Genomic DNA, 57,212 nt, shown 5'->3' on the forward strand with positions numbered 1-57,212 from the left:
TCTCTCATGGATGCCTCGTAACCGAAAAGGAAATCGGCACGAAACTCCACGCAGACTTACCGCCGCCCACGCTTCTCTTTCTTCTCAATATCAAATTGTCAAAGATCACGGCAAAAACTTCGCCGTCGGGCCGGTCGACGCTGTGCGCCTCGAGTGACCCTGAAGAACGACCGTGAACGGTCCGCCTTCTGATTGTTTCCGACTGCCTGACACCAGAGCAAACCCAAGGGCTCGCCGGCGGCGTCTTCGCCGTCGATGAGTGGCTTATAGGCGGTCCCGGCTTTTGGAGTCAACAGTCGATTTGCGAAAAAATGCACCGCAGCAAAATTTCCTGAAATCGCCGCAAACCCTTGCGTACCGGCTTTCCCTGACGTCATCCGGTCGTCACATCGGAGAGCGTCGGCAAGGCCGCCCACCGCCAGTCACGCCCCGAGGGCGAGGAAATCCGCGACCAGCTTGACGTTCAATCCCACGATCAGCACCGCGATCACGACAGCAAGCGCCAGCACCCAGACAGGCGCCCGGAAATCCCCCATCTTGCGCCGATCACTGGAGAACATCACCAGCGGCACCACCGCGAAGGGCAGTTGCAGCGACAAGACCACCTGGCTGAGGACGAGCAGTTCGGCGGCGCCGCGTTCGCCATAGATGAGGATGATCGCCGCCGCCGGAACGATCGCCAGCCCGCGGGTGATCAGCCGCCGCGCTACCAGCGGCAGCCGCAGCCGCAAGAATCCCTGCATGACGATCTGCCCGGCCATCGTGGCGGTCACCGTCGACGCGAGACCCGAGGCGAGTAGCGCCACGGCAAACAGGATCGGCGCGATCGAGGCACCCAGAAGCGGTGCCAGCAGGGCGTGCGCGTCGGTGAGATCCTCCACTACGCCGGCCCCGCGATCGTAAAAGGCGGCGGCCGCGAGAATCAGGATCGATGCGTTGACCAGCAGCGCGAACCCCAGCGCGAAGGTCGAATCCAGCGTCGCGAACCGGATCGCCTCGCGCTTGCCGGCCGTGTCCTGACGATAAGCCCGGGTCTGGACGATACCGGTATGCAGATAGAGATTGTGCGGCATCACCGTCGCGCCGAGGATCCCGAGCGCCAGATAGAGCATCCGGTCGTTGGTGACGATTTCCGGCGTCGGCAGGAAACCACCCAGAATCGCGGCGATCGACGGCTCGGCGAGGATCAGCTGGCCGACGAAGCAGGCCGCGATGACCAGGATCATCGTGACGATGAACGCCTCGACCCAGCGAAATCCCCGCGATTGCAGATAGAGGATCAAAAAGACATCGAGCGCGGTGATGACCACGCCCCAGACCAGCGGCAGGCCAAACAACAGCTGCAGTCCGATGGCCGTCCCGATGACCTCGGCAAGGTCCGTGGCGATGATCGCCAGTTCCGCCAGCACCCACAAGCCATAGGCGACGGGCCTGGGAAAGGCATCCCGACAAGCCTGGGCGAGATCGCGCCCGGTGGCGATGGCAAACCGCGCGCACAGCGCCTGCAACAGGATCGCCATCAGCGACGACAACAGCACGGCGGTCAGCAGGGTGTAGCCGAACTCCGAGCCACCGGCGATCGAGGTCGCCCAGTTGCCCGGGTCCATGTAGCCGACGGCGACGAGAAAGCCCGGCCCGAGAAAAGCGGCGAACTTGCGCAGGAACCCGGCGCCATGGGCGACATCGACCGTACGATGCGATTCCACGAGGGACGGTTCCCCGACCGGTTCCTTGAACCCGTCGAACAGTCGATCGTCGCCGCGACCCGCGCCACCGGTCGCCTCACCCTGCGTGTTCATCAAAGCCCCGAAAGCCGTTCGCGGCTCCGATGGCAGCCGACAAACGCCAATCTAGTGCCATCGCGCCTGATTTGCGACCATATCGCTGGGACGTGGCTGCGGTTCGCTGTAACCCGCCGGGCCGCGGAACCGGCCCTGCAATGCGAATGGCCCGCGCTACGCACGGGCCGTTGATCTCGAATAGGGATCGAGGCTCAGACGAGCTTGGCGTCCAGCGTCACCGTGATCGCACCGAGTGCCTTGGATACGGGACAACTGGTTTTCGCCTGCTCTGCCAACTCATCGAATTTGGCCTTGTCGATGCCAGGGACCTTGGCCTCGAGGGTGATGGCGCTCTGCTTGATCTCGAAGCCGGCCGCGACCTGTTCGACATTGACGACGGATGTCGCCTTCAGCTCGTCCGCAGGCGTGCCGTTCTCGGCGAGGAAATGCGACAGCTGCATGGCGAAGCAGCCGGCATGGGCCGCTGCCAGCAGCTCCTCGGGATTGGTGCCGGATTTGCCGCTCTCGTCCTCGAACCGGGCCTTGAACGAATAGCCGTGATCGCTGAGGGCGCCGGACTGGGTGGTGATTGCGCCGGTGCCGTCGCCGAGTGCGCCCTTCCAGATTGCAGTGGCATGACGTTTCATGGGAATCTCCTTCGATGGAAAAGGGTCGGCGTCTTGCTCCGCAAGGCTGCCGAGGAAATGGCTAGTGCCGGTCGCGACCAAACAAGGGCGCGGGGGGCGGCATCGACAAGGAAACCCGGATCGGGCCAATGGGGTTCCGAGAACGAAGCGTTCACCTTGATCGTGGATGCTGGCGGAACGGTTCCAGTGCCTGGCGGTGTTGATTCGACCAGGATGTTTCTCACGAGAAGTGACGCGGGAAAGCGACGATGAGTCAGACGGTTCTTGTCCATGCCACCAAGCCCCTGCTGGCCGAAAAGGCCGCCTGGCTGACGGTGCTGGCCGAGGAGCGCCGTACCAGCCATCATACGCTCGCCGCTTATGAGCGCGATCTGCGCCAGTTCCTGGTTTTCCTCACCGGCTACAACGCCCGCCCCGCCGATCTCGGCGATCTCGCCGACCTGAAGACCGCCGAACTGCGCGGCTTTCTCGCCGCGCGCCGCCGCGACGGCGCCGGCGCCAAGACTCTCGGCCGCGGCCTTGCCGGGATCCGCTCCTTCATCCGGCATCTGGAAAAGAAGGGGCTCGCCTCCTCCGCCGGCGCCAAGGCGATGCGCGCACCGAAGCAGCCGAGGTCGCTGCCGCGTCCGCTGAGTATCCCCGATGCGAAAGCCGTCACCGAGGATGCCGGAGCCTTCGCCGCCGAGCCCTGGATTGCCGCCCGCGACGTCGCCGTGCTGACACTTCTCTACGGCTGTGGGCTGCGTATCTCGGAAGCGCTGGCGCTGCCCGGCGACGCACTCAGTGATCCGACCGCCCGGTCGATGCCCATCGCCGGCAAGGGCGGCAAGACGCGACTCGTGCCGCTGCTTCCAGCCGTGCTCGAGGCGGTGGCCGAATACCGTCGCCTGTGCCCCTATGCCTTGCACCCGAACGAGGCCTTGTTTCGCGGCGTCCGTGGCGGCCCCTTGAAGCCGCAGATCATCCAGCGCGCCATGGCGCGGCTCAGGGGCGGCCTTGGCCTGCCCGAATCGGCGACGCCGCATGCGCTGCGGCACTCCTTCGCCACCCATCTGTTGTCGGCCGGTGGGGATCTCAGAACGATTCAGGACCTTCTCGGCCATGCCAGCCTGTCGACCACGCAGAACTACACCGCCGTCGATTCGGCCCGGCTCCTGTCGATCTATGACGGGGCCCACCCGCGTGCGCGCCACCGCGCCTGATCGGTCGGAGTGAAAACCCTGAGAGATTCAGGCTTTGGTCGTAATTCCCCCCTAGACTGCGGAGTTCTTGCGAGGGAGTTCATCAGCCGCCCATGACCGGCCCTATCGACCGCTTCGACCGTTACGCGACGATCCTCTTCCGGCTTTGCCTCACGCTGCCCGGCATCGTCTTGGCGTTTCTGATCGTCGGTATCCTGACCGCAGACGCGGCGGAGCCGGATGCCTGCAACGGCCGCGATCTCCGCCCCGCCCTGCGGGCAGAGGGCAAACTCGCGGGCGTCGAGGCAAAGGCGGCAGCGGTCCCCAACGGCGCCGGTAAACTGTTTCGCGTCGAGCGGGCCGGCCTCGCGCCGTCCCATCTGTTCGGCACCATCCATCTCACCGATCCGCGCGTTCTCGCCCTGCCGTCGCCGGCCGAAAACGCCTTTACCGCGTCCGAGCGCCTAGTCATCGAGACGACAGATGTCCTCGATCCGGTCAAGGCCGCCGCCGCCTTTTTCGCCCATCCGGAGCTGATCAACCTTCCCAAGGGCCAGACCCTCGCCGATCTGGTCGATTCGCAAGAGCAGGCCAAGCTCGAAACGGCGCTGGCAGCCAAGGGGATTCCGTTCCAGTCGATCCAGACCCTGCAGCCGTGGTTCACCTCCATGAGCCTGATGCTGCCGGCCTGCGAAGCGGCGCGGAAAAAGGGCGGCGCCTCGGTCCTCGACGTCCGGCTCGCCGAGCGCGCCATCGCCGCCGGCAAGCCGGTTGAAGGACTGGAATCCTCCGAGGAGCAGCTCCGCGCCCTCGCTTCGCTGTCGACCGATCTTCAGGTCGATAGCCTACTGGCGACGATCGATCTCCAGGATCGTATGCCGGATGTGATGGAGACCATGCTGGCGCTTTATCGCGAGGGCAAGATCGCAACGATCATGCCGGCGATCGAGGCCGCGGTGCCGGATGGCGGCATCCTCGTCGGCGCCGGCAAGGGCTACGCCGAGTTCGAAGAGCGCGTCGTTACTGAGCGCAACCATCGCATGGTCGAGAGGATGCGGCCGATGCTGGAAAAAGGCGGCGCCTTCGTCGCCACCGGCGCGCTGCATCTTCCCGGCGAGGACGGTCTGGTTGCCCTGCTGCGCGAGGCGGGCTGGACCGTCACACGGGCGGATTGACGCAGTCGGAACTGCCGCCGCAAGACGTCGTCCGCATCGGCGATGCCTTAGGCCGCCAAGCCGGGTACCATGCCTTTGCCGGTGAGAACTCTTGCGATCAATCGAGTCCTCAAGCATTGCCCTCCACCCTTTCTGTAGTTACATAAATGGCGAGCGATCGTGGATTCGAGTGGGACGAGATCAAGGCGGCACGCAATTGCGCCGCTCACGGGGTTCTCTTCGAGGCGGCTCGCCGGTTCGATTTTGAACGCGCGAAGATCATGGTCGACGATCGTCGTGCCTATGGCGAAATCCGGATGGTCGCTGTCGGAGAGATCGACGGCCGTCTCCATGTCCTCGTTTACACGGAGCGCAGGGACCGAATTCGGGTGATCTCGCTGCGTAATACCAACCTGCGGCGATAGGGACCCATCCGACCGGGACGATCGCCGAGGCATGGCGAGGAACGGGGCGACGCGCGATGCGGCGCATCGGGCGAGGCCCGCGACGAAGCCAAGCGCGGCGAGCGCCCGGCCTTCGGTGGGCTGGACGGGCTCGCCGGACGGCGTCGCACCGCTTGCCCGATGCGCCGCATCGAACTGCGCGTCGCTTCTGGCCGGACAAGCCCGTTCAGCGCCATCGAATAGGTCCCTATCGCCGCAGGTTGGTATAAGGCAAACCGAAAGGAGATCGATCGCTATGCACGATTCCTCCAAGCACAGGGATGATCGCGCGGCCTTGCTGGCCAGGGTGCGAGCCGAGCACGCGGCGATGACGGATGAGGAGGATGCCGCGATCACGGCTGCGGCCCTTGCCGATCCTGACAATCCGCCCATCGGGGAGAATGAGTTGAGGCGTATCGGGCGACCGCCGGCGGCGGTGCGCAAGCGTCAGGTCACCGTGCGGCTCGACCCGGAGGTCATCCACCGACTGAAAGCTGGCGGCAGCGGTTGGCAGACCCGTATGAACACCGTGCTTCGCAACGCGCTCGGGATTGACCGGTAGCTGCTCCGGTGGCGACGCTGCCTCCCTGGAACAACTCGGCAATCCTTGCCGGGAAGAAACATCGAGCGTACGCTTCCTGGTCGAAACAGCCAAGGAGTGCCTGCGCATGAAATCCTTACTCGCTGTGACCATGAGCCTCGGGCTTTTCGCCGCCGCGACCGGCGGCGCGATGGCGCAATGCGCGTCTCACCAGGACACCGTGGCCGAGGCGCCGATGACGCCCATCGTCACCGCCGACACCACCGGCACGGCCACAAGCACCGTGGTGAAGCAAGCCGACAAGAAGGGCTGAACTCAGCCTCATCGTCTTACAGAAAGGCCCGGTCGCTGACGCGCCGGGCCTTTTTCGTAATCGATGTTTCACGTGGAACACCATGTCGGGCGGCTTTTGCGCCGCCTTCCCGTCACACGTGAATCGGCTTGGCGAAGGCCGCGAAGGCCGCCTCGCGCATCGCCTCGGACAGGGTCGGATGCGCGTGCGAAGTGCGGGCAAGGTCCTCCGACGAACCACCGAACTCCATCAACAGCGCCGCTTCCGCGATCATGTCGCCGGCGCCCGCGCCAAGGATATGGCAACCCAGCGCCCGGTCTGTCTGGGCGTCGACGAGGAATTTGACGAAACCGTCCGTCTTGAGCATCGCCCGGGCGCGGCCATTAGCCATGAACGGGAACTTGCCGACCCGGTATGCGATCCCGGCCGCTTTCAGCTCCTCCTCGGTCTTGCCGACGGAGGCGACCTCGGGCGAGGTGTAGACCACCGAGGGGATCGCGTCGTAGTTCACATGGCCGACCTGCCCGGCCAGTTGCTCGGCCAGCGCCACGCCCTCGTCCTCGGCCTTGTGAGCCAGCATCGCGCCCTTCACCACATCGCCGATGGCGTAGATGCCCGCGACATTGGTGGCGAAATGCCCGTCGATCTCGACCCGGCCGCGATCGTCGAGCTTGACCCCCGCCTCTTCCAGCCCGAGACCTTCCGTGTAGGGCTTGCGGCCAGTCGCGACGAGCACGACGTCCGCCGCGAGCGTTTCCGCTTCGCCGCCCTTGACCGGCTCGAAGCTGACGCTTGCGCCCTTCTCGGTCTTCTCGACGCCGGTGACCTTGGCGCCAAGGCGAAATGCGATGCCCTGTTTGGCGAGCAGCTTCTGGAAGGCCTTGGAGACCTCGCCGTCCATCGGCCCGAGCACCTTGTCGAGATACTCGACGACGGTCACCTTGGCGCCGAGCCGCGCCCAGACCGAGCCGAGCTCGAGGCCGATCACGCCGCCGCCGACGACGACCATCGTTTCGGGCACGCTTGCCAGTGCGATCGCCTCGTCGGAGGAGACGATCGTGTCGCTGTCGAAGAAAAGCTCCACGCCCGGAATTCCGGCGACGGCCGAGCCGGTGGCGATGCAGATCGCCTTGGCCGACAGGGTCTCGGCCGAACCGTCCTCCTTGGTCACCTCGACTTCGCCGGGCGCTTTGATGCGTCCGGTGCCGATGATGCCGGTGATCTTGTTCTTCTTGAACAGGAAGGCGATGCCGTCGACATTGGCTTTCACCGTCTTGTCCTTGTGGCCGAGCATCGCCTCAAGATCGAGCTTCGGCTCGACCGAAATGCCGAGTTCGGCGAAGGAATGGCCGGCCTCGGCGAACATCTCGGAGGCGTAGAGCAGCGCCTTCGACGGGATGCAGCCGACATTGAGGCAGGTGCCGCCATAGGTCTTGCGCTTTTCGACGACGGCGACCTTGAGGCCGAGCTGCGCCGCCTTGATGGCGCAGACATAGCCGCCGGGTCCCGATCCGATGACGACGAGGTCGAAGGTGTCAGACATGAGAGAATCCTATGAGAGGCGGGACGGGCGGTCCTTGCCCGTCAGGTGAGAAGTTCGATGGCCGCTGGGATCAGGTCGGAGCCGAATAGAAAAAGAGGGCGTGCGAATCAAAGGGATACCGTCATACGAAACCGCCGCGAAGCGAGGCGATGTCCACAGTGGGCCTCCTGAAGCCACGGAACTCGAGCCCCCTCCGGACGAGATCATCTTCGCATCGAACAATCGTCAACACTCAGGAATCCTCGCGCGGGGGCATTACGTCGAAATCGACCACCAAGCTTACAAGTCGGTCCTCGGTATCGAAACCCCAAAAGGCGCGATAGGTCCCGTCGCCAAAGCCCGTCTCGAACGCCACGAGATTTTGCTTCGGATCGAAACGAAGTTGGTGGGCGATGGCGGGAACAATCAAGAGGGCATACGCCACGCTGCCGTGCAGGACATCCAGCACATAGTCCTTGCCGGGCGTCCCAGAGTCGATCTGTGCGGCCACGATTGCATCGCGGGTTTCGACGTCGATGAAGCACGCCTTGGCCGAGTCGATAAAAATCGGGTGGGAGAAATTTTCAATCCATGGCGAAGCGCCATCATCCGTCAATTTCGCAAGGTCCCACCTGACCGGCGTTCCCGTTGCGATTTTCAGTTCGGCGAGTCCGACCCGGGTGCCCCAATCGCGGCCCTCGGCGCTTCCGTCATAAAGATAGACATCGACTGAATAATCGCCGGGATCGATTGTCCGGACGAAGGAGGGTGCCTCGGCGATATCCACGGTGAGATCGCAGAGGATCAGCCGTCCTGTCGGAACGGCGAGCCGTCCCGCCTGCGCACGGACGATGCCCGCTTCCCGCAATTCACCATCGCTCCGGCCCGTATTCGACAAAACGCTCAAGATTCGGGAATCGGGAAATGACTCACGCGCAGTTGGGTTCTGAGTTGCAAAGGCCATCGGCACGGACACGGCTTGTGAGGCCGTTCCGACGAGAAATGACCGGCGCGTAACCCGTCCACGGCTTGAATGCTTTGATGTCATTCACCTGCTTCCTCGAAGCCGACGCGATGAGGATGCCCCGAAAACAGAGAAAACGGAATTCTCTAGCTTTGCGAAGACGGCCGATTCCACCTTACAATCACGGCAGGATCGAGCGGCCGCCGGAAACGTCGATGATCGTGCCGGTCGAATAGGACGCCTCGTCCGACAGCAGCCAGAGGATCGCCTTGGCCACCTCCTCGGCGGTACCGGCCCGGCGCATCGGCAGGGTCGGAGCGATTTCCTCGACCCGGTCGGGCTCGCCGCCCGAGGCGTGAATGTCCGTCGCGATGATACCGGGCCGGACCGCGGTGACGCGGATGCCCTCGCCGGCGAGTTCCTTGGCGAGCCCGACGGTAAAGGTATCGATCGCGCCCTTGGCGGCGGCATAGTCGACCCGGACACCACCGAGGCCGAGCTTGGCGGCCGCCGAGGACAGATTGACGATCGCGCCGCCCTGGCCGCCGCGCGCCGTCGACATGCGCTTTGCCGCCTCTCGGGCGCAGAGGAAACTGCCGATGACGTTGATCCGGAACATCCGGTCGAGCCGGTCCGCGCTCATGTCCGCGACCGGCGCGACGGCGTCGACCACGCCGGCATTGTTGACCAGCGCCGCCAGCGGTCCGAGCGTGTCCGCCGCCGCGAACAAGGCAAGGATGTCGGCCTCGACGCCGACGTCGCCCTTCACCGCGATCGCCGTACCGCCAGCCGCTTCAATGTCGGCGACCACGGCCTTAGCCGCCGCTTCGTTCGACGCATAGTTGACGACGACGGCATAGCCGGCCTTTGCGCCGAGCCGCGCGGTGGCGGCGCCGATCCCGCGCGACCCGCCGGTTACGATCATCACGCGTTCAGTCATTCATGGCCTCCAGCATTTACTCGCCTGTCCCGCTTGTCGATGAAGCTGGTTCTTGTCGCGGAGTTATCTGCGGCGAACGCGAGCGCCATCTGTCCTCCATGATGCCAAAGCTCGTCGTTAGCCTGGTTATCGAGCCTGTCGCATCCATGCCCCAATAGGATCTGTACGTACCGTCGCCATCACCGCTATCGAATACCGCCGCATTCATTCCGCTTTGCTCGTCAAAGCACTGCTCACCGTAGGGTGAGCAACAGAAAAGATCTTCCAGCATTGCGTCGATCTGATCGTTACTGGCCTCGGACAGATCAAGAAATGGACGCAGGGCAGCGTCGCAGAAGCACCCTTTTGCCGAGTCCACGCTGTAGCCGTCACGAGCGTAGGACCCGGTGTCCTCGAACCGGGCGAGCTGCCAGGTCTCTACCCGGCGGCGGCCGAACCTGAGTTCCGCCATTACTACGGTACCCAGCGACACATACTCGCGGTGGTCGTAGAGATAGACATAGGCGGGATATCGGCCCGGACGGATGTTGTGGACGAAGCAAGGCGCCGTCTGAGGATCGACAATAGGATCGCACGCGAGAATCCGGCCGGTGGGGCATTGCAGCATGCACACCTGAAATCGAGTGATGCGGCGACGAGCAAGGGCGCTCGGGAAAAGGCCGGTGAGACGTAACACGCGCCGTGTCGCTTCGTTCGGTTCGCCCAACTCTCCAGCGACGTCGGTCACCTTCATCCCCCGAGCTCGCACCCCATATCAGCAATTGATGCGCCGCCTTGGTATTGCCGGAGCCCTCAGATTCCTTCCTAAAGATCCAGCACCAGCCGCTCGGGGTCTTCCAGGCTGTCCTTGACCCGCACGAGGAAGGTCACTGCCTCCTTGCCGTCGACGATCCGGTGATCGTAGCTGAGCGCCAGATACATCATCGGCCGGATCACGACCTGGCCGCCGATCGCCACCGGCCGCTCCTGGATCTTGTGCATGCCGAGGATGCCCGACTGCGGCGCGTTGAGGATCGGCGTCGACATCAAGGAGCCGTAGACGCCGCCATTGGAGATGGTGAAGGTACCGCCCTGCATGTCGGAGACGGTGAGCTTGCCGTCGCGCGCGGCCACGCCGAGCCGGCCGATCTCCTTCTCGATCTCGGCGATGGTCATCTGATCGGCATCGCGCACCACCGGCACGACGAGACCCTTCGGGGTACCGACGGCGACGCCGATATGGGCGTAGTTCTTGTAGACCAGATCGGTGCCGTCGATCTCGGCGTTGACCGCCGGAATCTCCTTCAGCGCGTGACAGACGGCCTTGGTAAAGAAGCCCATGAAGCCGAGCTTCACCCCGTGCTTCTTCTCGAACAGCTCCTTGTATTTCTTGCGCAGCTCCATGACCGCGGTCATGTCCACCTCGTTGAAGGTGGTCAACATCGCCGCCGTGTCCTGCGCGTCCTTCAGCCGCCGGGCGATGGTCTGGCGCAGGCGGGTCATCTTGACCCGCTCCTCGCCTGCCACCTCGTCTTGGGAGGACGGGGCGCGGGCGGCCACCGGCTTTTCCTGCGGGCTCGACGGCGCGCCGCGGGCGATCACCTCGAGCACGTCGCCCTTGAGGATCTGGCCGCGCTTGCCTGATCCGTCGACGTCGCCGTCACTGAGGCCCTTTTCGGCCATCATCTTCTTGGCCGACGGGGCCGGCGGCATGTCACCCGACGCGGCCTTTTCATCAGCATCGCCACCCGATCTCGACGCGTCACCGGTAGCGCCGCCGCCGTAATCGGCCTTGGTGTCGGCCGCAGAATCCGCCTTGGCCGCCTGGCTCTTCGGCTTTTCGGTCGGCGCCGTCGTCCCGGCGCTTGAGCCGGACCCTTCACCGATCGAGCCGAGGACCGCGCCGACCTCGACCGTCTCGCCCTCCTGGACGGCGATATCCTCAAGCACACCGGCGGCCGGCGCCGGCACTTCGACGGTCACCTTGTCGGTTTCCAGTTCGGCGATCGTCTCGTCGATCTCGACCCGGTCGCCGGCCTTCTTGAACCATTGACCAATGGTGGCCTCGGTTACGGATTCACCCAGCGTCGGGACTTTGATTTCGGTGCTCATCGTTCTCTACGTCTTTCGAGGTCCGGTTCGGTCGTGGCGTTCGGTTCAGCCCAGCGCGTCTTCTAGGAAGGCGGCGAGCTGTTTTTGATGGGTCGACATCGTGCCGGTCGCCGGCGAGGCCGCCGCCTGACGGCCGGTGTAGCGCACGCGTCGCTTCTTTGAACCGATATGGTCCAGAACCCATTCGAGGTAAGGGTCGATGAACGACCAGGCGCCCATGTTCTTGGGCTCCTCCTGGCACCAGACCATCTCAGCCTGCTTGAATCGCGACAGTTCGGTGATCAGCGCCTTGGCCGGGAACGGATAGAGCTGTTCGAGACGCAACAGGTAGATGTCGTCGATGCCGCGCTTCTCGCGCTCTTCCAGGAGGTCGTAATAGACCTTGCCGGTGCACATCACGACGCGCCGGATCTTGTCGTTCTTGACCAGCTTGATCGGCGAATCCTTGCGCAACTCGGCATCGTCCCAGAGCAGGCGATGGAAGCTCGTGTCGCCCGCCATCTCCGACAGGCTCGAAACCGCCCGCTTGTGGCGCAGCAACGATTTGGGCGTCATCAGGATCAGCGGCTTGCGGAAATCGCGTTTCAGCTGCCGACGCAGGATGTGGAAGTAGTTCGCCGGCGTGGTGACGTTGGCGACCTGCATGTTGTCCTCGGCGCACATCTGCAGGAACCGCTCGAGCCGCGCCGAGGAATGCTCCGGCCCCTGGCCCTCGTAGCCGTGCGGCAGAAGCAGCACGAGCCCGGACATGCGCAGCCATTTGCGCTCGCCCGAGGAGATGAACTGGTCGATGACCACCTGCGCGCCATTGGCGAAGTCGCCGAACTGCGCCTCCCACAGCGTCAAGGCGTTCGGCTCCGACAGCGAGTAGCCGTATTCGTAGCCGAGTACGGCTTCCTCCGAGAGCATCGAATTGATGACCTCGTAGATCGCCTGACCCTTGGCGACATGCGCCAGCGGGATGTAGCGGCTCTCGTCCTCCTGATCGTAGAGCACCGAATGGCGCTGGGAGAAGGTGCCGCGTTCGGAATCCTGGCCGGACAGCCGCACCGGATGCCCCTCGGCGACGATCGTGCCGAAGGCCAGCGCCTCGCCGGTCGCCCAGTCGATGCCCTCGCCCGTGTCGATCATCTTGGCGCGGTTGTCGAGGAAGCGCTGGATGGTCTTGTGGACGTTGAAGGTCTTGGGCACCGTCGCCAGCTTGCCGCCGATGTCCTTCAGCGTCTTCAGCGGCACGCCCGTCACGCCCCGGCGCGGCTCCTCGAGCTCCTCCGCCTTGCGCAGACCGGACCAGGCGCCGTCCAGCCAGTCGGCCTTGTTCGGCAGGTAGCTCTGACCGGCCTCGAACTCTTCCTCGACGATCTTGCGCCATTCCGCCTTGCGGGCGTCGACCTCCTCCTGGCTGACCACCCCGCCTTCGACGAGCCTCTTGGAGTAGATCTCCAGCGTCGTCGGATGCTGGCGGATCGTCTTGTACATGATCGGCTGGGTGAACGCCGGCTCGTCGCCTTCGTTGTGGCCGAAGCGGCGGTAGCAGAACATGTCGATGACGACAGGCTTGTGGAACTTCATCCGGAATTCGGTCGCCACCTTGGCGGCATAGACCACCGCTTCCGGATCGTCGCCATTGACGTGGAAGATCGGCGCCTCGACGGTCTTGGCGACGTCGGACGGGTAGGGCGAGGACCGCGAGAAGCGCGGATTGGTGGTGAAACCGATCTGGTTGTTGATGATGAAGTGCAGCGAGCCGGCGACCCGGTGGCCGCGCAGGCCCGACAGGCCGAAGCATTCGGCCACGACGCCCTGGCCGGCGAAGGCCGCGTCGCCGTGGATCAGCAGCGGCAGGATCTGCGCGCGCGTCTCCAGCGGCACGATCTCGGTGCGGGTCCGGCCGGCGATCTGGTCCTGCTTGGCGCGCGCCTTGCCCATGACGACCGGATTGACGATCTCCAGATGCGACGGGTTGGCGGTCAGCGAGAGGTGGACGTTGTTCTGATCGAACTCGCGATCGGACGAGGCGCCGAGATGGTACTTGACGTCGCCCGAGCCCTCGACATCCTCCGGCTTGTACGAACCGCCCTTGAACTCATGGAAGATCGCCCTGAGCGGCTTGCCCATCACCTGGCTGAGCACGTTCAGCCGGCCGCGATGGGCCATGCCGAAGACGACTTCCTTGAGCCCCAGCTGGCCGCCACGCTTGATGATCTGCTCCAGCGCCGGCAGCAGCGCCTCGCCGCCGTCGAGGCCGAAGCGCTTGGTGCCCTTGTATTTGACGTCGATGAACTTCTCGAAGCCCTCGGCCTCGATCAGCTTGTTGAGGATCGCGCGCTTGCCCTCGGCGGTGAAGGCGATGCCCTTGTCCGGCCCCTCGATGCGCTCCTGCAGCCAGCCCTTTTCCTGCGGATTCGAGATATGCGTGAATTCGACGCCGAGCGTCGAGCAATAGGTCCGCTCGAGGATGTCGACCATCTCGCGGATGGTGGCGAATTCCAGCCCAAGCACGTTGTCGATATAGATTTTGCGGTCGAAATCGGCCTCGGTGAAACCGTAGGCCTTCGGCGACAATTCGTTGTAATCGTCGTCAGCCGGCTTGGCGATGCCGAGCGGATCGAGCTTGGCGTGCAGATGGCCACGGGCGCGATAGGCGCGGATCAGCATCAGCGCCCGCACCGAATCCTGTGTCGCCTGGTGCACGGCCGTTCCAGGCAGCTCGACGCCGCTTTCCTGCGCCTTGCCCTTGACCTTGGCCTCGACGCGCGTCTCGATCTGCCCCCAATCCCCATCGAGAGCGGAGACGAGCTCGCCATTCGCCGGGATCGGCCAGTTCGGCTTTTCCCAGGACGGTCCCTCGGCGCTTTTCAGGACGGCCGAGCGGTCGTCCTTCAACGCCTTGAAGAAATCGCCCCATTCGTCGGCGACCGAACTGGGGTCGTCCTCGTAGCGAGCGTGCAGATCCTCGATATAGTCGGCGTTACCGCCGTAGAGGAAGGAGGTAAGCGCGAAGGTTTCGTTCGCTTCAGTGCGTGCCATCTATATCGTCGCGACCCCGTCGTCCGGGTGCCGTCTCCTGTGATCGATCGTTCGGGAAACCGGACCGCCACAATGACGACCGTACCATGCCCGAACCCTTTGGGCTGCGTTTTCGGCGATGCCGTGGCGCGGGAGGCTATCGCGCCGGCTTTTTTCGAGCCCCGTCGTCAGCCCTTGAGGAGTTCGACGAGGGTTTTGCCGAGCTGGGCCGGGGAGGGCGAGACGCGGATGCCGGCGTCTTCCATCGCCGCGATCTTGTCCTCCGCGCCGCCCTTGCCGCCGGAGACCACCGCCCCGGCATGGCCCATGGTGCGGCCCTTCGGCGCCGTCCGCCCGGCAATGAAGCCGACCGTCGGCTTCGAACGGCCCTTCTTCGCCTCGTCCTTGAGGAACTGCGCCGCCTCTTCCTCGGCCGCGCCGCCGATCTCGCCGATCATGATGATCGACTGCGTTGCGTCGTCGGCCAGGAACAGCTCCAGCATGTCGATGAACTCGGTGCCCTTGACCGGATCGCCGCCGATGCCGACCGCCGTCGTCTGGCCGAGCCCCTCGCTGGTGGTCTGGAACACCGCCTCGTAGGTCAACGTACCGGAGCGCGAGACGATCCCGACATTGCCCTTCTTAAAGATGTTGCCCGGCATGATGCCGATCTTGCACTCGTCGGGGGTCAGGACGCCCGGGCAGTTCGGCCCGAGCAGCCGGGAGTTCGAGGTGTCGAGCTTGGCCTTGACCCGCACCATGTCCATCACCGGGATGCCTTCGGTGATGCAGACGATGAGGCCGATCTCGGCGGCGATCGCCTCCTCGATCGCGGCCGCCGCGCCCGCCGGCGGCACGTAGATAACACTGGCGTCGGCGCCGGTCTTCTCCTTGGCTTCGGCCACCGAGGCGAAGATCGGCAATTCGACGGCGCGGCCGTTCGCATCGCCCTGCCACATCTCGCCGCCCTTCTTGGGGTGCGTGCCGGCGACCATCTGGGTGCCGTGATAGGCCAGCGCCTGTTCGGTGTGGAACGAGCCGGTCTTGCCGGTCAGACCCTGCACGATGATCTTGGTGTTCTTGTCGACGAGGATGGACATGGGGATTCCTGGTTTAGATGGTCTGGCGAAAGGCAAGCGTTCGGGTCGCCCATGGGCGGGATTCAACGGGACGGGATTGCTCCCCGTCCTATGCGTTCGTCATCCTCGGGCTTGACCCGAGGACCCATTCCAAATCGTCTCATTCCGACCTCCGACCTCGCGGCGGTCGAAGCGCGGAGGCATGGATCCCGGCTCGAGGCGGGGATGACGAGGCGTTTCTGTCCCGCCCTTTTCCCAAGAACCGTCACGGTGCCTCTTCTCCCAGGTCTTTTATCCAGTTTCGCGAGGCTTCTTGCCGTGTTCCCTCGCAGAGCCCGATCGGACCGTCGCGATAGGTGGCACGACGCGTATGCCGCCCGCGCGATTCCGGATAGTCAATATCGACCCAGTCCTCGGCATAAGCACGGACGAGTTCCGGTACCGGGACCTTGCGCCATTCGGCGCACGCTACGAGGCGTCGGAACGTCCTGTCGTCGAAGGCGACCTCGACGGTGTTTCGCTTGTCATCGCTCATAGCGTTGCTTTCCCGGCTCCCTTGGCGCCTACTCAGGTTTCTCCACTCTTCTGCGCGTGCATACCGTCGACCATTTGCGTGCCGTAAATAGCGAGCACCTGTTCGTTCAGGCAGCATCCTTCAACTCTCTTGTCGCCCTGCGATGCAGCCAGACGCCAAATCCCAACGCGATGAGCGCTGCCAGAGGTATCACATTGGCAGCCATGCCAGACGCGGGGTCGTTCCCGAGCTCACCTTGATCCAATCGCACGCACCAGAACAAGAAAACGACGTACGAAAGAAGGAGAAACCGTAACGCAGCAGAACCAACGGCAACATTGTCAAACTTACGCGCCAAAAAAACTACTAAGGCTTGCGAATAAAGGATAGCCGCACCTGGCAAAGCGGCGACAAGCGCAGCAAACGTCAGAAATGCGATTGCCACAATGAAGGCGCTTACTACTGATTCCACGCCTCACTCCTATTGTTCTCCAAGCCCTAAACACCCACGCTGGGCAGGCCTACCCGACCGCCTTGACGATTTTCTGGGCGGCGTCGTCGAGATCGTCGGCGGCGGTGATGGCAAGGCCCGACTGGTTGAGGATCGCCTTGCCCTTGTCGACATTGGTGCCTTCGAGGCGCACCACCAGCGGCACTTTCAGCCCGACCTCCTTGACCGCCGCGACGACGCCCTCGGCGATCACGTCACAGCGCATGATGCCGCCGAAGATGTTGACCAATATGCCTTTGACGTTCGGGTCCGAGGTGATGATCTTGAACGCCTCGGTGACCTTTTCCTTGGTCGCGCCGCCGCCGACGTCGAGGAAGTTCGCCGGCTCCTTGCCGTACAGCTTGATGATGTCCATCTTCGCCATGGCGAGACCGGCGCCGTTGACCATGCAGCCGATGTCGCCGTCGAGCGCCACATAGGCCAGATCGTGCTTCGACGCCTCGATCTCCTTGGCGTCCTCTTCCGATTCGTCGCGCAGCGCCTTGATGTCGTCATGGCGATAGAGCGCGTTGCCGTCGAACGACACCTTGGCGTCGAGCACCCTGAGATGCCCGTCCTTCAAGACGATCAGCGGGTTGATCTCGAGAAGGCTCATGTCCTTCTCGGTGTAGGCCTTGTAGAGGATCGGGAACAGCGTCATCCCGTCGGCGCGGGCCGGCCCGTCGAGCTTCAAGGCGTCGCAGAGCCTGGTGGCGTCGGCTGCGGTCACACCGGCGAGCGGGTCGATCGCGACATTGTGGATCTTTTCCGGCGTTGCCTCGGCCACCGCCTCGATGTCCATGCCGCCCTCGGTCGAGACGACGAAGGCGACGCGGCCGACGGTGCGGTCGACGAGCAGCGACAGATAGAGCTCGCGATCGATATCGGCGCCGTCCTCGATATAGAGCCGGTTGACCTGCTTGCCGGCGGGGCCGGTCTGCTTGGTGACCAGCGTGTTGCCGAGCATCTCTTTGACATCGGCGACGACGGCCTCGATCGATTTGGCCAGCCGGACGCCGCCCTTGGCGCCCTCACCGAGTTCGGTGAACTTGCCCTTGCCGCGGCCGCCGGCGTGGATCTGGCTCTTGACCACATAGACCGGCCCCGGCAACTGCCGCGCCGCGGCCTCGGCCTGCGAGGCCTCGGTGATCGCCACGCCCGCCGCAACCGGCGCCCCAAAACCCTTGAGAACTTGCTTGGCCTGATATTCGTGGATGTTCATCTGTCGTCCTCGGCGCGGAGGGGAAAAGGAACGGGCCGCTCAATGGCGGCCCGGCAAAATCACTTCAGCTTCGGCGCGATTTCCGCGCAGGCTTCCATCAGGCCCTTCACTGCGGCGACCGATTTTTCGAACTGCGCCTTTTCGTCACTGGTGAGGTCGATCTCGATCACCCGCTCGATACCGTCGGCGCCGATCACGCAGGGCACGCCCACATACATGTCCTTGAGGCCGTATTCGCCCTTGAGGTTCGCCGCGCAGGGCAGCACCCGCTTCTTGTCCTTGAGGTAGGATTCGGCCATCTGGATCGCCGAGGCCGCCGGCGCGTAATAGGCCGAGCCGGTCTTCAACAGGCCGACGATCTCCGCACCGCCGTCGCGGGTGCGCTGGACGATCTCCCCCAACCGCTCCTTCGAGCACCAGCCCATCTTGACGAGATCGGTCAGCGGAATACCGGCGACGGTCGAGTAACGAGTGAGCGGCACCATCGTGTCGCCGTGACCGCCGAGCACGAAGGCGGTGACGTCCTCGACCGAGACTTTGAATTCCTCGGCGAGGAAGGTGCGGAAGCGGGCGGAGTCGAGCACGCCGGCCATGCCGACGACCTTCGCCTTGGGCAGGCCGGAGAATTTCTGTAGCGCCCAGACCATCGCGTCGAGCGGGTTGGTGATGCAGATGACGAAGGCGTTTGGCGCGTATTTGGCGATGCCGGCGCCGACCTGCTCCATCACCTTCAGATTGATCCCGAGCAGATCGTCGCGGCTCATGCCCGGCTTGCGCGGCACGCCGGCGGTGACGATGCACACATCAGCGCCCTCGATGGCGGCATAGTCGTTAGCGCCGGAAAGGCGGGCGTCGAAGCCTTCGACCGGACCGGACTGGGAGATGTCGAGGGCCTTGCCCTGCGGCGTGCCCTCGGCGATGTCGAACATGACGACGTCGCCGAGGTCCTTCAGGCTCGCCAGATGTGCGAGCGTGCCGCCGATCATGCCGGAACCGATAAGTGCGATCTTCGAACGGGCCAAGGCCACTTTCCTCCTGCTACCGGCCGGCTTCGGCGTCAGACCGGGAGCGGACCGCTGGTTGTGCGCGGACCGGGCAAAAAGAGCCCTCGCTCCGTTCGCCGAATCCGTCGTCGCGGGGAGCCGCAACAGCAAATTCGGCTGAGCGTGAGGCCAAAAAGCCCCTTAACGGTGCCCCCGTTGCGGCGACGCAATAGACCGGGCCGCCGGCGGATGCAACCATGACAATTAGACCCTAGCGAATTCAATCGGTTATAATATCCGGGTATTACGTAAGAGTAAGAATATTGGACGTTCTGGATCCTTAGGGCGCTCGCGTATTAGCTCCTTGTTAGCCCTCTTCGACCGTCGCCGGTCACTGCGAGGATCAAAACCGGTCCGCCGAACGTAATTGCAGTGGATCAACGATTGGCATCGCGCCGTCCGATCCGGGATCGTACCGGCTCCTGACCGGCTCGACCGCCAGACGAGGATGCCGACCCGAATGTACCTGCCTGTGAATCTGATCATCGATCTGGCGAACGATGTCGGCCTGCTGGCCCTCGTCGCCATAAGCTACGGAGCCCTTCGCCGCGCTCGCTGGCCCGGCGGCGCGCAAGCGGTGACCCTGGGGCTTGTCTTCGGGGCCGCGGCGATCGCCACGATGCTGCAGGCGTCCATTCCCCTGCCGGGGATCATGGTCGATGCGAGAGTTATCGTGGTCGCGCTGGCCGCCGCCTTCGGCGGACCGTTGGCCGCGACGATCGCCGCCGCCGCCGCCGGTCTTTACCGCATCGCCCTCGGCGGGGCGGGAACGGGCATGGGTCTCGCCGTTCTCGGCTTCGCGGTCGTCGCCGGTCTGCTCTGGCGGCACACTTGGCGCCGGCGTGGCCATGCCAGCCTCGCGAGCCTGTTCTCCCTCGGCTTGACGATCTCCTGCCAGGCCCTGCTCCTGCCATTACTGCCGATCCAGGCCTCCGCGACCACCATCGGCCTTTCGGTCGCCGCGCTCATGGCCTCCTGCGTCCTCGCCACCCTCCTTCTCGGCACGCTGATGCGCCGTGAGGATAGCTTGATCGCGCGGGAAGAATCCCTGCTGATCGATGCCTTCACCGATCCGTTGACCGGTCTTGCCAACCGACGGGCGTTCGACCAGCGGCTCGAGGAATGGACGACGGTGCAGCCGCTTCGGCCATTTGCGCTGATGATGATCGACGTCGATCACTTCAAGATGATCAACGACCGGTTCGGCCACGATTGCGGCGATCGGGCGCTTGCCGCTGTGGGTGATGTGCTGAAGCGCCTCGAAAGCGAAAAGGATATCGTGGCGCGATACGGCGGCGAGGAATTCGCGGTTCTGCTTTGGAACTGCGATCTGCCGGCCGCGATGCGCCGCGCGGAGCATCTGCGGCGTCTCATCGCCGCGAAGCACTTCGGGGAAATCGACGACGCCGCCCCCCTGACGGTCAGCATCGGTGTCAGCCAGACCGACCGCTGCGGCAGTCCCGGGTCGGTCCGGCGTGACGCAGATGCCGCCCTGTATCGGGCAAAGGCCGCCGGCCGAAATTGCGTCGTCGCGGCCCGAAAGCCGCGGGCTGCCCGGCCGCGCGATGGAGCTGGCACCCGTCCATCGGAACCGGTCGCGGCCTGGGCCGAGATTTCCCAGCGGCCGGCAGGCGAGTTCCGACGCGAATCCCGTCAAATTGCGCTTTATACCAACCTGCCGTGATAGGGACCTATTCGATGGCGCTGAACGGGCTTGTCCGGCCAGGAGCGACGCGCAGTTCGATGCGGCGCATCGGGCAAGCGGTGCGACGCCGTCCGGCGAGCCCGTCCAGCCCACCTATGGCCGGGCGCTCGCCGCGCCTGGCCTCGTCGCGGGCCTCGTCCGATGCGCCGCATCGCACGTCGTCCCGCTCCTCGCCATGCATCGGCGATCGTCCCGGTCGAATGGGTTCCTATCACCGCAGGTTGGTATTAACCGGAGGCGCCGGACGTCCGGGCCAGATAGTCGTCCGAGCGCATTTCGACGAGACGCGAGACGGCGCGGTCGAACTCGAAAGCCTCGGCGCCGGAGCGACCGCGATAGAGCCGCTCCGCCGATGCCTCGGCCGACATTACCAGCCGGCGACCGGAATCATACAGCGCGTCGACGAGGGTGATAAAGCGTTTGGCTTCATTGCGCTCAGCCTGGTCCATCACCGGAACCCGGTCGAGCATCACCGTGTGGAAGCGCCGTGCGATCGCCAGATAATCCTGCGCGCCGAGCGGGCGCTTCAACAGATCGTCGTAGGAAAAACGCGCCGCGCCGTTGCCGGCGCGTGGCACCTTTACCGTGCGCCCCTTCACCGACAGCGACGCGACGCCCTCCTTGGCGCCGTCGAGAAGCGTCAGCCAGATCGCGTCCATCCGGGTCTCGGCGGTCGAATCGAGCGGCGAGAGATAAACGTCGTCACGCCCGATCGTGGCAAGCCGGTAGTCTTCCGCGCCGTCGAGCGCGACGATGTCGGTGTGGGCTTTGAGAATGTCGATGAACGGCAGGAACAGCGGCCGGTTGAGACCATCGCGATAGAGATCGTCGGGCGCGACATTCGACGTCGCGACAAGCACCACGCCTTGCTCGAACAACGCCTTGAACAGCCGCGACAGGATCATCGCGTCGGCAATATCGGTCACCGCGAATTCATCGAAGCACAGCAGTCGGGCATCCTTGGCGATCTGGCCGGCGACCGGGCCGATCGGGTCGTCGCCGCTGGCCGTGCCCGCCTTCACCGCCTTGCGATGGGCGCCGATGCGCTCGTGGACGTCGCCCATGAAGGCGTGGAAATGCACGCGCCGTTTCGCCGACACCGAACTCTGGCGAAAGAACATATCCATGAGCATGGTCTTGCCGCGGCCGACATCGCCGTGGATATAGACGCCGCGGATCGGGTCGGCTTCACGCTTCTTGCCGAACAGCCAGCCGAGGGCACTTTTTTTCGAGGCGACGGTGGCGGCCGAGAGAGTCTGATCGATGTGGTCGAGCTGGTCGGCAAGCGCTCTTTGGCCAGGGTCCGCCTCGATCTCCTTGATGGCGATCAAATGCTCTAGCGCCGAGCGGACAGGTCCTTGCGCCTTCCTGTCGTCGCGCGTGGCGGTGCTCGGCATCGTTCCTCGAAGGGTGGTTGGGAAAGCTGGCGACAGGCCGGGTCCGCCGCATCCCGCGCCAAAATCACGGCAAGGCTCGCGGACGAGCCGCAGAGCCGGGCATTTTCCAAGGCGTGGCCGGACAGCGCGGCGAGCGATGCTGTCCGGCTCCGGTTCCTACCGGTAGAGGCTGATCTGCTGCCCGCTCTTGGTGCGGCCCTCGTAGCGCGATCCGCCGGAGGAGTTGAGATTGGCGACATTGGAGCCGCCGGAATCCTTCAGCACCACCTGGTTGCCGGAGACGTCCCAGGCGCTGACGTCGGCGACCGCGCCGGGGCAGCCGCGCGATGCGGCCCGATAGCCGCCGGTCCACTTGGTCAGCGACAGGATGATCTGGCAGTTGCCGCCCGTCGTCGTCACCTTGTAGGCGCCGAGCACGGAGTTGCGCGAGATCGGCCCGCTGCTGGCGGATGCGACCTTGGTCTCCTGATTTGTCGAATTGTCGGACGAGGCATTCTGGCCGGTCTGGTCCGTCTCGTTTGCCGTGACGTCGGTTTCGCTTTCGAAGGACGAACTCTGCGACGTCGACGGTGCCGGCGGCGGCGGCGGGGGCGGCAGCTTCCTGACCGCGACCTGCTGCCGGGGCGCCGGCGTCAGCGGCGCCGGCCCACTGCTCTCGAAGGACGGCATCGATCGCGAACAGCCTGCCGCCAGGAGCAGCGTGACGAGAACGGCTCCCGTTCTGGTCCAATTGGTCATGAGATTTCCCCGTGCATGTCTTTTCTCTTGCGGTCCCGGGTCGACACCGCCCAAGACCTTCCCTGTCATAAAGCGGACCAGTGCCACGCTTCGCAAGGCGCAATTGTGTCGAAATGCAACAGAAACTCTGTGCTGTGACCCGCAATCCACGAAAACCTGCCTCGGACGGCCGCTTCGGCGATGCAGCGGACGGTTCGATTAGGCCGCGTCGGCCAGCGCGCGGGAAAAATCCCCGGTTTCCGGGTTCATCGCCCACAGTTCGCCGGACCGGATGTCGACCCAGGCACCGTGCAGCGACAGTTTACCCTGCTTTTCCAGATTCTCGACCATGGGAAACGTCCGTAAATTGGCAATCGAATAGCGGATGGCGATGCGCTCCAGCGCCGCCTGCCGCTCGTTTGCGGTCATGTGGTCGTTGGCGCCAACCGCCCGCGTAACCGGATCGAGAAGGCTCATCCACTTGCCGATGAAATCGCCTGGAGACAGTGGCTCTGCGGCCGGCGACAGCGCGGCGTGAATGCCGCCGCAGCCGCCATGGCCGAGCACCACCACATGCTCCACCTTGAGCGCGTGCAGAGCGAATTCTAGCGCGGCCGAGGTTGCGTGAAATTCGCCGTCCGGCTCGTAGGGCGGCACCAGATTGGCAACATTGCGCACCACGAAGATCTCGCCCGGCGCGGTGTCGAAGATCGTCTCGGGCGCCGCGCGGGAATCGCAGCAGGCGATGACCATCGTTTTCGGGCTCTGTCCGACCTCGGCGAGCTGCCGCAGGCGCTGACGCTCCTGCGGCAGCCGCTTGTCGACAAAAGCGCGATAGCCATTGAGAAGGTGGTCGGGAAGAAATTTCGTCATGTTGCGATCAGTAGCGATTCGCTGCGGCGCAATCAATTGCCCTGCGGCAGTCCACATTCGGCCCTACGGCCGCGCCGATCAAGCTCGGCGATTGCCGCCCGGATAGGCCAGGCGGCGGGTCTGGACCATCGCCATCGGATGCCTGAGGCTATCGCTGTCGGTTTCGAGCGTCAGTTCATCAGCACCGCGCTTCGTCGTACGTGCGAGGATCTCGAACACGGTCGCCGTGGTGGTCTGCAGGGCCTTTTCCTCGGAGACGCCGGCAAGCACGCGGGCCAGATACACCGCCGCCGTGGGGTCGCCGAGGCCATGCGGCGGGTTCTCGATGATCCGGTGCTCGGCGAGCATTGCCTGGAAATCGCGCACCAGCAGATTGCCGATCCCGCCGCGCAGCATTGCAAAGGCCGAGGTGACGATGACGGTCGGCGGCCCGAGCGCGCTCGCCGCCTCGATCAGATGGGCGTTGTCGGTCAATTCGAGGCCGCTGAGGAATTCCAGCTCGAATCGATTGGGCGTCGCGATGTCGGCAAGCGGGATCAACCGATCGCGGATCGCCGCGAGCGTCGCTTGCGGTTGATACATCCGGCCGCCATCGCCGATCACCGGATCGCAGATATAGATCGCCTTCGGATTGGCGCGCTTGACGGCCTCGACCAACCGCGCGGTGGGCGCAATCTGATCGTCGGCGCCGAAATAGCCGGTGAGGATGGCGCCGACCTCACCCAGCCAGGGCGAGCCCGCCAGGTCGTCCATCAGGTCCGAGAATTCGGCGTCGGGCGGCACGATGCGGGTCGCCGTCCCGTGGCCCGGATGCCAGGGCAGCGTCACGGTGGGAACCGACCACACCGGGAAGCCGAGGGTTTCCAGCGCGAACACCGCCGCGCGGTTGCCGACGGTACCGCGCGCGACATGGCTTGAGACCGAAATGACAGCCGGCCGGTCGCTCTGCTGAATGGACTTGGCTGTCGGCATGGGGCGGCCGTTCAATCGCTTGCGAGCTGGATGGCGAGAAGGACGGCGAAGACGATGAAGCCGACGATCGCGGCAAGACGTCCGATGCGCGTGCCGATGACCTCGATCCGATCGTTTGGATCGGCGTCGCGCGCCATGAAATGATCGCGCGTCCTGAACAGCATCGCCTCAGTGTGGCCGCCGACCTGCGGCTCGGTCTCCTGCCGCACGCGTTCGAGGATGGCTTTCGCCTCGCGTTGGCGCTCGTCGTCGTGATGATGGCCGGTCATGCGAAATCTCTGTCGCAAAAGCCTGAAGAGAGCAACCTTGGGCGTGTCATTCGACTTCTGGAAAGCGCGAAGATGGTCTACATAAGCGCCGACGGGCCGCGCCGCCCCTGACCGGAGACCCACCATGCCGTCACTTGCCGCCGCCCTACCGCCCCGGTTCCGACCGATCGTAACCGCCTTCGTGTTGGCGATCGTGGCGCCGCTGCTGTCGGCCTGCGGGATCAACGCGATCCCCACCTATGAAGAACAGGCCAAGGCCACCTGGGCACAGGTCGAGAACCAGTATCAGCGCCGCGCCGACCTGATCCCCAACCTCATCGAGACGGTAAAAGGCTTCGCCGCGCAGGAACGCGAGGTGCTGACCGCCGTGGTCGAGGCGCGCGCCAAGGCGACGCAGACGCAGATCAACGCCGATCAGCTGACCGACCCGGCCGCCATCCAGAAATTCCAGGCAGCCCAGGATCAGCTGTCCGGCGCACTGTCGCGCCTGCTGGTCACGGTCGAACGCTATCCGGACCTGAAATCCAACCAGAACTTCCTGGCGCTTCAGAGCCAGCTCGAAGGCACCGAAAACCGCATCTCGGTCGCCCGCCGCGACTATATCGACGCGGTCCGCGTCTACAACACCGAGCTGAAGACCATTCCCGGTCGCTGGATCGCCGCGCTGTTCTATCCGGAGGCGGAGGAAATGCAGGCCTTCACTGCGACCGCCGGCGCCGAGACACCGCCCAAGGTCGATTTCGGCAAGTGAGGAGCACGCCAGCATGGCGATGATGCCGCGGCCCGATATGCTCGCCACCCGGCCTTGGCCAACACTGGGCCGGGGCACGGCGCGGACCCGTGGCGCCGCCGCGTGGCTGCTCCTCGCGCTGGCTCTGTGGCTGGCGGGCATGGCTCCCTCGGCGGCGCAGGACTTCCCGCCGTTGACCGGCCGCGTGGTCGACACTGCCGATCTGCTCGATCCGGGCATGGAGGCGGCGCTGAGGGACAAACTCGCCGCCTTCGAGGCGCAATCGAGCGACCAGGTCGTGGTGGCAACGGTTCCCGATCTTCAGGGTGCCGAGATCGCCGATTACGCCAATCGGCTGGCGCGGGAGTGGGCGATTGGCCAGAAGGACGAGGACAACGGCGTCCTGCTGCTGGTCAGCCGCGATGATCGCAAGGTACGGATCGAGGTCGGTTACGGCCTCGAAGGCACCCTGACCGATGCGCTGTCGACGCTGGTCATCCAGAACGACATCCTGCCGGCCTTTCGAAGCGGCGACTATCCGGCCGGCATCGTAAAGGGGGTCGACGGCATCCTGCAGGTCCTGTCCGGCGACGCCGCCGAGCTGGAAGCGCGCGCCAAGCGCAACGAATCCTGGTCCGGCGGCGAGGTCTCGGACTGGCTGTTCACGCTGTTCTTCGTCGGCGTCTGGGTGTTCGTGATCGGCAGTTTCGTGATGACCAATCTGGCCCGCCGACACGGCCGCAAGATCGGCAAGAACCGCTATCGCTGGCTCGGGATGATCTGGGCGCTCGATGCGGCCGGCGCGTCGCGGCGGTCGGGCGGTGGCGGCTTTTCGGGTGGCGGCGGCGGCTTTGGCGGCGGTGGCTTTTCCGGCGGCGGTGGATCGTTCGGCGGCGGCGGATCGTCGGGGAGTTGGTAACGATGGCGCATCTCAGTTTCACCGAAGCCGACCATGCCCGCATTGCCGCGGCGATCAGCGCCGCGGAAGCGACCACCACCGGGGAAATCTACGCGGTTTTCGCGCGCACCAGCGATGCCTATGTCTTCGTGCCGGCGACGATCGCACTCGCCCTGTCGCTGGTCGCCGCGCTGCTGGCGGCGCTGTTCGCGCCGCTTGCCGGCTTTGCGATCTCGGGCCTTGCGCTGGTGACAAGCCAGCTCGCCGCCACCCTCGCTCTGCTGGTGCTGTTCGCGCTCGTGCCCCGGCTTCGCATGGTGTTCGTGCCGCGCGCCGTTGCCGAGGACCGCGCCCATCGCATGGCGCTGTCGCAATTCTTCGCCCACAACATTCACACGACCGTCGGGCGCACCGGCGTCCTCGTCTTCGTCTCCGAAGCCGAGCGCTATGCCGAGATCGTCGCTGACGCGGAGATCGCCTCCAAGGTACCGCAGGAGGCCTGGGACGCCATCGTCGCCGACCTCATCGCCGCCGCGCGGGACGACCGTCTGGCCGAGGGCTATGTCCAGGCCGTCACCGCCGCCGGCGCGATCCTGACGGCGCATTTTCCCGGCGACCACGCCAATCCGAACGAGATCGACGACCGGCTGGTGGAGATCTGAAGAGAAATGTGGGCGGCCTCACTGATAAACCGAAGGCGACGATTTTGTCTCGGAACGTACGTCTGAATCGGGTGATAAGCACGCGTTCGCCCTGCACGGGGTGAATGGCCGCAATGCGGGACTGGGCGGACATAGATGGGAATCACCACTTAAGGTTGTCACACGACGTCATTGGCAAAGTGACGTAACCAGACCTCCGTTCGAGCTTTGTCGCGCGCTTCATAGTCCCGGATAGCGCGCTGGAGATCGCCGAGATCCTCATTTTCTCTGTCCTCGCCGATCTCGGTCAACCGCATCGTGTACCACGCGGTTATCCCGCCCTCTGGGGCACTGGCGAACCTGGGAAAGGCCGGCTCTGGTTTCTGATCCGCTTTCCAGAGGTCGGGAAGTGACGGCTCAAGGACAAGCGCGCGGGCGAGACCGACGATATCGATCGCACCGCTGGCCACCGCGTCCTCGGCCTGCGCACGTGTCTTGAAACCGCCCGTCAGCATCAACGGCTTGGTCGTCATCGCGCGGGCGCGCTTGGCGAATTTCAAGAAGTAGGGTCCGGGTCCAGCACCGTCGGAAGCGGACTTTGCTCCTGGGAAGTAAGTCCCGCCGCTCATGTCGATCAGATCGACCGAAGACCGGTCCAGCGCTGCCACGACTTCGAGCGCGTCGTCCTCGTCAAGGCCGCCCTCGAGCTGGTCTGAGGAATTGAGTTTCACAGCGATGGGAAAATCCGGCCCGACAGCGGCTCGGGTTGCATCAACGGCTTCCAACAGAAGCCGCATACGGTTGGCGATGGCCCCTCCATATGCGTCGCTCCGCTTGTTGAACAAAGGCGATAGGAACTGACTGAGCAGAAATCCGTGCGCCGCGTGAATCTGCACACCGCCGAAACCAGCCCGCCGCGCCAGACGGGCTGTCCTGGCAAACTCAAAGGGCAGTCGATGAATCTCTTCAATTGACAATTCCCCGCAGCGCAGACCCCGCAGATCGAGGGCGCTCGGACCTTTGGGCGCACTGGTGGGCGCGTAAGCAAGCGCCCCGGCGTGACCGAGCTGCAGCCAGAGCTCAGCGCCGTTTTCGCCGCCCTCTTGAGCAAGTTCCCGGAAACGGTCGAGGTCGGACGTCTCGTTGAGCACCAAATTGCCGGGCTTCTCGGCATAAGCGGCGTTGCCTTGCACCTCGCCAATGATGGATACGGCCAGTCCACCTCCTGCCCAACGCTGATACAGCCTGATCTGTTCGGCTGTCGGATGGCCGGTCCCGTCGCCCAGGGAATCCGACATCGCCGATTTCGCAATCCGGTTCTTCAGGGTTACTCCACAGGGCAATTCGAGCGGCTCGAACAGAAATCCACGTTGTTCCATATGAACTTTCACTAACAAATTTTTCGGCTTCAATCGACAATCTACATCCGTGAAAACTCACGGCACCGCTACAGGACCTCAAGTTTGGGCTCGAAGCGGCCATTCACTGAAATATTGACGAACGGGGCTTCGAGTCTCGCTTGATTCCGAAACAAAAACTGGCAGTTTCAGGTCTACCTGACCGACGGCATGTCGACACCCACGCCACTGCCCCCTCACCGCGCCATGCCATGATACGCGGCGTTCGGCTTCATATCCGTCGCCGAAGCAACCCGGTTCGACATGGCGAAGAACGCCGCCACCGAGGCGATGTCGAAGATCGCCCGATTGGAATAGCCGGCCTCGCGCAGCGCCTGCCGATCCGCCTCGACGATACTGTCCGGCCGCTCGGTGAGCTTGACGACGAACTCCAGCATCGCCATCCGCCTGGCGTCGAGCCCCGCCGCCCGCCAGTTCTGCGCGATCGTCTCGCCGAAGTTCGCGTCACCCGAAAGCTGCCGGACGGCGGCGCCGTGCGCGGTCAGGCAATAGTGGCAGTGGTTGATCGCGGAAACGACGACCGCGATGATCTCGCGGTCGAGCTTGTCGATCTCGCTCTCCCCCAGCATCAGCTCGTTGTAGAAGGTCGAGAACGCCTCGAGCTTTTTCTCGTCGAAGGCGTAGGCGATCAGCACATTGGGAACGAGGCCGAGCTTCTCCTCGCATTTGGCGAAGTAGGTTTTCGTGCGCTCCGACAAAGGCTCGGCGACGCCGAGATCGAGCGCGGTAACCGCGCGGTCATCATGCTTGGTCATGCTTCCTCCGAAAAACGCCCAGCGGGCGGCCTGCACGGCGAAACGTCGCAGATCGCCCGCGTTCCCCTATGATAGGGTTCCGCAGACAACAGGCGACGCCGAAAGGGATGGCGATTATGGACCATCACGATACGAGCAAATCCGCGATCCTCAGCGCCGTCGAGGCGGTGATCGGCGGCGGTCGGCCGGAAGCGGTTCTTGCGCCGCTCCTGTTCGCACGCCCGCCCGCCGAGGATCTCGCCGCCTTCACGCCGGACGCCCTCGCCGGCGCCGCACGGGCCGGCATTGCCGCGCTCGACGCCCATCGCCGGGGCCGGTTCGTCGTCGCGATCGAACGACCGAAAGCATTTCTGCACGGCGAGGAGCCGCAGGACCTGGTCACCGTGGTCAGCGACGACATGGCGTTCCTGTTCGATTCCGTGACCGCCGAGATTGCCGAGACCGCGCCGGCGATCCACTACATTTCCCATCCGATTCTGGACGTCGTGCGGGGCGCTGACGGAGAGATCAACAGCTTTTCCGCGTCGCATGCGAGCGACGAAACCCAGGCGGAGCCGGACCGCACCAGCCTCATCCAGTTCGCCATCGATCCCATCGGCGACGATGCCGCGCCGGCGTTGCGCGCACGCCTGGAGGCAATCCTGACCCAGGTCGCGCAGGCCAACGCCGATTTCGGCGCCATGCGTGATCGCGTCAGCGACGCAGTCGCCGCGCTGCGCCAGCGGGCCGGCGGCCTCGCTTCGGACGGCACCCGGATCATCGTGGAGGAATCGGCCAATCTGCTTGAGTGGCTGCGCGACGACAATTTCATCTTTCTCGGCTGCCGCGAATACGACTATCTCGGCGATGCCGAGGGCGAGGCGCTGGAGCGCCGCGAAGACGCCGGGCTCGGCATTTTGGCCGATCCTCGCCTCCGCATTCTCGGGCGGGACGGCCGGTCGATGACGACCACACCGGAGATTCGCGCTTTCCTGAAAGCCCCGAACCCGCTGATCGTCACCAAGGCCAATGCCCGCTCGATCGTTCACCGTCGGACCTACATGGATTATGTCGGCGTCAAGCAATATGACGCCGCCGGCAACTTCACCGGCGAATTGCGCATCGTCGGCCTGTTCACGTCGAGCGCCTATACCCAGTCGATTCTCACCATCCCCTATCTCCGCCTGAAGGCGGAGACGGTCATCAGCCGGTCGGGGCTTCGTCCGGGATCCCATTCCGCCAAGGCCCTTCTCAACGCGCTGGAGTCCTATTCGCGCGATGAGGTCTTCCAGATGGACGTCGACCTTCTGGAGCGCTTCGCGACTACCATCGTCGAGCTCGGCGAGCGCCCGCGCGTGCGCGTTTTGTCGCGTATCGACCGGTTCCACCGTTTCGTCTCCGTGCTCGTCTTCGTTCCGCGCGACCGTTACGACACGCGGCTGCGCGAGCGCATCGGCCTCCTGCTCGCCGAGGCGTATGACGGTCATGTCTCGGCCTATTATCCGGCCTTTCCCCAAGGCCCCTTGGCCCGGGTTCACTTCATCATCGGCCGTGGGGAAGGCACCACGCCGGACGTCGACGTCACGGGTATCGAACAGCGGATCGTCGAACTGGCGAAGAATTGGGAGGACGCCTTCGTCGGCGCGCTCACCCAGGCGGGCCGCTCGCACGAACTGGGCAAACTGGTGCCAGGTCTGCCGGAAAGCTATCGGGACGTCATCGCTCCGGAGGAAGCCGTTACAGACGCGCAGGCCATCGACGGCCTGACGCCGGAGAGGGGGCTCGAGGTCGACTTTTACCGTCGCCGCGGCGACCGCGGCGATCTGCTGCGTCTGAAAATCTATCACCTTGGCGCCGCCGTCACCCTGTCGACCCGAGTACCCATCCTCGAGAACATGGGATTTTCCGTCGTTTCCGAACGCACGTTTCCCGTCACCCGGCCCGATGGCGAGCGCGTGCATCTCCACGATATGGATCTTACCCGCAGAAATGGCGGCGACATCGTGTTCGACGATGACGGTGCCGCCCTGCAGGCAACCTTCGCCGCTGTCACGGCGGGCGGAATCGAGGATGACGGCTTCAACGCGCTCGTTCTCGAAGCCGGGTTCGATTTCCGCAAGGCCAACGTGCTGCGCGCCTATTCGCGCTACTTGCGGCAAGCCGGACTGTCCTATTCGCCGGACTTTCTGGCGACCGCGTTGCTGCGCCATCCCGCCATCGCGGCACGGCTCTGGGAGCTGTTCGAAACCGCTTTCGGCCCGCGGCAATCCGCACTGCGCGGCGGCGGCGCCGCCACCGGCCGCGACGCGATCGAGGAGCCCGATGCCCGTCAGGTCCGCCTGGCCGCCGAGCGGGGGGCGGAGGCGGTTCACGCCGCCATCATCGAGGCGCTGGACGCGGTCGATTCCATCGACGACGACCGCATCATCCGGCGCTTCATGGGCGCCATCCTCGCCACCTTGCGGACCAATTTCTTCGCCATCGACGGCACGTCGACCGAGCCCGATTCCGAGCCCGGGCGGGTGGCTCCGGCACTCGCCTTCAAGCTCGAATCCGCCGCGGTCGAGGGGCTGCCCGCCCCGGTTCCGTTCCGCGAGATCTTCGTCTTCGACGCACGCGTCGAAGGCGTGCATCTGCGCTTCGGGCGCGTCGCCCGCGGCGGTCTGAGATGGTCGGACCGAGCCCAGGACTATCGCACTGAAGTGCTCGGTCTGGTCAAGGCGCAGCAGGTCAAGAACGCCGTCATCGTCCCGGTTGGCGCGAAGGGCGGTTTCTATCCCAAGCGCCTCCCGGACGCCTCTAACCGCGATGCCTGGTTCGCCGCCGGCCGGTCGGCCTATGTCGTCTTCATCGCCTCGCTTTTGTCGGTCACCGACAACATCGTCGGGGACGCGGTCGTGCCGCCATCCGACGTTACGCGCTATGACGGCGACGATCCCTATTTCGTCGTCGCCGCCGACAAGGGCACCGCGACCTTCTCCGACACCGCCAACGCCATCGCCCAGTCGAACGATTTCTGGCTGGACGACGCCTTCGCCTCCGGCGGCTCGGCCGGATACGATCACAAGGCGATGGGGATCACCGCGCGCGGCGCGTGGGAGGCCGTGAAGCGTCATTTCCGCGAAATGGATCGTGATATCCAGGTCGAGTCGTTCACCGTCGTCGGTTGCGGCGACATGTCCGGCGACGTGTTCGGCAACGGAATGCTGCTGTCGCGTCAGACCCGGTTGATCGCCGCCTTCGACCATCGCGACATCTTCATCGATCCCGATCCCGACCCATCGGTCTCCTTCGCCGAGCGCCAGCGCCTGTTCGAAAAACCGCGCTCATCCTGGGCCGACTACGACACGGACAAGCTGTCTGCAGGCGGCGGCGTCTTTTCCAGGCGCGAGAAGCGGATCACGATTTCGGAGCAGGCTGCGGGCGCGATCGGTTGGGACAAACTCTCTGGAACACCCGCCGAAGTGATCACAGCCATCCTCAAGGCGCCCGCCGATCTGTTGTGGTTCGGCGGCATCGGCACCTATGTGCGCGCCACGGCGGAATCCAACGCCGATGTCGGCGACCGCGCCAATGACGCCGTCCGCGTCACCGGCCTGGAGGTTCGGGCCAAGGTAGTGGGCGAAGGCGCCAATCTCGGCGTCACCCAGAAGGGCCGGATCGAATTCGCGCGCGGCGGCGGCCGGATCAACTCCGACGCGATCGACAACTCGGCCGGCGTCAACACCTCCGACGTCGAGGTCAATATCAAGATCGCCTTGAAGAACGCGATGGAGGCCGGCCGCCTGACGCGAAGCGACCGTGATGCGCTATTGGCCGGCATGACCGACGAGGTCGCCGAACTGGTGCTCGCCAACAATTACGAGCAGACCCTGGCGCTGTCGTTGGAAGAGCGGGAGGGAGCCGGCGCGTTGGCGCTCCAGGCCCGGTTCATGACGGTTCTCGAAGCGGAAGGGGCCCTCGATCGCTCCGTCGAGACCCTGCCGGGAGAAACGGCGATCGGCGATCTCAGGGGCAGCGGTCGCGGCCTCACGCGACCGGAAATCGGCGTCCTCATCGCCTATGCCAAGATCACCCTGTTCGACCAGCTGGTGGCCGGCACGCTGACCGACGATCCTTATTTCGAGGATCGGCTGCTGGACTATTTTCCTGTCCCGATGCGCCACGACTTCGCCCGGGATATTCGCGGCCACCGGCTGTCCCGCGAGATCGTGGCGACCGTTCTGGCCAACGAGATTGTCAATCGCACCGGCCCGACCTTCGTCACCGTCATGCGCGAGGCGCGCGGTGCGTCTCCCTCGCAGATCGTGCGCGCTTTCGTGGCGGCGAAGGACGGCCTCGACATCAATGCGACCTATGAGCGGGTGGACGCACTGGACGGTCAGCTGTCCGGCGAAACCCAGAATGCGCTTTACGCCGAGATCGGGCGGTTTCTCCACCGCACGACCCGCTGGTACGCCCAGAACGAGCTCTTCGAGGCCGGCCTCACCGGCGCGGTGGTGAGCAGCCGGGACGCGCTTGATCAGCTGAAGCCGAAATTGCTGCATCTGGCGACGGACGCCGCGCGCGCCGAGGCCACAGCCCGCGCCGATAGCTGGATCGAAAAGGGAGTGCCCACCGATCTCGCCAGCGAGATCGCGCTTCTGCCCCTGCTGTCGCTGGTACCGGACATCGCCTCTGTCTCACGTGAAACATCCGCGTCACTGGAGGCGACGATCGAAACCTATTTCGGCATCACCCGCCTGTTCGGAATCGGCCGGCTCGAGGCGGCCTTGCTGACCCTGCAGACCCCCGACTACTACGAGACCCTGGCTCTGGATCGCGCCGCCAGCGAAATCACCGGAGCCCGGCGATCGCTGACTGCGGCGGCCCTGCGGCAGCAGGGCGGCGCTGGCGGGGACGCCGCCGGTGTCTGGGCCGAAAGTCGGCGCGGCGCCGTCGATCGCATCGCCGGCCAGATCGCTGCGCTGGCGGGGACCGGCGAGACCTCCGTCGCGCGGCTCACCGTCGCGGCGGGGCTGTTGTCGGATCTTGCGGGATAGCGGGCGGCCACCTGACAGAGGCGGCGCCCGGACCCAGGCTCCATCCCCGGCTATTTTTTCTTGCCGTCGCTCTTTTCCTGCGGCGCGAACTTGCCCGGCACGGTGGCCGGGGCCACGGCCTTCGCCTTGTCCGCCTTCGGCTTGCGGGTTTCCTTGTTGCTGCGCATTTGACCCTTGGCCATGTTCGATTCCCTCAAGGCATCCTGATTGATGCGAACCGCAGACTAGCACGCACCTGCCGACCATGGGCAGCAATCGCGCCGATCAAGATGGATTGCGCTGGCGCCATGGCTCGGTGCATGGCTGTTTGGAATGCCGACCGACGAGGCCCCGGATGATTCCAGCAAGCGACTCCCCACCCTATCGCATGCCCCTTCGCCACCGGCCCGTCTGGGGCTGGATGGCCTTCGATTTCGCCGCCCAGCCCTTCTTCACCGTCATCATCACCTTCGTCTTCGGCCCCTATTTCGTCTCGCAACTCGCCCCCGACCCCGCTACCGGTCAAGCCTGGTGGAGCGGCGCTGTAGCGGTCACCGGCATCGTCGTCGCGCTGCTGTCGCCGTTTCTCGGGTCGATCGCCGACCGCGCCGGTCCACGCAAACCATGGATCGCAAGCTTCGCCGTCGTGCAGATCGGCGCCCTCACCCTCTTGTGGTTCGCCGCCCCCGGCTCGCCGCTCGTCCTCGTCGCCCTCCTGATCGTTCTGGCGCAGATTGCCGCCGAGTTCTCGATCGTCTTCAACGACGCGATGATTCCCCGGCTGGTCCACCGCGATTCGATCGGCCGCGTCTCCAACATCGCCTGGGGCCTCGGCTATGCCGGCGGCATCACCTTCCTGTTCTTCACCCTTGCCTTCCTCGCCGGCTCGCCCGCGACCGGCCGCACGATCCTCGGTCTCCAGCCGCTGTTCGGCCTTGACCCGGCCGCCGGGGAAGGCGCCCGCGCGACGGGTCCCCTGGCGGCGCTGTGGTATCTCGTTTTCGTTCTGCCGATGTTTCTTTTCACCCCCGACCGTCCGAAGGCCGAGCCGATCACCGTCGCCGCGCGGGACGGTCTCAAGGATCTGCTGGCGACCTGGCGCGAAATACGCACGCGGCCGGCGCTGTTCCGCTTCCTGATCGCCCGGATGATCTATCAGGACGGCGTCAGCGCCCTGCTCGTCCTCGGCGGGGCCTTCGCGGCCGGCATGTTCGGCTGGTCGATCACCGAAAGCGGCCTGTTCGGCATCATCCTCAACGTCACCGCGATCCTCGGCTGCCTCGGCGCCAGCGTTCTCGACGCCAGGCTCGGCTCGAAGGCGGTGATCACCGCCTCGATCCTCTGCCTGATCGTGGCGACCATCGGAATTGTCTCGACCGCCCCCGCTTTCACCGCCTTCGGACTGGTCGTCTTCGCGCCGTCCGATGCGACCGGCCTGTTCGCGACCGCGGCGGAGAAGAGCTACATCGGCTGGGGGCTGTTGATCGGTCTCGCCTTCGGACCGGTGCAGGCCTCGTCGCGGTCCTGGCTCGCCCAATCGGTGACGGCGGACGAGGCCGGGCGCTATTTCGGCTTCTACGCGTTCACCGGGCGGGCGACATCGTTCCTGGCGACGGGCGCGGTGGCGACCTTAACCGCCATCGCGGCGGCGCTCACCGATCCGGTGACCGCCTCGCGCATCGGCATGTCGGCGATTATCCTCTTTCTGATTGTCGGCCTGGCGCTGCTGGGACGGACACAGGGGCCGAGACGCAGCGAGACAAGACGGTTGCCATTAGCCTGATTTAGATCTATTTTTGGGACTATATTTCATATTAATTCCACGATGGGTTGATCCAGCCATGCAGAAGCTCTCCGCTGACTTGGCCGTCAGTGTGTCCGACCTGAAGCGCAGTCCCAGCGCGGTCCTCGATCAGGCCGGGGGAATTCCGGTCGCCATTCTCAACCATAACAGGGTCATGGCCTACATGGTGCCGGCCGCGTTCTACGAGCGTCTTGTCGAGCAGCTGGACGATATGGCGCTCGCCGAAATCCCGCGGAATCGGGCTGACGAAGTCCCGGTGTCTGTCGATCTGAATGACCTATAGGCTGGAGTTTCTTCCTTCGGCACTGAAGGAATGGAAGAAGCTCGGCTTCACTGTAAAAGAGCAATTCAAGGCCAAGCTGGCCGAACGACTGGAAGCGCTGAAGGTGGCGGCATCGGCTTTGGCCGGGATGCCTGCTCACTTCAAGATCAAGCTCCGCTCTTCCGGCTATCGAATGGTCTATCGGGTCGACGACGGTCGCATCGTGGTCATTGTGGTGGCAGTGGGCAAACGCGACAAGGCCGGCGTCTATCGCAAGGCGAAGGCGCGGTAAGTCAAACCCGCACCATCAATGGCGGAAGTGGCGCATCCCGGTCAGCACCATGGCGATGTCGTTGTCGTCAGCGGCACGGATCACCTCGTCGTCGCGCATCGAACCGCCCGGCTGGATGACCGCCGTCGCGCCCGCCGCGACAGCGGAGAGCAGCCCGTCCGCGAAGGGGAAGAACGCGTCCGACGCGACCGCCGAACCGCGCGTCAACGGCTCGGCGAGACCCAGCGCCTGGGCGGCGTCCTCGGCCTTGCGCGCGGCGATCCGGGCCGAATCCACCCGGCTCATCTGGCCGGCGCCGATGCCGACGGTGGCGCCGTCCCTGGCATAGACGATAGCGTTGGATTTGACGTGCTTGGCGACCCGGAAAGCGAATTTCAGGTCGGCAAGCTCGGCGGCGCTCGGGGCCCGCTTCGTCACCACCTTGAGGTCGAGATCGTCGACCACGCCGGCATCGCGCGATTGCACCAAGAGCCCGCCCGCGACCGACTTCACGAAGCGCCCGGCGGCGCGCGGGTCGGGCAGGCCGCCAGTCAGCAGCAGGCGAAGATTCTTCTTGGCCGCGATGATCGCCATGGCGTCGGGGTCCGCGTCGGGGGCGATGATCACTTCGGTAAAGACCTGGACGATCGCTTCGGCCGCGGCCCGGTCGAGGCGGCGGTTGAGCGCGACGATGCCACCGAAGGCCGAGACGGGATCGCAGGCCAGCGCCTGCCGATAGGCCGCCAGGAGGTCCGGCCCTTCCGCGACGCCGCACGGGTTGGCGTGCTTGATGATGGCGACGGCGGCGGTGCGATCCGGATCGAATTCACCGACCAGCTCGAAGGCGGCGTCGGTGTCGTTGATGTTGTTGTAGGAGAGCGCCTTGCCCTGCACCTGCCGGGCCGTGGCGACGCCGGGCCGCGCCTCGCCGGTCTTGTAGAAGCCCGCCGACTGATGCGGGTTTTCGCCATAGCGCAATTCCTCGGCGAGCATTCCAGCAAAGCTCGCGCGGCGCGGCATCGCGTCCTCCACCTCGCCGGCGAACCATTGCGAGACCGCCGCGTCGTAGGCGGCCGTGCGGCCGAAGGCGCGGGCCGCGAGCCGCCGCCTGAGGGCGAGGTCGGTCTCGCCCTGGTTAGCCTGCAGCACGGCAAGCAGCTCGCCATAATCGGCCGGATCGACGACGACGGTGACATAGCCGTGGTTCTTGGCACCGGCCCGGATCATCGCCGGGCCGCCGATGTCGACATTCTCGACGATGGTCGCGGCGTCCGCGCCGCCGGCCAGCGTCGCCTCGAACGGGTAGAGATTGACGACCAGAAGATCGATCCCGGCAATATCGTGAGTCCGCATCGCGTCGGCATGGGCGGGGTCGGCGCGAATCCCCAGAAGCCCGCCATGCACGCCCGGATGCAGCGTCTTCACCCGCCCGTCCATGATCTCCGGAAAGCCGGTGAGATCGGACACGTCGCGGACGGCGAGGCCGGTGGCTTCCAGCGCCTTGCGGGTGCCGCCGGTGGAGACGAGCTCGACGCCGAGCGCCGCGAGGCCCTTGGCCAGATCGTCCAGGCCGCTCTTGTCGGATACCGAGATGAGCGCCCGGCGGACGCGAACACGGTCGGGAACGGGTGTGACATTGGCCTTGACGGACATCGGCATTTCCTGCGCGGATCGGAAAGAGGGGTTTGGTCCCTGATACCGGGGCGAGGCCGCTGCGACAATGCCTCGGCGCGGACGTGTCGTCCTATGGCGTCAGCCGCGGCTCCTCGCCGTCCGCGCCTGGCGACGCCTTCGACAGCTCGGCGAGATCGTCGAGCGTGTTCGGCAAAACGCCGACAGCCCGATTCATGCCGCAGGACGCAAGCGCCAGGCCGATAATGGCAAGGAGGACGAGATGCTTCATCGGCATGAAGATGCGCCATCGCGGCATTTCGTCGAGTCGTGTTTTCGCTTTTCGCGTCTGTCGACGCCGCTCGCTTCTGGCGCCCCGACGCCCCGGCCGGTCAGCGCTCGCGCAGGAAGCGCCAGGCGATACCGTCGGAGTCCCGCGCGTCGAACGACACGACGAGCTGGAGCGTGCGGCGAGCCCCGCCGGCATCGGCAAAAAAGATCGAATCCTCGATCGCCAGCTCACCATCGGTCTCGAACAGCCAGCGCTGATCGCGAACGCTGAGCCGGACCCCGTCGCCCGCCGTTTCGACATTGACCCCCGGGTGAAGATGGAAGCGCGCGGTAGCGCTCAGTGCCGTCCCGGCGCTCCCATGCCCGCCCGCGGCCTCGAAACGGTCGGTGCCGTCCACCTGGTTTCCATCGGGTGACACGACGAGCCTGCGGCGATGCAGGAGACCGAAGCCGCGCGCATAGCCGTTATGGGTGGCGTCGAAACCGAGACCGGCGTCGCCCGGATCGGCCAGTGTCACGGCGGTGGGGCCAGGCACAAGCGGGGTTCCGAGAAACCGGTCGAGGCTGGCGGAGCGGGCGAAATGCGAGGAGGATCGGTCCGCCACCGTGACGGTCGAATGGGCGGCGGTGGAGCGCGAAAGCCGCCGCCAATCGGAGTCCTCGGTGGTCGGGCGACCGCAATTGACGACGATGCGGCTGGCCTCGCTCGACAGTTCGAAGGCGAGCGTCCCGGCATGGGCGTTGCTCGACACCGAGGTGTGCGCCGGGCAGCCCGTGTCGGCGATGACGGTGGTCCTGTCGGCCGTGATCCGGTGATAGCCCGACTGGCGCGCGTGGCTGATCGGCTCGCCCAGCGTCTCGTCGTAGCGCAGCAGCACGGTCATCAAATGGAGGTCGGAGACGCCGGCGCCGTTGAACAGCGCCAGCGTCCCGTCGCCATGGCGAAAGAAGCGGATCGCCGGCAGCATCCGGTCGATCGCCGAATAGAGGCCCTTCGGCAGCGCTTGACCCTGCCCAAGATAGGTCAGCCGCAGCGGAATCAGATCCGCCAGGATGCGGATGATCGTCGAGGGGTCGCGGGAAATATGTCCGCCATCGGGAAAGATCTGCCGGTCGAGTTCGTCGGACAGGGACTGCGCGGCGATCTTGACCCGCCCGCTGGCCGTCGGGAGACACAGCGAGGCAAAGGCGAGCGCCGTGCGCACGACGAGGCGCGGCATTCCCTCGGGCGCTTCCTGGGCGATCGCGCGCAGATAACGCGCCTGCGCCGACAGGCTTTTCATGAAACGGCGGTAAAAGCCCGGTTCGGCCCCGGTAAGCAGCAGATCGGCATGGGTGATCCAGGCGATGAGACGCCGCGCCGCGACCGCCGGCTCGAAGGCCGGGCCGCCGATCGTCTTGCCCTTGAGGCGGATCCAGTCGTCGACGAGCGCGCGGGCGTTCTGGGCCGCCAGCGCGTCACTGGCCGCCGCATGATGGCTCAGCCAGTCGAACCCATGCAGTTCGACCGAATAGGCGGCCGATGGCGGCGTCGACTGGAAAATCGAGGTGCGGCCGGGCTCGAGCAATTGTCCGGCGAAATGAAACCGCCCGGCATAGATCGCTTCGGCGATCATCGGGTCGCCGTGGCGCAGATTGGGCGGAAGCGCGATGAGTTTGCCGGATGTCCCTCCGGCGAAGCGCCAGCGGTGGATCGGGCCGGTGTGGAGTCGCCGCCGGACCCGGCGCCAAGCCTCCCGAAGCGTCAAAACCGCAAGCAGCGGATGATCCACCAAACCCGTCGACACTCCCGTACTCCAGCGCTATCGGATCGTTTCAGATGCGCTCACCGGTTTTCGGATCACGCGATGCGGCATTGCAGAGATTCACGGCGTTCCGCGCGTGTTCAACCAGGCGCGCACCGTTGTCACCATGGTCTCGCAGGCCAGCCGACGCCGGCCCGATGCCGGCGAGCGCGTAGCGACTGCTCGATACAACCGAGTTTCGCGCGATATGGTAAAGGCTTTGCTAAGGCGCGGAGGCAGGCGCGCCCGCCCGGATCACAGCCGCTTGAGCCGGGCCGCGTAAAACCCGTCGAGGCCGCCCTCGGGACCCTCGCCGGCCCCCAGCATCTCCGGCGTTGTCCGCAGATCGCCCTCAGGCGTCAGGGCGAATTCGAAGCCCGGCAGCTCCGCCGCCGTGACCGGATCGCGCGCGAAGTCCGGCCGCGCCGCGAGAAACGCCGCGACCACATCCTCGCCTTCCGCTCGGTCGAGCGAACAATTGGAAAACACCAGCTGGCCCCCCGGCGCCAGGAGCCGCGCCGACTCGCCGAGCAGGCGCGCCTGGACGGCCGCGAGCTTGTCGACCTCGGCGGCGTCCTTGGTGTAGCCGACATCGGGATGGCGGCGGATCGTTCCGGTCGAGGAACAGGGCGCGTCGAGCAGGATCGCGTCGAACAGCGGGTCGGGTTCGTAGGCCGACAGATCGGCGACGACCGTCTCGGCCTCGAGCGACAGGCGCGCCAGATTCTCTTTCAGCCGCTTCATCCGGTTGGCGTTGATGTCGAGCGCAGTGACCCGGCCGCCGGCGAGGATCAACTGGGCAGTCTTGCCTCCCGGCGCCGCGCAGACATCGGCAACGCGCTTGCCGGAGAGATCGCCGAACAACTTCGCCGGCAGCGCGGCGGCGGCGTCCTGCACCCACCATTCGCCGGTGGCGAAGCCGGGAAGGTCGGTCACTGGGCCGTCGAAGCTACCGAGCCGGACCGTGCCGGAGGTCAGCGCGACACCGCCGAGACGCTCCGCCCAGGAAGCGGGATCGCCCTTCACCGAAAGATCCAGCGACGCCGGCGACAGATGGGCCAGCGCGATCGCGTCGGCGCGGGCCGCCCCATAGGTCGCGACGAGCCGGCGCATCAGCCATTCCGGCATGTTCTCGCCAGGCTTGGCGACCACGCGCAGCGTCTCCTTTTCCCGCGACAGGCGGCGCAGCACGGCATTGATCATGCCGGAAAAGCGCTGGCTGCGGGAATCGACGCCGGAGGACGCAACGGCGAGATCGACAGCCGCGGAATCCGGCACGTCGAGAAACAGGATCTGCGCCGCCCCGACATGCAGGATGTGCTTCAGCGCCGCGGCGTTCGGCGGCAACGGCCGGTCGAGGCAAGCGTCGAGCGCCCGGTCGATCGTGCCGCGAAAGCGCAGGGCCGTCAGGATGATCGCCTTGACCAGACTCTGGTCGCGCCGTTCCAGCGCGCGAAAGCCCGAATGACCGCCCTTGGCGTCGAGAAGGCCGTCGGCGGAGGTCTTGGCGTCGACGATGGCCGACAACAGCTTGGCCGCCACCAAGCGCGCGCCGAGGCCCGGCCTGTCGCCGGCCGAATAGCCATCCGGCACGAAGGCATCGGGTCCGGCGGCGATCCGGGGCTGACCCGCCCTGTCGGCCGCGACCGGCGCCTTGCCCGGCAGGGGGCGCTTGCGCGGCGCCGAGCGGGATGCGTCGAAATTGCCGCCGCGACGGGGCTTGCGGCCGTCCGACCCGGCGCTCAACCCCAGGGACCCTTGCGCGGGCCGCCGGGCGGCGTCTTGTGCGACCGGTTCCACGGCCCCGACGCCTGATCGTCATGCGCGACCGGCTTGGCCGACGTGCCGGCGACGAAGCCCGCGCCGCCGCCGCCGCACATTTCGACCGCCATCTGCCGCAGGGCGGCGATACGGTTGCCGGTATCCGGGTGGGTCGAGAACAGATTGTCCATGCGCTGGCCTGACAAGGGGTTGATGATGAACATGTGCGCCGTCGCCGGGTTGCGCTCGGCGTCCTCGTTGACGATGCGACCGGCGGAACTGGCGATCTTGCCGAGCGCCGAGGCCAGCCAGTCGGGATTGCCGCAGATCTCGGCGCCGCGCCGGTCGGCCGAATATTCGCGGGTGCGGCTGATCGCCATCTGCACCAGCATCGCGGCGAGCGGCGCAACGATAATCGCCGCGATCACGCCGATGAAGCCGAGCGGATTGTTGTTGTTGCGGTTGCCGCCGAAGAAGAAGGCGAAATTGCCGAGCATCGAGATCGCGCCGGCAAGGGTCGCGGTGATCGTCATGATCAGCGTATCGCGGTTCTGCACATGGGCGAGCTCATGCGCCATCACGGCCGCGACCTCTTCCGAGGTCAGTTGCTCGAGCAGACCCGTGGTCGCCGCGACGGCGGCGTTATCGGGGTTGCGGCCGGTGGCAAAGGCGTTCGGCTGCGGGTTCTGGATGACGTAGACCTTCGGCATTGGCAGGCCGGCATTGCCGGCGAGGCCCTGGACGATGCGATGGAATTCCGGCGCCGTGCGCGCGTCGACTTCCTTCGCACGGTGCATCTTCAGCACCATCTTGTCGGCGTTCCAATAGGCGAAGAGATTCATCCCCGCCGCGATGACGAAGGCGATCATCATGCCGGCGCGGCCGCCGACCAGAAGCCCCAGCCCCATGAAAAGGGCGGTCATGAAGGCGATCAGCATCGCCGTCTTGATCATGTTCATGGGACGGTCCCACCCCGCTGCTCACGACGCGGTCGATCCGCGTCCTACCGCCAGCAAATCTGGTGATTGCAGGTCGCCGCCGCAATGTCGATCACAGCGGGGGCGTTTCAGCCGCTCCGGGCGATGACCATCGTGGTCACTCGCCGGCCGCAGTGGGCAATTGCCGAGCGGCTCCCTATCTTGCCGGCACCGACCGCCGACCAGGATCATCCTGCCAATGACCGATTCCGAAACTTCAGACTCCCCGCAAGCCGCCGCGACCGAAGGGCCGGCCGAGCCGGACCGGACGGACGCGCCGACCGACCATCGTCCCCTCTCGCCCGCCGCCCGGCGCGCGCTTGCCGAGGCCGAAGCGCGGCGCCGCGATCGCAACGCAGAGGCGATCGATCCGGCCGGCCGGCCGACGGAGCTGAATGGCCGCGACGGCCCGGAACCGGTCCGCTACGGCGATTGGGAGAAAAACGGGCTGATCTCCGATTTCTGATTCCCGCGCTCCAAGCGGGAAAAGCAGCCGCACCCCGCATTCCAGATTGACGGCGACAAATGCGTATCAGCTTATGGTTGTGGGCACCTTATCCTAACGGAAACCACGCCATTCACGGCTTCGCGTCTCGCGGGGATGAGGCGACACCGTGATCAACCCATGACGTGCTGCGGGGGCAGATTGACTTCTTCGAGATCCGATATAGGAATAATATCCGCAACGCAGATGATTCGGATCGCCCGCTGACGTGAGATACCTTACCCATACCCTTTTCGGTTGCATTGCCTCCCTGCTCGCGTTTGGGGCAGCGACCGGCGCCGCCGAGACCGGCGATGCGTATCTGCGCGAGATCGCCGGGCCGGTAGAGGCGCGCGTGATCAAGGTACGCGACGGCGATACGATTATGGTCGAGGCATTCATCTGGCCGATGCAGTCCGTCCATGTCGCGGTTCGCCTGCGCGGGATCGACGCCCCGGAACATCGCGGCGGTTGCACGGCGGAGAAGGCTGCGGCGCAGGTTGCGACCGATAGGCTCAAGCAGTTGGTCGGCGGCGGAAACGTCACGTTGACCGTCATTTCCGGCGACAAATATTTCGGCCGCGTGCTGGCCAGCCTGTCGGCGTCGGACGGCAGCGACGTCGCCGACCGGTTGCTGCGCGAGGGTCTCGTCGCCCGCTACGAGGGCGGCAAGCGGCGCGACTGGTGCAACGGCGCTGTGCTGGGCGGTCTCGCGCCAGCGGCACCTGGGATATCGGGTACCGGATAGGCGGGTTTGCGCTGCGGGCCGTTAAAGCGTCGGGATGTCCGCAACGCGAGTTGCCGCCCGCCCATACTCCGCGCTAAACCCTGAAAAGCGGTGTTCATACCGGTTTCACGTGAAACGGAGAGGCCGGTCGATGACGGGCGAAGCCAGACTCGAAGCCATCGTCCGCCAGGCGATCACCGCTTTCCAGCCGAAGATCGCCGTCCGGCTGTGGACCGGAGAACGCATCGGTCCCGCGGACGGACCGGCGCTCGCCCTGAACGATCCCGCCGCGATCGCTCGCCTGGCGATCCGCCCGACGATCGCCACCGCCGTCGAATTGTGGATGGCCAAGGCTGTCGATATCGAGGACGGCACGATCTTCGATATCGCCGCCGCGCGTTCCGACATCCGCACCAAGGACGCGCTGAAGAAGCTCGACAAGTTGCGGATCGCCGCTGCGCTGCCGGCGCTTTACACTCTGGCGCGCAAGGGCGCGAAGACTGCCAGAACGGCACCCCAAGCGGGCGACGGCGCAGGCGCCAGCGGCTCGTCCATGGCGGCGATCCAGTTCCATTACGACATCTCCAACGATTTCTACCGCCTCTTCCTCGACGAGCGGATGCTGTATTCCTGTGCCTATTTCGACGGCTGGCACGACGACATCGACAAGGCGCAGTTCGACAAGCTGGAGATGATCTGCCGCAAGCTGCGGCTGAAACCGGGCGAACGGCTGCTCGACATCGGCTGCGGCTGGGGCGCGCTGCTCATTCACGCCGCGGAGAATTATGGGATCACCGGCCACGGCGTGACGCTGAGCCAGGCCCAATACGATCTGGCCCGCGAGCGCGTCGCTGCAAAGGGGCTGGGCGATTGTATCACGATCGAACTCAAGCCCTTCCAGGAGGTGAGCGGAGCCTTCGACAAGATCGCCTCGATCGGCATGTTCGAACATGTCGGCTGGGCCCATCACGACGCCTATTTCAGTGCCGTGCGCAAACTCCTGCGGCCGAACGGGCTCTATCTCCACCACGCCATCACCCGGCCGGCCAAGGCCACCGCCAAGGCATTTCGCAAAGGCACGAAGGAATATGCGGCGATCATCCGCTACATTTTTCCCGGCGCCGAACTCGACCATGTCGGCCACTCCGCGCAAAAGCTGGAGGCGCACCGTTTCGAGGTCCACGACGTCGAGAACTGGCGCGAGCATTATGGCCGCACCTGCCGGCTCTGGCACGACCGCCTGAGCGCCAATATGGAAGAAGCGTCGCGGATCGCCGGCGAGCCCCGCGCCCGGCTGTGGCTGCTCTATCTCGCCGGCGTCTCACTGGGTTTCAGCCGGGGCGGCCTGCTGATCTACCAGACACTCGCCTCGCGGAGGGCCAAGGGACCGGCCGAACTGCCCCCGACCCGGCGCGACCTTTATCGCTAGGCCGATTTCCCGCGCGCGGCGACGGCGAAAACGCCCAGTCGGGCGTCTCCCCGACAAAATTGATCGGCTAACTTAGTTTCTTTTGGAACCTCTCCTGCCGTGGATCATTCTTTCGTGATCACCAATGGGAGTAAAATCGATGAGAAACACTCTCTACACGGCACTTCTGGCCGGCGTCGTCATGCCCTTCGCGGCCTTCGCGCAGGATGCCACCACGCCGCCCCCAACCGATACCCCGCCGGCTGTCGAAGCGCCGGCCGACGCAACCGCGCCAGCCGATTCAGCGGCTCCGGCGGAGGGAACGGACGCGACCACCGGCGACGCCGCCGCGCCTGCCGAGGGCGAGCCGATGTCCCGGGACGATGCGACCACCATGCCGGACTCAGGCGCGGCCGCCCCTGCGGATATGCCCGCTACGACCAACACCGAGGCAGCGCCCGCTGACACCACGGCGATGGACACGGCCACTTCAACCGACGCGACCATGGCTGACGGTCCCTTCGTCGTCGTCCCCCCGACCGGCGCTTGGCGCGTTGAGGACCTGAATGGCAAGGACGTCTACGATACGGCCGGCGAAAGCATCGGATCGATCACCGACGTGCTCGTCTCGGAGCAGGGCGAAGTAATCGCGGTGCTCGTCGGTGTCGGCGGCTTCCTCGGCATCGGCCGGAAGGACGTGGCGGTTGCGATGGACGCGCTCGAATTCGGTCCGGGCAAGACCGAAGGCCTTCCCAAGAAGGCCGACATCGAGGCCGCCGCTCCCGCTCCTGTCGATCCGGCTGCCGGCGGCGCGGCGACGGGTGTCGATCCGGCGGCCGGTGGCGCCGCTCAGCCAGCCCCTGAGCCGCAGACTCCGGTCGTCGGTGAGGATAATCTGCCGGATCGGATCGTGCTGAACGTTTCGCGTGAGCAGCTCGAGGCCGCGCCAGCCTATGGCGAGCCGGAAGAGGCGGAAGCCGCCGAGGAGGCTGCGCCCGATGCGGGGATGGCTCCGGCCGACGGCACGACACCGGCACCGCAATAAGCGCACGAGCGCGCAAGCGGATTCGTCCGGCTGTCATTGCCGCCCGTCCCGGTTTGCGCCGGGGCGGGTTTTTTTCCTGGCCGGGCCTGGGAGGAGCGCCCGCCCATGCAAAAGGCCGCTCCCTGTTGCCAGGAAGCGGCCCCGTGACTCTCGTATACCGGGGGTCCTTCGACCGTTACCCGGACCCGACTGTCTCAAGTGAAGCGAGAAGACTGCTCCATCGCTTGACCGAGACATTGAGACCCAACCGGCATCTGGAAATCACTCAACATTGGATCACCTCCTTTCGCTTCGTTAAACACCCGGCAAGTATGCGGGCATAAAACAGGCAAGGCAAGACGGTGGCGTTTTTCGCGCCAGCCTGACGCAAGTCGCCACCGTCGCGCGCTCCATCTCAACCCTTGCGGTTCTCCCGATTTTCCACCAGATCGTCGACCACAGCGGGATCGGCAAGCGTCGAGGTGTCGCCGAGCGCGCCGAAATCGTCCTCGGCGATCTTGCGCAGGATCCGCCGCATGATCTTGCCCGACCGGGTCTTCGGCAGGCCCGGCGCGAACTGGATCTTGTCCGGCGAGGCGATCGGCCCGATCTCCTCGCGGACATGGCCGACGAGCTCTTTCTTGAGATCGTCGGAAGGCTGTTGCCCCTCCATCAAGGTGACGTAGCAATAGATGCCCTGGCCCTTGATGTCGTGCGGGTAGCCGACCACCGCCGCCTCGGAGACCTTCGGATGCGAGACCAGTGCCGACTCGACCTCGGCCGTGCCCATGCGATGGCCCGAAACGTTGATGACGTCGTCGACGCGGCCGGTGATCCACCAATAGCCGTCGGCGTCGCACTTCGCCCCGTCGCCGGTGAAGTATTTGCCCTTGTAGGTCGAGAAATAGGTCTGCTCGAAGCGGTCGTGATCGCCGTAGATCGTGCGCATCTGGCCGGGCCAGGAATCGGTGATGCAGAGATTGCCTTCGGCCACGCCCTCCAGCGCCGTGCCGTCATTGTCGACGAGCTGCGGAATGACGCCAAAGAACGGCCGCGTTGCCGAGCCGGGCTTGAGGTCGGTCGCGCCCGGCAGCGGCGTGATCATGATGCCGCCAGTCTCGGTCTGCCACCAGGTATCGACGATCGGCGAGCGCTCGTCGCCGACGACCCGGTAATACCAGTTCCACGCCTCCGGATTGATCGGTTCGCCGACGCTGCCGAGTACCTTGAGGCTCTTGCGTGACGTCTTGGTCACCTTGTCGTCGCCCGCGCCCATCAGCGCCCGGATCGCCGTCGGCGCGGTGTAGAAGATATTGACCTTGTGCTTGTCGATGACCTGCCAGAATCGCGAGGTATCCGGATAGTTCGGTACGCCCTCGAACATCAGCGTCGTCGCGCCGTTGGCGAGCGGCCCGTAGACGATATAGCTGTGGCCGGTCACCCAGCCGACATCGGCCGTACACCAGTAGATGTCGCCGTCATGGTAGTCGAAGACGTATTCATGCGTCATCGCGGCATAGACGAGATAGCCGCCGGTCGTATGAAGGACGCCCTTCGGTTTGCCGGTCGAGCCGGAGGTATAAAGGATGAACAGCGGGTCCTCGGCGCCCATCTCCTCCGGCGGACAGTCGGTGGACGCTGTCTCGCGCGCCTCGTGCCACCAGACGTCGCGGCCCTCGGTCCAGGGCACATCGGCGCCGGTGCGCCGCACGACCAGCACCGTCTTGACGGAATGGCCGGCCTTTGCGGCGATCTCGCAAGCCCGGTCGGCGTTCTTCTTGAGCGGCACCGTGCGCCCGCCGCGCAGGCCCTCGTCGGCGGTGATCAAGACGTCCGAGGTGGCGCCGTCCAGCCGGCCGGCCAGCGCGTCCGGCGAAAACCCGCCGAACACCACCGAATGGACCGCGCCGATCCGCGCCGAGGCGAGCATCGCATAGGCCGCCTCCGGGATCATCGGCATGTAGATCGTCACCCGGTCGCCCTTCTTCACGCCCCGCGCCTTCAGCGCGTTGGCCATGCGGCAAACCTCCTCATGCAGTTCGCGATAGGTGATCGCCTTCGATTCGGAGGGATCGTCCCCCTCCCAGAGGATGGCCGTCTGGTTGCCGCGCTTGTCCAGATGCCGATCGATGCAGTTGGCCGCGACGTTGAGCGTCCCGTCCTCGAACCAGCGAATGTCGATCTTGCCCGGCGCAAAAGAAGTGTTCTTCACCTTGGTGAAGGGCGTCATCCAGTCGAGACGCTTGCCGTGCTCGCCCCAGAAGCCGTCCGGATCCTCGATGCTGCGGCGATACCAGGCCTGATAATCCTCGTTCGTGAGCTTCGCGCGGGCTTTCCATTCGTCCTTGACGTGGATGATGTTCATGCTTCGCCTCCCGTATCGTCCCGGCGGTCCCCCGCCTCCGAGAGGCAACTTAGGGTGAAACCGCGCGGACGGTCCAGCCGCGCGCGGTAAGACTTTCGAGGTGCGCGCCGCCGGCTGCAGGTTCAGGAGGCCTCGACCGTGTATCCGCCGAGCGTATCCTTCACATAGAGGTCTTCCACCATGGTCTTGACGATGGCGACGAAGGGCACCGCGAGCGCCACGCCCATGAGGCCAAACAGCAGACCGAAAACCAGTTGCGATCCAAGCGTGAGGGCTGGGGGTAGGGCGGTCGCCCACCGTTGTGCCATCGGCTGGGTCACATTGCTCTCGACACCCTGGATGACGACGTAGACGATGAGACCGTAGAGAGCCATCTGCGGGCTGTCGGCAAAGCCCGCCAGCACGATGACGACGCCCGCCACGAAGGGGCCGAGTGTCGGCACGAAAGCCAAAAGCCCGGCCTGCAGCGCCAGCAGGAAGGCGTTCGGCATGCCGATGGCCCACAGGCCGAGGAGCGAGACGACGAAAACAGTCGCCATGGAGATGGCTTGCCCGGCCAGCCACATGGTCAACTGATGTGCGCTGTTGCACAGCGTTTCCGTGATGCGCGCGCGCCGTGGCTTGGGGAACAGGCTGACGATGCCGCGCCGGTAGAGATCCGGCTGCCAGGACACGAAGATCGCGATGAACACCACGATGAAGGCGTTGCCGAGGCCGCCGAGGATGGCGTAGGCGGCGCGCGAGGCGGAGGAAAAGAGGCCGGAGGCGCTGGGCAGGAGGGTCCCCAGCCCCGGTTCATCCGACGGCCTTCCGTCGGAGAAACCATATTCCTGAAGAAGCTCCGCAAGGCGATCGACCTGCCCGGCCACGAGTTGGAGGAGATCGTTGAACTGCTGGACGATCACCACGCCGCCCCAGACAAAGCCGGCCGTGATCAGCAGCAACAACATGAGATAGGCGACCAGCAGTCCGACCCTTCGCGGAACGCCGACATATCGCAGGCCGGAGGCGATGCCGGTGAACGTCGAGGCAAGCACCAGACCGGCCAAGATCAGGAAAAAGGCCAGCGAAGCGGTCCAGAATACGAACAGCGCGGTTCCGACTGCCGCGACAATTCCGGCGGCAATCACGGTCCGGCGAACAAAGGCCGCCTCGCTAGACGTCTCGGCCACGCTATTGCCTCCTCAAACGGTCCTACCGTTTCATGCAAAGACGGCAGCGGCGGAAGGGTTCCGCTCCAGGGCGGCGAATTGATTGACCGTCCAACCAGCCAGACACCGGCGGCTTGCTATCCTTGCCGGCCCGCCGGGCGAAGACCCCTCAGCCGTAATCCCGCTCGCCGAAGATCGCTGAACCGACGCGCACCGAGGTCGCGCCGAAGGCAATCGCCGCCTCGAAATCGCCGGACATGCCCATCGACAGCTTGGCGACACCCGCCTCGGCGGCGATCTTGGCCAGCAGCGCGAAATGCGGGCCGGGATTTTCGTCGGCCGGCGGAATGCACATCAGCCCCTCGATCGTGAGACCGTGCTCATTGCGGCAACGCGCGACGAAGACCGCCGCCTCGCCCGGCGCGATGCCGGCCTTTTGTGGCTCTTCGCCGGTGTTGACCTGGACATAGAGGCGCGGATGCCGGTCCTGCTTGACGGCCTCCTTGGCGATCGCCGCGGCGATCTTTTCCCGGTCGACGCTCTCGATGACGTCGAACAACGCCACCGCCTCGCCGGCCTTGTTCGACTGCAACGGGCCGATCAGCCGCAATTCGATGTCGGGGAAGCGTTCGCGCAAGGGCGGCCACTTGGCCTTGGCCTCCTGCACCTTGTTTTCGCCGAAAATCCGCTGGCCGGCGGCGATCCCCGGCAGGATCGCGTCTGCGTCATAGGTCTTGGAAACCGCCACGAGATCGACCGCACGCTCGGGCCGACCCGCGTCCTTCGTCGCCGTGGCGATCCGTTCGCACACCGCCCGGTAGCGTTCGCCTGTCGTGTCGACCATACCCAACCTTTTTGCTGCTTCGGTAGCATTCAGCGGCGATTTTGCCGCGATTCGGCGAAATCTCGCCGGTTCGTGTTGAACGGGACGCGAACAACGGAGTAAGTCAAGCCGCATTGCCCACGCCCGACGGCCCCAGATGGCCGCGCCAGGATATCGACCCGCCGCATGTCATCAGAACGCTACAACCCCCGCGCATCCGAACCCCGCTGGCAAAAGGCCTGGGACGAGGCAAAGCTCTTCGAGACCCGCACCGACGCCGGCGGCGAGACCTATTACGTCCTCGAGATGTTCCCCTATCCCTCCGGCCGCATCCATATGGGCCATGTGCGCAACTATGCCATGGGCGACGTAGTGGCGCGCTACAAGCGGGCGAAGGGCTTCAACGTCCTGCATCCGATGGGCTGGGACGCCTTCGGCATGCCGGCCGAGAACGCCGCGATGCAGAACAAGGTGCATCCGCGCGAATGGACCTATCAGAACATCGCGACCATGCGCGGCCAGCTCAAGTCGATGGGCCTGTCACTGGACTGGTCGCGGGAATTCGCCACCTGCGACGTCGATTATTATCACCGCCAGCAGATGCTGTTCCTCGACTTCCTGGAGCATGGTCTCGCCTATCGCAAGAAGTCGAAGGTCAATTGGGACCCGGTCGACCAGACGGTGCTGGCCAACGAGCAGGTGATCGACGGCAAGGGCTGGCGCTCCGGCGCCGAGGTCGAGAGCCGCGAGCTCACCCAGTGGTTCTTCAAGATCACCGACTATGCCGACGATCTCCTGGCCGCCCTCGACACCCTGCCCGGCTGGCCGGAAAAGGTCCGGCTGATGCAGAGGAACTGGATCGGGCGCTCCGAGGGCCTGCTGGTGCGCTGGGCGCTCGACCCGGCGACCGCGCCTGCGGCTCACAAGGACGTCACCGTCTTCACCACCCGTCCCGATACGCTGTTCGGCGCCTCCTTCATGGCGGTGGCCCCCGATCATCCGCTGGCGACCGCTGCGGCGAAGGACGATCCGGACGTCCAGGCCTTCATCACCGCGTGCCGGCGACAGGGTACCACCGCCGAGGCTCTCGAAACCGCCGAGAAGAAGGGCATTCCGACCGGCTTCACCGTCACTCATCCCTTCGACGAGACATGGCAGCTGCCAGTCTATGTCGCCAATTTCGTGCTGATGGACTACGGCACCGGCGCGATCTTCGGCTGCCCGGCGCATGATCAGCGCGACCTCGACTTCGCCCGGAAATATGATCTGCCGGTGCAAGCGGTGGTGCTGCCGCCGGACGCCGATCCCGCGCGCTTTACGATCGGTACCGAGGCCTATGTCGACGATGGAACGATCTTCCATTCGCGCTTCCTCGACGGCCTCTCGCCCGACGCCGCCTTCGAGGCGGTGGCCGCAAAGCTCGAGGCGACCGACCTGTTCGGGACGCCGCAGGCCGAGCGCCAGGTCAATTTCCGCCTGCGTGACTGGGGCATCTCGCGCCAGCGCTACTGGGGCTGTCCGATCCCCGTGCTGCATTGCGAGGCTTGCGGCGTCGTGCCGGAGGCCAAGGCAAACCTTCCCGTCAAGCTTCCCGACGACATCGATTTCGACAAGCCAGGCAATCCGCTCGACCGGCACCCGACCTGGCGTGACGCCACCTGTCCGCAATGCGGCGGCGCGGCGCGGCGCGAGACCGACACGATGGACACCTTCGTCGATTCCTCGTGGTATTTCGCGCGCTTCACCGCGCCCCATGCCGACGCGCCGACCGACCCGCAGGCCGCCAATGCCTGGCTGCCGGTCGACCAGTATATCGGCGGCATCGAGCACGCGATCCTGCATCTTCTCTATTCGCGCTTCTTCGTCCGGGCGATGCGGGCTTGCGGCCATCTGGCGCTCGACGAGCCGTTCAAAGGCCTGTTCACGCAAGGCATGGTGGTCCACGAAACCTATCGCGAGGGCCGCGAATGGGTGCCCCCGGCCGACGTGGCGATTGCGGAGAACGAGACCGGCCGCGTCGCAACCCGAATCGCGACCGGCGCGCGACTGGAAATCGGCGGCATCGAAAAGATGTCGAAGTCGAAGAAGAACGTTGTCGATCCGGACGACATCATCGCCTCCTACGGCGCCGACACGGCGCGCTGGTTCATGCTGTCGGATTCGCCCCCCGACCGCGACGTCATCTGGACGGAGGCCGGCGTCGAGGGCGCCCATCGCTTCGTGCAGCGGCTGTGGCGTCTGGTCGCCGACACCGCGCCTCGGCTTGCCGGGGCGCCCGAGCAAGGCTCCGGCGACGACGAATCCGTCCTGGCGATCCGCCGCGCGGCGCACCGCACAGCGGCGGGCGTTGCCGACGACATCGAGCGTCTGGCCTTCAACAAGGCGGTGGCGCGGATCTACGAACTGGTCAACACGCTCGCCGCGTCCCTTCCCAAGATTTCCAAGGACAGCAATCCGGCCCTGAGGGGTGCGGCGCGCGAGGCACTGTCGATCCTCGTCCGCCTGATCGCGCCGATGATGCCGCATCTCGCCGAAGCGTGCTGGGCCGAATTGGGCGAAGCGGGACTTGTGGCCGCCGCATCCTGGCCGAGCGTCGAGCCGGCGCTGTTGCGCGACGATACGGTCACGCTGCCCGTCCAGATCAACGGCAAGAAGCGCGGCGACTTGACCATGCCGGCTACGGCCGGCAAACCTGACGTGGAGCAAGCGGCGCTGGCACTCGACTTCGTCCAGTCGGCGCTGGCCGGCAATGCGCCGAAGCGTATCGTGGTCGTCCCCGGGAGAATCGTGAATGTCGTCCTCTGATCCGCTTCGACCCCGCGCCCTTGTCGCTGTCGGCCTTGCCCTCGCGGTCCTGGCTCTTCCGGCCTGCACCGCCCGCCCGCTTTATGCGTCGGCTGATAATTCGGGTCTGCTTGAACCCGGCGGCGCCTTGGCGGCGCTACGTGGCCGTATCGCGGTGTCCGAAGCCAATTCGCGCACCGACCAGATCGTCCGCAACGCCCTCCTGTCGCGCCTGAACCAGGGAACGCGGGTCGCCCAGCCGCTCTACGAGGTCCGCCTCACCGTCACCGGCGGCGAAACCGGCATCGCCATCGAATCGGGAGGCGCGCTCAGCTCCGCCCTTTACCGCATGACCGCGCGATATCAGCTTGTCCGACTGTCGGACAATCAGGTTGTCGACACGGCCAGCCGCACGACAACTGTCCCGTTCGATCGGACCGCGCAGCTTTATCAAACTCAGCGCGCACTCATCAACGCGCGCCAGCAGGCGGGCGAGGACGTCGCGGCCCAGCTCGAAATCGCGCTGGTGCGCGCGCTCGAAAAGGCCGGCGTCTGACGGCAACGTCCTGGCAAGGCGTCCGATAATGAACGACATTGGCGCGACAGATCGCAAGGACGGACGCGGATAATGGCGCAAAAGAAGGCGGGCGAGGTCGAGGCGTTCCTCTCGCGTCCCGATTTTTCGTTTCCGGTCATCCTGCTTTACGGCCCCGACCCGGGTCTCGTCGCCGAACGCTCCGCCAAGATTGCCGAGATGTCCGGCGTCGACCGCAACGACCCCTTCGCAGCGGTGACGCTGGCGGCCGACGAGTTGGAAAAGGATATTGGCCGGCTCTATGACGAGGCCCGGACCGTGTCGCTGTTCGGCGGCCGCCGTCTCATTCGGGTGCGTGGCGCCGGCGCCGGCAAGGGCCTGGCGGAAGCGGTCGGCGATCTCGCCGCTTCGCCGCTCGAAGGCGCCCTCGTCATCGTCGAAGCCGGCGACCTCAAGAAGAGCGCCGCGCTTCGCAACAACGTCGAGCGTGGGCGATTTGCCATGGCGCTGCCCTGTTACCAGGACGAGGGCAGGGCGATCGACAAGATGATCGACGAGGAACTTGGTCAAAGCGGGCTGTCGATCGACCGGGAGGCGCGCGACGAACTGCGCGCCCGCCTCGGAGCCAATCGTCTTGCCTCGCGCGGCGAGGTCCGCAAGCTCTGTCTCTACGCTTTGGGCGCGCCGTCGGTGACCGAGGCGGACGTCCGGGCCGTCGTCGGCGACGTTTCGGCGGATACGCTGGAAGAGACCATCGATGCCGCGGCGAGCGGCAACGTCAAGCGCCTGCCGCATCTCATCGACCGGCTGGTGTCGGCCGGCACCGCCACCTTCCAGTTGCACCAGAATCTGCTGCGCTATTTCCAGCAGTTGCAGACCATGCGCGAGATGGTCGAACGCGGCGGCGAGCCGATCGGGCGCGTGGTCGAGCGGCGACGGCCGCATTTCCGGCGCAAGGCGGCTCTCGAGGCCGCGTTGGCGGCCTGGCCGCTGGAAGAAATCACCACCATTCTCCAGCGGATCGAGCGGGACATCTTGTCGAGTCGCAAGGAAGGCGGACTCGCCTTGACGATAACGCAGAAAACCCTGCTCGACATCGCCGTGGAGGCGGCCCATCTGCGCGCCCAGATCGGCCGCGCCTGACCTCAAGCCAGACGACCCCGCCCAGGGCGGGGTCGAACGCCGTCCTTTGTTTCACGTGAGTCGTGCAACCAACCCGAATGCAGTGGCTCAGAGCCCCCGCACCCGCGGCTGTTGTGCAACCCGGCGTTGTGCCCGCGTCTGCAACAGACCACAGATCTCGTCGAGCTGCTCAAGATCGGCATAATCGATGCGGATCGATCCGCGCTCGCCATCGACGCGAATTTCCACTGTCATACCGAGCGCCTGCGCCAGAAGATTCTCCAGCGCCACGACATCGGCATCGCGCTCGGCAGCCGCCTTGCGCTTACCTTTGCGCGCGGGCTTGGCCGGCCGGTTGTCCAACGTCTCGGTGGGTTTGCGGGCGAGATCCTCCGCCTCGCGCACACTCAAGCCGCGCGACACGATTTCATTCGCCAGCGCGAGCGGATCGTCGGCGGTCACGACGGTCCGCGCCGCGCCGGGCGACAGCGTGCCGGCGACCACCATGCCGCGCACTTCCTCCGGCAATTTCAGCAACCGGAGCGTGTTGGCGACATGGCTGCGGCTCTTGCCGAGCACATCGGCGAGATCGGACTGGGTGTAGCCGTGTTCATCGATCAGCGTCTCGTAGGCCTGAGCCTCTTCGACCGCGTTGAGATCGGCGCGCTGGACGTTTTCGATGATCGCGATTTCCAGCGATTGACGATCGCCGATGTCGCGCAGCACGACCGGAACCTCGCTGAGCCCGGCGGCCCGGGCGGCGCGCCAGCGCCGTTCACCGGCGACGATCTCGAACGATTCCGGCTGGCCCGGCTTCGGACGCAGCAGCAATGGCTGGACGACGCCATGATTCTTGATCGAGGCGGCAAGATCCTTGAGATCGGCCTCGTCAAAGCGGCGGCGCGGATTATTGGGGTTGGGCGAGATCCTGTCCAGGGCGACGAAGCGCTCGGCCGGAATCGCGGCCGGCGCGGCCTCAGATCCGCCATAGCCCGGCATCGGCCGCGGGGGCACGACGCCGCCGGTCCCGATCAGCGAGGCGAGGCCGCGTCCCAGCCGCTGCCGCGATTTGTCTTCGTTCATCCTCGTCTCCCCGCCTTTATCGGTCCGGTCTCCGCGAAAATCCGCCCTGGGAGGCGACCCGCCATCGCACGCGCCGTCACGCGGCCACCAATCGTCGCTCGCGCTGAAGGATTTCCGAGGCCAGGCGGATATAGGCCTGACTGCCCGGACATTTCATGTCGTAGAGAACCACGGGTTTACCGAAAGACGGCGCTTCCGATACCCGTACATTGCGCGGGATGATCGTCTCGTAGACATGTTCGCCCATATAGGAGCGCACGTCCCGAACTACCTGCGCCGCCAGATTGTTACGCCCGTCATACATCGTCAGGACGATTCCGTGCAGCGCCAATGTCGGATTCAGCGTATCGCGAACCTGCTCGACGGTCTGCAGCAACTGGCTGAGACCTTCCAGCGCGAAGAACTCGCATTGCAGCGGCACCAGAATCGAATCCGCCGCCGCCATGGCGTTGATCGTCAGGAGATTCAGGGATGGTGGGCAATCGATCAGGACGAAATCGAACAGCGGCGTGTCGACCTGATGGAAATGCAGGGCGTCGCGCAGCCGGTAAGCCCGACCGGGCGCCCCGGAGATTTCCATTTCCAGGCCGAGGAGATCGAGCGTCGACGGGATGATCGACAGGCTCGGCACCGCTGTCGCCGTCGCCGCCTCGGTGA

General features: G+C 65.3%; 52 protein-coding genes (1 of these 52 running past the window's edge). 20 read left to right on the plus strand and 32 right to left on the minus strand.

The features are described from left to right. Nucleotides 1-422: 422 nt before the first annotated feature. Together VQ045_RS06670 and VQ045_RS06675 are read right to left on the minus strand one after the other, a co-directional pair. Nucleotides 423-1,799, minus strand: coding sequence for an Nramp family divalent metal transporter (locus VQ045_RS06670; protein WP_331829539.1), 1,377 nt, complete (start codon nt 1,797-1,799; stop codon nt 423-425). 194 nt (nt 1,800-1,993) lie between these two features. Continuing rightward, nucleotides 1,994-2,428 carry an OsmC family protein gene (locus VQ045_RS06675; protein ID WP_331829540.1) on the minus strand — a complete coding sequence of 145 codons (435 nt, stop codon included), beginning with the start codon at nt 2,426-2,428 and terminating at the stop codon, nt 1,994-1,996. A gap of 248 nt (nt 2,429-2,676) precedes the next feature. Here VQ045_RS06675 and VQ045_RS06680 point away from each other — a divergent pair, with 248 nt between their 5' ends. The 5 genes from VQ045_RS06680 (at nt 2,677) to VQ045_RS06700 (ending at nt 6,060) form a co-directional block, all read left to right on the plus strand. Next, nucleotides 2,677-3,630, plus strand: a complete 954-nt coding sequence (locus VQ045_RS06680; RefSeq protein WP_331829541.1) for a tyrosine recombinase XerC — start codon at nt 2,677-2,679, stop codon at nt 3,628-3,630. Nucleotides 3,631-3,722: 92 nt separating this feature from the next. Then, entirely contained in the window at nt 3,723-4,784 is a 1,062-nt protein-coding gene (locus VQ045_RS06685) for a TraB/GumN family protein (protein WP_331829542.1), read from the plus strand. A gap of 146 nt (nt 4,785-4,930) precedes the next feature. After that, the gene (locus VQ045_RS06690; protein WP_331829543.1) at nt 4,931-5,188 is read left to right on the plus strand and encodes a BrnT family toxin; all 258 of its coding nucleotides are present in this window, start codon (nt 4,931-4,933) and stop codon (nt 5,186-5,188) included. Nucleotides 5,189-5,462: 274 nt separating this feature from the next. Next, complete coding sequence (locus VQ045_RS06695; protein WP_331829544.1) at nt 5,463-5,768, plus strand: BrnA antitoxin family protein; 306 nt, start codon at nt 5,463-5,465, stop codon at nt 5,766-5,768. 106 nt (nt 5,769-5,874) lie between these two features. Next, the gene (locus VQ045_RS06700; protein WP_331829545.1) at nt 5,875-6,060 is read left to right on the plus strand and encodes a hypothetical protein; all 186 of its coding nucleotides are present in this window, start codon (nt 5,875-5,877) and stop codon (nt 6,058-6,060) included. Nucleotides 6,061-6,172: 112 nt separating this feature from the next. On the opposite strand, the gene lpdA is transcribed toward VQ045_RS06700, so the two are convergent. From lpdA to mdh, 11 genes are all read right to left on the minus strand, one after another. After that, nucleotides 6,173-7,582, minus strand: a complete 1,410-nt coding sequence (gene lpdA, locus VQ045_RS06705; protein WP_331829546.1) for a dihydrolipoyl dehydrogenase — start codon at nt 7,580-7,582, stop codon at nt 6,173-6,175. A gap of 232 nt (nt 7,583-7,814) precedes the next feature. Then, nucleotides 7,815-8,525, minus strand: a complete 711-nt coding sequence (locus tag VQ045_RS06710; RefSeq protein ID WP_331829618.1) for a DUF4241 domain-containing protein — start codon at nt 8,523-8,525, stop codon at nt 7,815-7,817. A 181-nt stretch (nt 8,526-8,706) separates the two neighbouring features. Beyond that, on the minus strand, nt 8,707-9,465 hold the full coding sequence (locus VQ045_RS06715; RefSeq protein ID WP_331829547.1) for an SDR family oxidoreductase: 759 nt from the start codon (nt 9,463-9,465) through the stop codon (nt 8,707-8,709). A 16-nt stretch (nt 9,466-9,481) separates the two neighbouring features. Continuing rightward, nucleotides 9,482-10,198, minus strand: a complete 717-nt coding sequence (locus tag VQ045_RS06720) for a DUF4241 domain-containing protein (RefSeq protein ID WP_331829548.1) — start codon at nt 10,196-10,198, stop codon at nt 9,482-9,484. A 71-nt stretch (nt 10,199-10,269) separates the two neighbouring features. Then, nucleotides 10,270-11,556, minus strand: a complete 1,287-nt coding sequence (gene odhB / locus VQ045_RS06725) for a 2-oxoglutarate dehydrogenase complex dihydrolipoyllysine-residue succinyltransferase (protein WP_331829549.1) — start codon at nt 11,554-11,556, stop codon at nt 10,270-10,272. 45 nt (nt 11,557-11,601) lie between these two features. Further along, nucleotides 11,602-14,586: a 2-oxoglutarate dehydrogenase E1 component gene (locus VQ045_RS06730; protein ID WP_331829550.1), complete on the minus strand. Its 2,985-nt coding sequence runs from the start codon at nt 14,584-14,586 to the stop codon at nt 11,602-11,604. Nucleotides 14,587-14,753: 167 nt separating this feature from the next. Then, nucleotides 14,754-15,665, minus strand: coding sequence for a succinate--CoA ligase subunit alpha (gene sucD, locus VQ045_RS06735; RefSeq protein WP_331829551.1), 912 nt, complete (start codon nt 15,663-15,665; stop codon nt 14,754-14,756). A gap of 244 nt (nt 15,666-15,909) precedes the next feature. Beyond that, nucleotides 15,910-16,179: a hypothetical protein gene (locus tag VQ045_RS06740; protein WP_331829552.1), complete on the minus strand. Its 270-nt coding sequence runs from the start codon at nt 16,177-16,179 to the stop codon at nt 15,910-15,912. Between the two features lie 106 nt (nt 16,180-16,285). After that, nucleotides 16,286-16,630, minus strand: coding sequence for a hypothetical protein (locus VQ045_RS06745; protein WP_331829553.1), 345 nt, complete (start codon nt 16,628-16,630; stop codon nt 16,286-16,288). Nucleotides 16,631-16,679: 49 nt separating this feature from the next. Next, nucleotides 16,680-17,870 (minus strand): ADP-forming succinate--CoA ligase subunit beta, encoded by a 1,191-nt coding sequence (gene sucC, locus VQ045_RS06750; protein WP_331829554.1) that lies wholly within the window; start codon nt 17,868-17,870, stop codon nt 16,680-16,682. Nucleotides 17,871-17,929: 59 nt separating this feature from the next. Beyond that, on the minus strand, nt 17,930-18,892 hold the full coding sequence (mdh, locus tag VQ045_RS06755; RefSeq protein ID WP_331829555.1) for a malate dehydrogenase: 963 nt from the start codon (nt 18,890-18,892) through the stop codon (nt 17,930-17,932). 481 nt (nt 18,893-19,373) lie between these two features. Between mdh and VQ045_RS06760 the strand changes: the two genes are divergently transcribed. Then, entirely contained in the window at nt 19,374-20,597 is a 1,224-nt protein-coding gene (locus VQ045_RS06760; protein WP_331829556.1) for a GGDEF domain-containing protein, read from the plus strand. Between the two features lie 7 nt (nt 20,598-20,604). Here the strand turns inward: VQ045_RS06760 and VQ045_RS06765 are convergent, their stop codons facing one another. The 6 genes from VQ045_RS06765 to VQ045_RS06790 form a co-directional block, all read right to left on the minus strand. Further along, the gene (locus VQ045_RS06765) at nt 20,605-20,799 is read right to left on the minus strand and encodes a hypothetical protein (protein WP_331829557.1); all 195 of its coding nucleotides are present in this window, start codon (nt 20,797-20,799) and stop codon (nt 20,605-20,607) included. A 46-nt stretch (nt 20,800-20,845) separates the two neighbouring features. After that, entirely contained in the window at nt 20,846-22,015 is a 1,170-nt protein-coding gene (gene zapE, locus VQ045_RS06770; RefSeq protein ID WP_331829558.1) for a cell division protein ZapE, read from the minus strand. Between the two features lie 156 nt (nt 22,016-22,171). Then, entirely contained in the window at nt 22,172-22,753 is a 582-nt protein-coding gene (locus tag VQ045_RS06775; protein WP_331829559.1) for a protease inhibitor Inh/omp19 family protein, read from the minus strand. A 198-nt stretch (nt 22,754-22,951) separates the two neighbouring features. Continuing rightward, nucleotides 22,952-23,605 carry a carbonic anhydrase gene (locus VQ045_RS06780; RefSeq protein ID WP_331829560.1) on the minus strand — a complete coding sequence of 218 codons (654 nt, stop codon included), beginning with the start codon at nt 23,603-23,605 and terminating at the stop codon, nt 22,952-22,954. Nucleotides 23,606-23,683: 78 nt separating this feature from the next. Further along, complete coding sequence (gene pdxY, locus VQ045_RS06785; protein WP_331829561.1) at nt 23,684-24,577, minus strand: pyridoxal kinase PdxY; 894 nt, start codon at nt 24,575-24,577, stop codon at nt 23,684-23,686. Nucleotides 24,578-24,588: 11 nt separating this feature from the next. Further along, nucleotides 24,589-24,846 (minus strand): hypothetical protein, encoded by a 258-nt coding sequence (locus VQ045_RS06790; RefSeq protein WP_327626231.1) that lies wholly within the window; start codon nt 24,844-24,846, stop codon nt 24,589-24,591. 124 nt (nt 24,847-24,970) lie between these two features. Here VQ045_RS06790 and VQ045_RS06795 point away from each other — a divergent pair, with 124 nt between their 5' ends. The 3 genes from VQ045_RS06795 to VQ045_RS06805 are packed head-to-tail and all read left to right on the plus strand — an operon-like array spanning nt 24,971 to nt 27,136. Beyond that, nucleotides 24,971-25,597: a LemA family protein gene (locus tag VQ045_RS06795; protein ID WP_331829562.1), complete on the plus strand. Its 627-nt coding sequence runs from the start codon at nt 24,971-24,973 to the stop codon at nt 25,595-25,597. A 22-nt stretch (nt 25,598-25,619) separates the two neighbouring features. Further along, complete coding sequence (locus VQ045_RS06800; RefSeq protein ID WP_442879830.1) at nt 25,620-26,495, plus strand: TPM domain-containing protein; 876 nt, start codon at nt 25,620-25,622, stop codon at nt 26,493-26,495. 2 nt (nt 26,496-26,497) lie between these two features. Next, nucleotides 26,498-27,136: a TPM domain-containing protein gene (locus VQ045_RS06805; RefSeq protein WP_331829563.1), complete on the plus strand. Its 639-nt coding sequence runs from the start codon at nt 26,498-26,500 to the stop codon at nt 27,134-27,136. A 158-nt stretch (nt 27,137-27,294) separates the two neighbouring features. Here VQ045_RS06805 and VQ045_RS06810 read toward each other — a convergent pair whose 3' ends face one another. Both VQ045_RS06810 and VQ045_RS06815 read right to left on the minus strand, forming a co-directional pair. After that, on the minus strand, nt 27,295-28,494 hold the full coding sequence (locus VQ045_RS06810) for an oxidoreductase (RefSeq protein ID WP_331829564.1): 1,200 nt from the start codon (nt 28,492-28,494) through the stop codon (nt 27,295-27,297). 215 nt (nt 28,495-28,709) lie between these two features. Next, complete coding sequence (locus VQ045_RS06815; protein WP_327625504.1) at nt 28,710-29,288, minus strand: peroxidase-related enzyme; 579 nt, start codon at nt 29,286-29,288, stop codon at nt 28,710-28,712. A gap of 116 nt (nt 29,289-29,404) precedes the next feature. On the opposite strand from VQ045_RS06815, the gene VQ045_RS06820 reads away from it, so the two are divergent. After that, the gene (locus tag VQ045_RS06820; protein ID WP_327625503.1) at nt 29,405-34,309 is read left to right on the plus strand and encodes an NAD-glutamate dehydrogenase; all 4,905 of its coding nucleotides are present in this window, start codon (nt 29,405-29,407) and stop codon (nt 34,307-34,309) included. Nucleotides 34,310-34,359: 50 nt separating this feature from the next. Here the strand turns inward: VQ045_RS06820 and VQ045_RS06825 are convergent, their stop codons facing one another. Then, nucleotides 34,360-34,491: a hypothetical protein gene (locus tag VQ045_RS06825; RefSeq protein WP_327625502.1), complete on the minus strand. Its 132-nt coding sequence runs from the start codon at nt 34,489-34,491 to the stop codon at nt 34,360-34,362. A 152-nt stretch (nt 34,492-34,643) separates the two neighbouring features. On the opposite strand from VQ045_RS06825, the gene VQ045_RS06830 reads away from it, so the two are divergent. From VQ045_RS06830 to VQ045_RS06840, 3 genes are read left to right on the plus strand one after another with little or no spacing between them, the layout of a single operon-like run. Further along, nucleotides 34,644-36,071 (plus strand): MFS transporter, encoded by a 1,428-nt coding sequence (locus VQ045_RS06830; RefSeq protein WP_331829565.1) that lies wholly within the window; start codon nt 34,644-34,646, stop codon nt 36,069-36,071. Nucleotides 36,072-36,129: 58 nt separating this feature from the next. Next, nucleotides 36,130-36,375, plus strand: a complete 246-nt coding sequence (locus VQ045_RS06835) for a type II toxin-antitoxin system Phd/YefM family antitoxin (RefSeq protein WP_331829566.1) — start codon at nt 36,130-36,132, stop codon at nt 36,373-36,375. Beyond that, complete coding sequence (locus VQ045_RS06840) at nt 36,365-36,646, plus strand: type II toxin-antitoxin system RelE family toxin (RefSeq protein ID WP_331829567.1); 282 nt, start codon at nt 36,365-36,367, stop codon at nt 36,644-36,646. The genes VQ045_RS06835 and VQ045_RS06840 overlap by 11 nt, the downstream gene beginning before the upstream one ends. A 15-nt stretch (nt 36,647-36,661) precedes the next feature. Here VQ045_RS06840 and purH read toward each other — a convergent pair whose 3' ends face one another. From purH to htpX, 5 genes are all read right to left on the minus strand, one after another. Further along, nucleotides 36,662-38,278 carry a bifunctional phosphoribosylaminoimidazolecarboxamide formyltransferase/IMP cyclohydrolase gene (purH, locus tag VQ045_RS06845; protein ID WP_331829568.1) on the minus strand — a complete coding sequence of 539 codons (1,617 nt, stop codon included), beginning with the start codon at nt 38,276-38,278 and terminating at the stop codon, nt 36,662-36,664. A gap of 91 nt (nt 38,279-38,369) precedes the next feature. After that, nucleotides 38,370-38,555 carry a hypothetical protein gene (locus VQ045_RS06850; protein WP_331829569.1) on the minus strand — a complete coding sequence of 62 codons (186 nt, stop codon included), beginning with the start codon at nt 38,553-38,555 and terminating at the stop codon, nt 38,370-38,372. 73 nt (nt 38,556-38,628) lie between these two features. After that, complete coding sequence (locus tag VQ045_RS06855) at nt 38,629-40,314, minus strand: heparinase II/III family protein (protein ID WP_331829570.1); 1,686 nt, start codon at nt 40,312-40,314, stop codon at nt 38,629-38,631. Between the two features lie 252 nt (nt 40,315-40,566). Then, on the minus strand, nt 40,567-42,057 hold the full coding sequence (locus tag VQ045_RS06860; protein WP_331829571.1) for an RsmB/NOP family class I SAM-dependent RNA methyltransferase: 1,491 nt from the start codon (nt 42,055-42,057) through the stop codon (nt 40,567-40,569). Beyond that, nucleotides 42,054-43,031, minus strand: a complete 978-nt coding sequence (gene htpX / locus VQ045_RS06865; protein ID WP_331829572.1) for a zinc metalloprotease HtpX — start codon at nt 43,029-43,031, stop codon at nt 42,054-42,056. The genes VQ045_RS06860 and htpX overlap by 4 nt, the downstream gene beginning before the upstream one ends. 217 nt (nt 43,032-43,248) lie before the next feature. On the opposite strand from htpX, the gene VQ045_RS06870 reads away from it, so the two are divergent. The 4 genes from VQ045_RS06870 to VQ045_RS06885 all read left to right on the plus strand — a co-directional run bounded on the left by VQ045_RS06870 (nt 43,249) and on the right by VQ045_RS06885 (nt 46,713). Then, a complete protein-coding gene (locus VQ045_RS06870) occupies nt 43,249-43,515 on the plus strand; it encodes a DUF1674 domain-containing protein (protein ID WP_331829573.1) in 267 nt (88 codons plus the stop codon). Nucleotides 43,516-43,762: 247 nt separating this feature from the next. After that, complete coding sequence (locus tag VQ045_RS06875) at nt 43,763-44,281, plus strand: thermonuclease family protein (RefSeq protein ID WP_331829574.1); 519 nt, start codon at nt 43,763-43,765, stop codon at nt 44,279-44,281. 130 nt (nt 44,282-44,411) lie between these two features. Beyond that, a complete protein-coding gene (locus VQ045_RS06880) occupies nt 44,412-45,689 on the plus strand; it encodes a cyclopropane-fatty-acyl-phospholipid synthase family protein (RefSeq protein WP_331829575.1) in 1,278 nt (425 codons plus the stop codon). 139 nt (nt 45,690-45,828) lie between these two features. Then, nucleotides 45,829-46,713, plus strand: coding sequence for a PRC-barrel domain-containing protein (locus VQ045_RS06885; RefSeq protein WP_331829576.1), 885 nt, complete (start codon nt 45,829-45,831; stop codon nt 46,711-46,713). 394 nt (nt 46,714-47,107) lie between these two features. Here VQ045_RS06885 and acs read toward each other — a convergent pair whose 3' ends face one another. The 3 genes from acs to VQ045_RS06900 all read right to left on the minus strand — a co-directional run bounded on the left by acs (nt 47,108) and on the right by VQ045_RS06900 (nt 51,052). After that, nucleotides 47,108-49,057, minus strand: coding sequence for an acetate--CoA ligase (gene acs / locus VQ045_RS06890; protein ID WP_331829577.1), 1,950 nt, complete (start codon nt 49,055-49,057; stop codon nt 47,108-47,110). Nucleotides 49,058-49,179: 122 nt separating this feature from the next. Then, nucleotides 49,180-50,229 (minus strand): AI-2E family transporter, encoded by a 1,050-nt coding sequence (locus VQ045_RS06895; RefSeq protein WP_331829578.1) that lies wholly within the window; start codon nt 50,227-50,229, stop codon nt 49,180-49,182. Between the two features lie 148 nt (nt 50,230-50,377). Next, nucleotides 50,378-51,052 (minus strand): YggS family pyridoxal phosphate-dependent enzyme, encoded by a 675-nt coding sequence (locus tag VQ045_RS06900; protein WP_327648723.1) that lies wholly within the window; start codon nt 51,050-51,052, stop codon nt 50,378-50,380. A gap of 165 nt (nt 51,053-51,217) precedes the next feature. Here VQ045_RS06900 and leuS point away from each other — a divergent pair, with 165 nt between their 5' ends. From leuS to holA, 3 genes are all read left to right on the plus strand, one after another. Then, complete coding sequence (gene leuS, locus VQ045_RS06905; protein WP_331829579.1) at nt 51,218-53,836, plus strand: leucine--tRNA ligase; 2,619 nt, start codon at nt 51,218-51,220, stop codon at nt 53,834-53,836. Then, on the plus strand, nt 53,823-54,371 hold the full coding sequence (locus tag VQ045_RS06910; RefSeq protein ID WP_331829580.1) for a hypothetical protein: 549 nt from the start codon (nt 53,823-53,825) through the stop codon (nt 54,369-54,371). Before leuS ends, VQ045_RS06910 begins: the two co-directional genes overlap by 14 nt. 72 nt (nt 54,372-54,443) lie before the next feature. Then, complete coding sequence (holA, locus tag VQ045_RS06915) at nt 54,444-55,493, plus strand: DNA polymerase III subunit delta (RefSeq protein ID WP_331829582.1); 1,050 nt, start codon at nt 54,444-54,446, stop codon at nt 55,491-55,493. 87 nt (nt 55,494-55,580) lie between these two features. On the opposite strand, the gene VQ045_RS06920 is transcribed toward holA, so the two are convergent. Further along, the gene (locus VQ045_RS06920) at nt 55,581-56,555 is read right to left on the minus strand and encodes a ParB/RepB/Spo0J family partition protein (RefSeq protein WP_327625473.1); all 975 of its coding nucleotides are present in this window, start codon (nt 56,553-56,555) and stop codon (nt 55,581-55,583) included. A 76-nt stretch (nt 56,556-56,631) separates the two neighbouring features. Further along, nucleotides 56,632-57,212, minus strand: the 3' portion of a protein-coding gene (locus VQ045_RS06925; protein WP_327648715.1) for a ParA family protein. The gene runs 229 nt beyond the window's last position; the window shows 581 of its 810 coding nt (coding positions 230-810); its start codon lies off the right edge, out of view; the stop codon is at nt 56,632-56,634.

Source organism: Aurantimonas sp. E1-2-R+4 (assembly GCF_036549515.1).
GTDB classification, from domain to species: Bacteria; Pseudomonadota; Alphaproteobacteria; order Rhizobiales; family Rhizobiaceae; genus Aurantimonas; species Aurantimonas coralicida_A.

Bases quoted from the DNA above. Each gene is read 5' to 3' on its own strand.
- VQ045_RS06670 (WP_331829539.1), bottom strand. From the start codon at position 1,799: ATGAACACGCAGGGTGAGGCGACCGGTGGCGCGGGTCGCGGCGACGAT.
- VQ045_RS06675 (WP_331829540.1), bottom strand. From the start codon at position 2,428: ATGAAACGTCATGCCACTGCAATCTGGAAGGGCGCACTCGGCGACGGC.
- VQ045_RS06680 (WP_331829541.1), top strand. From the start codon at position 2,677: ATGAGTCAGACGGTTCTTGTCCATGCCACCAAGCCCCTGCTGGCCGAA.
- VQ045_RS06685 (WP_331829542.1), top strand. From the start codon at position 3,723: ATGACCGGCCCTATCGACCGCTTCGACCGTTACGCGACGATCCTCTTC.
- VQ045_RS06690 (WP_331829543.1), top strand. From the start codon at position 4,931: ATGGCGAGCGATCGTGGATTCGAGTGGGACGAGATCAAGGCGGCACGC.
- VQ045_RS06695 (WP_331829544.1), top strand. From the start codon at position 5,463: ATGCACGATTCCTCCAAGCACAGGGATGATCGCGCGGCCTTGCTGGCC.
- VQ045_RS06700 (WP_331829545.1), top strand. From the start codon at position 5,875: ATGAAATCCTTACTCGCTGTGACCATGAGCCTCGGGCTTTTCGCCGCC.
- lpdA (WP_331829546.1), bottom strand. From the start codon at position 7,582: ATGTCTGACACCTTCGACCTCGTCGTCATCGGATCGGGACCCGGCGGC.
- VQ045_RS06710 (WP_331829618.1), bottom strand. From the start codon at position 8,525: ATGGCCTTTGCAACTCAGAACCCAACTGCGCGTGAGTCATTTCCCGAT.
- VQ045_RS06715 (WP_331829547.1), bottom strand. From the start codon at position 9,465: ATGACTGAACGCGTGATGATCGTAACCGGCGGGTCGCGCGGGATCGGC.
- VQ045_RS06720 (WP_331829548.1), bottom strand. From the start codon at position 10,198: ATGAAGGTGACCGACGTCGCTGGAGAGTTGGGCGAACCGAACGAAGCG.
- odhB (WP_331829549.1), bottom strand. From the start codon at position 11,556: ATGAGCACCGAAATCAAAGTCCCGACGCTGGGTGAATCCGTAACCGAG.
- VQ045_RS06730 (WP_331829550.1), bottom strand. From the start codon at position 14,586: ATGGCACGCACTGAAGCGAACGAAACCTTCGCGCTTACCTCCTTCCTC.
- sucD (WP_331829551.1), bottom strand. From the start codon at position 15,665: ATGTCCATCCTCGTCGACAAGAACACCAAGATCATCGTGCAGGGTCTG.
- VQ045_RS06740 (WP_331829552.1), bottom strand. From the start codon at position 16,179: ATGAGCGATGACAAGCGAAACACCGTCGAGGTCGCCTTCGACGACAGG.
- sucC (WP_331829554.1), bottom strand. From the start codon at position 17,870: ATGAACATCCACGAATATCAGGCCAAGCAAGTTCTCAAGGGTTTTGGG.
- VQ045_RS06760 (WP_331829556.1), top strand. From the start codon at position 19,374: ATGTACCTGCCTGTGAATCTGATCATCGATCTGGCGAACGATGTCGGC.
- VQ045_RS06765 (WP_331829557.1), bottom strand. From the start codon at position 20,799: ATGCATGGCGAGGAGCGGGACGACGTGCGATGCGGCGCATCGGACGAG.
- zapE (WP_331829558.1), bottom strand. From the start codon at position 22,015: ATGCCGAGCACCGCCACGCGCGACGACAGGAAGGCGCAAGGACCTGTC.
- VQ045_RS06775 (WP_331829559.1), bottom strand. From the start codon at position 22,753: ATGACCAATTGGACCAGAACGGGAGCCGTTCTCGTCACGCTGCTCCTG.
- VQ045_RS06780 (WP_331829560.1), bottom strand. From the start codon at position 23,605: ATGACGAAATTTCTTCCCGACCACCTTCTCAATGGCTATCGCGCTTTT.
- pdxY (WP_331829561.1), bottom strand. From the start codon at position 24,577: ATGCCGACAGCCAAGTCCATTCAGCAGAGCGACCGGCCGGCTGTCATT.
- VQ045_RS06790 (WP_327626231.1), bottom strand. From the start codon at position 24,846: ATGACCGGCCATCATCACGACGACGAGCGCCAACGCGAGGCGAAAGCC.
- VQ045_RS06795 (WP_331829562.1), top strand. From the start codon at position 24,971: ATGCCGTCACTTGCCGCCGCCCTACCGCCCCGGTTCCGACCGATCGTA.
- VQ045_RS06800 (WP_442879830.1), top strand. From the start codon at position 25,620: ATGCCGCGGCCCGATATGCTCGCCACCCGGCCTTGGCCAACACTGGGC.
- VQ045_RS06805 (WP_331829563.1), top strand. From the start codon at position 26,498: ATGGCGCATCTCAGTTTCACCGAAGCCGACCATGCCCGCATTGCCGCG.
- VQ045_RS06810 (WP_331829564.1), bottom strand. From the start codon at position 28,494: ATGGAACAACGTGGATTTCTGTTCGAGCCGCTCGAATTGCCCTGTGGA.
- VQ045_RS06815 (WP_327625504.1), bottom strand. From the start codon at position 29,288: ATGACCAAGCATGATGACCGCGCGGTTACCGCGCTCGATCTCGGCGTC.
- VQ045_RS06820 (WP_327625503.1), top strand. From the start codon at position 29,405: ATGGACCATCACGATACGAGCAAATCCGCGATCCTCAGCGCCGTCGAG.
- VQ045_RS06825 (WP_327625502.1), bottom strand. From the start codon at position 34,491: ATGGCCAAGGGTCAAATGCGCAGCAACAAGGAAACCCGCAAGCCGAAG.
- VQ045_RS06830 (WP_331829565.1), top strand. From the start codon at position 34,644: ATGATTCCAGCAAGCGACTCCCCACCCTATCGCATGCCCCTTCGCCAC.
- VQ045_RS06835 (WP_331829566.1), top strand. From the start codon at position 36,130: ATGCAGAAGCTCTCCGCTGACTTGGCCGTCAGTGTGTCCGACCTGAAG.
- VQ045_RS06840 (WP_331829567.1), top strand. From the start codon at position 36,365: ATGACCTATAGGCTGGAGTTTCTTCCTTCGGCACTGAAGGAATGGAAG.
- purH (WP_331829568.1), bottom strand. From the start codon at position 38,278: ATGTCCGTCAAGGCCAATGTCACACCCGTTCCCGACCGTGTTCGCGTC.
- VQ045_RS06850 (WP_331829569.1), bottom strand. From the start codon at position 38,555: ATGCCGCGATGGCGCATCTTCATGCCGATGAAGCATCTCGTCCTCCTT.
- htpX (WP_331829572.1), bottom strand. From the start codon at position 43,031: ATGAACATGATCAAGACGGCGATGCTGATCGCCTTCATGACCGCCCTT.
- VQ045_RS06870 (WP_331829573.1), top strand. From the start codon at position 43,249: ATGACCGATTCCGAAACTTCAGACTCCCCGCAAGCCGCCGCGACCGAA.
- VQ045_RS06880 (WP_331829575.1), top strand. From the start codon at position 44,412: ATGACGGGCGAAGCCAGACTCGAAGCCATCGTCCGCCAGGCGATCACC.
- VQ045_RS06885 (WP_331829576.1), top strand. From the start codon at position 45,829: ATGAGAAACACTCTCTACACGGCACTTCTGGCCGGCGTCGTCATGCCC.
- acs (WP_331829577.1), bottom strand. From the start codon at position 49,057: ATGAACATCATCCACGTCAAGGACGAATGGAAAGCCCGCGCGAAGCTC.
- VQ045_RS06900 (WP_327648723.1), bottom strand. From the start codon at position 51,052: ATGGTCGACACGACAGGCGAACGCTACCGGGCGGTGTGCGAACGGATC.
- leuS (WP_331829579.1), top strand. From the start codon at position 51,218: ATGTCATCAGAACGCTACAACCCCCGCGCATCCGAACCCCGCTGGCAA.
- VQ045_RS06910 (WP_331829580.1), top strand. From the start codon at position 53,823: ATGTCGTCCTCTGATCCGCTTCGACCCCGCGCCCTTGTCGCTGTCGGC.
- holA (WP_331829582.1), top strand. From the start codon at position 54,444: ATGGCGCAAAAGAAGGCGGGCGAGGTCGAGGCGTTCCTCTCGCGTCCC.
- VQ045_RS06920 (WP_327625473.1), bottom strand. From the start codon at position 56,555: ATGAACGAAGACAAATCGCGGCAGCGGCTGGGACGCGGCCTCGCCTCG.